Origin of the sequence: Escherichia sp. WS338 (assembly GCF_046486405.1) — a bacterium.
Lineage (GTDB): Bacteria > Pseudomonadota > Gammaproteobacteria > Enterobacterales > Enterobacteriaceae > Escherichia > Escherichia coli.
Genome location: NZ_JBJQLL010000012.1, coordinates 1 through 57,671, shown reverse-complemented (window position 1 = coordinate 57,671; position 57,671 = coordinate 1). Strand labels below are relative to the sequence as shown.

Here is a 57,671-nt window from a genome sequence, read left to right as displayed (position 1 = left end):
CACTGACCTTCCGGGATCGCGCGAATCGCACCGTAAAACAGCTGCGTGGTGTACGCCGCACTGTTCAGCGACAACGCAATCAGCGCACATAACCACGGTTCTGACAACAAATGCCACAGTGCCGGATACTCCTGCAACGTCGGGAACTGGCCCGGTCCGTAATAAATCAGGAAGATCTGCACCAGCAGCGGCGTACCGGTAAACAGCGTGATATAGCCCCGTACCAGCCACACTAGCACCGGCGTTTTCAGCGTCAGGATGATGGTAAAAATCAATGCCAGAATCAGTGCCACAATCAGCGAGGCAACGGTTAGCGTCAGGCTGGTGTGCAGCCCTTTCATCAGTTCGGGTAAATACTCAAACATTAGCTGGGCCTCCGCTCAAAACGTGTCGCGCGCAGGTCAATGCGTTTGAGAATGTACTGACTGAGCAGGGTGATCACCAGGTAAATCGCCGCCGCCACAATGTACCAGGTAAATGGTTCCTGGGTACGGGTAGCGATGCTTTTGGTTTGTAGCATTAAATCATTCACACTAATCAAACTGACCAGCGCGGTATCTTTCAGCAGCACCAGCCACTGGTTACCGAGACCAGGCAGCGCATGACGCCACATCTGCGGCATCACCAGACGGAAAAAGATAGCCGATTTCGACAGCCCCAGCGCCTGACCAGATTCCCACTGGCCCACCGGCACCGCTTTCAACGCGCCGCGCAGCGTTTGCGAGGCATAGGCGGCATACAGCAGCGACAGAGCGATGACACCACAAAGGAACGGGCTAACGTCGAAGTTCTCAATGTCCATCTGCACTGGGATCTGCACGAACCCAAGATTGATAGTGAAGCCATCCGAAAGCGTCAGCAGCAGCTGCGAGGAGCCAAAATAGATAAACAGCACCACCAGAATTTCTGGCAGGCCACGCAGAATGGTTACCAGCGCTGAACCTGCCCACGCGACAGGACGCCATTTTGCAGACTCCCATACCGCAAAGAACATCGCCAGCGCCAGCCCGACAATCAATGCACAAACGGCAAGGCCGACGGTCATCCCGGCGGCGCTTGCTAAAGGAAAAAATTCATTCATCAGGAATTACTTCTGGAACCATTTGTTATAGATGGTTTCGTAAGTGCCATCTTTCTTCACTTTTTCCAGCGCAGTGTTGAGTTTCTGCTGCAGTTCAGTGTTGCCCTGGCGTACTGCGATGCCGAGGCCAGTACCGAAGTAATCTTTATCGGTCACTTTATCGCCCACTGCCGCCAGTTTCGGGTTGTCTTTCAGCCACTCGGTGACCACTGCGGTGTCACCGAATACGCTGTCGATACGACCGTTTTGCAGATCCAGTTTTGCGTTCTGGTAGCTGTCATACGGAACGGTGGTGATTTCCGGGTGCTTATCCATAATGAACTTCTGGTGTGTCGTCCCGTTCTGAACGCCGACTTTTTTGCCTTTCAGCTGATCAACACTAGTGTATTTACCCTGCTGACCCACAAACAGGGCAGAGTTGTCATAGTAAGGGGTGGTAAACAGCACCTGCTTTTCACGTTCTGGGGTGATATCCATCCCGGCCATCACTGCTTCTACGCGACGGAATTTCAGGCTTGGGATCAGGCTGTCAAACGCCTGGTTAGAGAAAGTACAGGTTGCATCAATCTCTTTACACAGCGCCTGTGCCAGGTCGACGTCAAAACCAACGATCTGGTTGTTTGCATCAATCGATTCAAACGGAGGATAGGAGGCTTCGGTAGCAAAACGAATGGTTTCGGCAGCTGTGGCGGAAAGACTAAAACCTGCAATTAACGCGGCAATCAGAACTTTTTTCATTGTTGTTATCCCGAATCTTAGTGAGAGAGATAGTTTTTAAATGCTTCGGTTTGCGGCTCGGTAAAGCAGCTCGCGTCGCCTTGTTCTACGATATGACCGTTTTCCATATACACCACTCGGCTGGCGGTTTTACGCGCCACTTCAACTTCGTGGGTGACGATCACCTGGGTAATATTCGTTTCTGCCAACTCACGAATGATGCTGACGATTTGTGCCGTAATTTCCGGGTCCAGTGCGGCGGTCGGTTCATCGAACAGCAGTACCTGCGGTTCCATCATCAACGCACGGGCAATAGCAACACGCTGCTGCTGACCACCAGAAAGATGCAGCGGGTAACGATCGCTATAAGGTTTGAGACGCAGACGTTCCAGCAGTTTTTCTGCACGGGCCAGCGCCTGATCTTTGCTCAACCCCAGTACACGGCAGGGCGCTTCAATCAGGTTTTGCTGCACGGTCAGATGCGGCCACAGGTTGTATTGCTGAAACACCATGCCAACGTTACGACGCAAATCGCGAATCGCTTTGTCAGAGGGTGTTTTGGTGAAATCGAAATGGTTGCCTGCAATGTTGAGCGTACCGGAGCGCGGCATCTCAAGCAGATTGAGTACACGCAGCAGCGAGCTTTTACCCGCGCCGCTGGGGCCAAGTAACACCAGCGTTTCGCCCTGTGGGCAATCCAGCGTGATATCGAACAGCGCCTGATGCGCGCCGTAGAAGCAATTAATGCCGTTTAATTGAATACTCATTGACACTCGTATACTGGCAGTCTGATAGCTATTGAGGTCGAAGATAGTACCTTTGACAGAATAATTATGCAATATTTCTGCTTTAAAAGTTAAAAGCAAAGCGCATTATTCAATAAACATAGCACAAAATAACGGGGGCGGTGGTCGGCGAGCATAAATGTCGGCATTCCTCACGAAATGCCGTACAATTTACGGGGTTTATTGGTTGATCAAGACGTTAGCGATTCTCGATGGACTGACGGAGCGTACCCGCTGTGGCATGAACGCTACCGCCTAAGTAGCGCACATCGTCGATGACCCAACACTGGCCTTCCTGAATCATTAACACTTCATCCTGCCAGCCCTGGTCACCCTGCTTGAGATCCACGCGCAATGGAATGTTACGGGCATCACGATTAGGGATAGTCGATGCACTGGCAACGTGGGCGCTGTCTGGCAAGGTGGTTCGACTGGAGAACGGATCGCTGCTTAACAATTCACGATGACTATTATCGCGGCTGGCATCGCTAAGTAGGGTTGCCAGTTTGTCACTCAAATAGGGGCGCAGAGCGGTAATGTCATTGCCGCGATGTTGAATGCGGTAGTCATAGAACTGTTGAGCCACGCTATCAGGCCCCCCCTGGACACAGGAACCGGTGCGGGGGCCGTTATCTTTATAAGCTGGCGTGACGGTGGTACAGGCACTGAGTAGCAGTGCGCAAGGGATAAGCATGGTCAATTTGCTATAGCGCATGATGATTTCCTTATAAGCGAACACCTTGAAAGCGTTCTACGATAATAATGATATCCTTTCAATAATAGCGTATCAGTCCGATAATGCTTTGAAGATCGAAGGCTTAGCAAACAAGGAGATCGATCATGCAATTTTCTACAACCCCAACTCTGGAAGGCCAGACCATCGTCGAATATTGCGGTGTGGTGACCGGCGAAGCGATTTTAGGTGCCAATATTTTCCGTGATTTCTTTGCCGGTATCCGCGATATCGTTGGCGGACGCTCCGGGGCTTATGAAAAAGAATTGCGTAAAGCGCGGGAGATCGCCTTTGAGGAGCTCGGCGATCAGGCCCGGGCGCTGGGGGCTGATGCCGTAGTCGGTATTGATATCGACTACGAAACGGTCGGGCAAAATGGCAGTATGCTGATGGTTAGCGTCAGCGGTACGGCGGTGAAAACGCGTCGATGAGAAGAGTCTTTTGGCTGGTCGCTGTCGCTCTGTTACTGGCAGGGTGTGCAGGCGAAAAAGGCATTGTCGAGAAAGAGGGATATCAGCTTGATACCCGACGCCAGGCGCAGGCGGCGTATCCGCGCATTAAAGTGCTGGTTATCCACTACACCGCAGATGATTTTGATAGCTCGCTGGCGACACTGACCGATAAGCAGGTCAGCTCGCATTATCTGGTCCCTGCGGTACCACCGCGATACAACGGTAAACCGCGCATCTGGCAACTGGTGCCGGAACAGGAACTGGCCTGGCATGCGGGGATTAGCGCCTGGCGCGGGGCAACGCGTCTTAACGACACCTCTATTGGCATTGAGCTGGAAAACCGTGGCTGGCAAAAATCATCCGGAGTGAAATATTTTGCCCCGTTTGAACAGGCACAGATTCAGGCGCTTATTCCGCTGGCGAAAGATATTATTGCCCGTTATCACATCAAGCCGGAAAACGTAGTGGCGCATGCGGATATTGCGCCGCAGCGCAAAGACGATCCGGGGCCGTTATTCCCCTGGCAACAACTGGCGCAGCAGGGGATTGGTGCCTGGCCGGATGCGCAGCGGGTGAACTTTTACCTTGCCGGGCGCGCGCCGCACACACTGGTAGATACCGCATCATTACTGGAGCTTTTGGCGCGCTACGGTTATGACGTTAAACCTGATATGACACCGCGCGAGCAGCGGCGCGTGATTATGGCGTTCCAGATGCATTTCCGCCCGACGTTATACAACGGCGAAGCGGATGCAGAAACTCAGGCGATTGCCGAAGCGTTGCTGGAGAAATACGGGCAGGATTAGCGCGGCAGTTTTCCGTGGTCGCGTAGCCAGGCGGCAGTTTTCTCGATACCTTCATCCAGGGTGATGACCGGCTGATAACCTAACTCTTCCTGCGCGCGCGTAATATCCAGCGTAAAGTCAAAATTCAACTTGGAGACGCCGTAGTGGGTCAGCGGCGGCTCTTTTGCTGACTTGCGGCCTAAACGCTCCATGCTGCGGGCGATCATATCCAGCATCGGGTAGGGGACGGAACGAATACGACAGTCAATATTCAACTCGTCGATCAGCTTCTGCACGATGCTGCGCAGTGTGCGATGCTCGCCGTTGGTGATGTTGTACACACGCCCGGAAGGTAGCTTATCGCAGGCTTCCTGGCTTGCCAGCCACATGGCGTGCACGGCATTTTCATAGTAGGTCATATCGACCAGCGCACTGCCGCCATGCGGTAACAGAATGCTGCCGTAGTGGTGCATCATATGCGCCAGACGGGGAATAAAGACTTTATCGTGCGGTCCGAACAGACTTTGTGGGCGCAGAATAGTAAAGCGCGTTTGTGGATTCGCCTGCGAAAGCATATTGATCACCTCTTCGCTGGCTGCTTTGCTGCGGGCAAACTCGTTGGCGAAGCGGTGAGGGCGAAAATCTTCTTTAATATCGCGATGGTGGTGATAATCGAAGTACAGGGAGGGGGAAGAGATATGAATAAAGTTACGCACACCCCAGGCGACAGCCCATTCACCCAGGCGGCGAGTGGCGCGAACGTTAGCCAGATCGAAAGCCTGTTGTGTCCCCCAGGGCGAGGTAAAGCTGGAGCAGTGCCACAGCGTATCAATGCCCGCGAGCATCACTTTAGCTTGTGATGAGACCAGCTCGGTCAGATCCGCCGGAACAAACTCTGCGCCCATTTTTTCCAGCAATTTACCCATTGCCTCGTTGCGACCGGTCGCTCGCACGCTGATGCCTTTCTGGCATAAAAACTCTACCGCGTTTCGACCTAAGCCGCTGGTGGCGCCGGTAACCAGTACCTTCATATCAATCCACTGTTGTTGAGAAAATAACGTGCGCATTCTTCCGTGATTTCCCCCATGATGCAATGGGAAACATGAAAGAATAACGCAGGTTTTGTCGATTAATCTGTGCTTTGTTCTGCCAGTCTGGCGATTCGTTTTGCCATTCCGCGAAAAATAAACAGATGCGCGGGGATCATCAATAACCAGTAAAACAGCCCCGGCATACCGTGCGGATGCCAGAATGCGCGAACATCGATAGTACGATAGTCACCTTTATCTTCCAGGGTAAAACACAGTCGTCCCAGCCCCGGCGCTTTCATGCCAAATAACAGCGTAAGTTGTTTTTCCGGTTCAACGACAATCACTTTCCAGCTATCCACCGCATCGCCGGTCTGCAAATATTCACGCTCCGGGCGGCCTTTCGCCAGCTTATGACCGATCGCGCGGTCCATCAACGCCCGGGTTTGCCACAAAATATTGCCAAAGAAATAACGCTCTTTACCGCCGATTTGATTCACCACCTGCCATAAAGCCGCAAGGCTGGCGGACGTTTTAACGGTAAACCCCGCCTGTTTGGCGAAATAACCGTACTCCGGTCGCCAGCGGGCAAAGGCCTGAGCGTCGTATCCCCAGTCGCTGGAGTTGACCAGCTTTTCTTCCTCTTTCAGGGTGCGACGTACCGCGTCATCGAAAGCAATCAGCCGTTGTGGGATGAGTGCACGTAACGCGGTGTCATCCGCCAGCAGATCATGTTTCAGCCCCTGAATCAACGCTTTGGCGGTGGTGGGCGGTACGGAAGTAATCACATTGAGAAACCACACCGAAATCCAGCGGGTCGGAAAGGGGATGGGGATCAACCAGCGGCGCTTACCGCTCACCGCCATAAAATGTTCAAACTGTTGCTGATAACTGAGCACTTCTGGTCCGGCGGCTTCGAAGATGCGATGTTCGCTGGCCGGATGATCTAACAGCGCCACCAGATAGTGCAGCAAGTTTTCCAGCGCGATGGGCGTGGTGCGTGAACGAACCCAGCGTGGCGGCGTTAACACTGGCAGGTTGTAGACCATATCGCGCATGACTTCGAACGCCGCTGAACCTGCACCAACGATTATTCCGGCACGCAATTCGGTCACCGGGACACCCGCTTCACGAAGAATATCCGCCGTAGCCTGACGGGCGCGCAGATGGTCAGACTGCTCATGTGCCGGGGCCTGCAACGAACTGAGAAAGATTAATTGCTTAACTGGGACTTCACGTAGCGCATCGCGGACGTTGAGAGCCACCTGGCGCTCCTGAGCGATAAAATCGCCGCCTTCGCCCATGCTGTGCACCAGAAAATAGACCGTATCGATATCCTGCAACAGGGCCGGAAGGTTATCCGGCCAGCTGAGATCGACTTTATGGCAACTGACGTTTGCCAGTTGCAGTTTTGCAAGCCTGTCGACATGACGTGCCGCCGCCAGGATCTGATGCCCCTGCTGGCTGAGTGTGTGCACCAGATGCTGACCAATATAGCCACTGGCACCGAGAACTAAAATGCGTTGCGGCACGTCTCCCTCCTTAACGCGCCAGGAATGCGCGCCAGTGGGCGGCGACTTCCGCCAGTTGTGCACGCGAGACGTCAAGATGGGTCACCAGGCGGACAATCGGCGAGGCGTTAATCAGCACGTTTCTCGCTTTCATGTATTCGCCTAACGCGGCAGCATTTTCTTCCCCGACGCGAACAAACAGCATATTGGTGTCCTGACGCATCACATCCGCGCCTGCTTCACGCAACTGCTCCGCCATCCAGGCGGCGTTGTCGTGGTCTTCCTGTAAGCGCGCGACGTTATTTTTCAGGGCATACATCCCGGCGGCAGCCAGAATGCCGGACTGGCGCATCCCGCCGCCGGTCATTTTCCGCCAGCGGATGGCGCGTTTAATGTAATCACGATTACCGACGAGTAATGAACCGACTGGCGTCCCAAGACCTTTCGACAGGCAAATGGTGAACGAATCACAATATTGCGTGATCTCTTTCAGTTCGCAGCCGTAAGCCACCACGGCATTAAAGATGCGCGCACCGTCAACATGCAGCGCCAGATTGCGCTCGCGAGTAAATTCCCATGCTTCTTTCAGGTATTCCCGCGGCAACACTTTGCCGTTGTGGGTGTTTTCCAGACTGAGTAATTTGGTGCGGGCGAAATGGATATCGTCGGGTTTGATCTTCATCGCCACTTTATCCAGAGGTAGCGTGCCGTCGGCAGCCGCGTCGATGGGTTGCGGCTGAATACTGCCCAGCACTGCTGCGCCACCGGCTTCAAACAGATAGTTATGCGCGGCCTGACCGACGATATACTCTTCGCCGCGTTCGCAGTGACTGAGCAGAGCGACCAGGTTGGCCTGAGTGCCGGTAGGCAGAAAAATGGCGGCTTCTTTACCGGAAAGCTCTGCTGCATAGTCCTGCAGAGCATTAACGGTAGGGTCGTCTCCGTAAACGTCGTCCCCAACCGGGGCGGCCATCATCGCTTCGAGCATGGCGCGGCTCGGTCGGGTAACGGTATCACTGCGTAAATCAATCATGGCATGTCCTTATTATGACGGGAAATGCCACCCTTTTTACCTTAGCCAGTTTGTTTTCGCCAGTTCGATCACTTCATCACCGCGTCCGCTGATGATTGCGCGCAACATATACAGGCTGAAACCTTTGGCCTGTTCGAGTTTGATCTGCGGTGGAATGGCTAACTCTTCTTTGGCGACCACCACATCCACCATCACCGGACCGTCGATGGAGAAGGCGCGTTGCAGGGCTTCATCGACTTCAGAGGCTTTTTCTACACGAATACCCGTAATGCCGCACGCTTCGGCAATGCGGGCAAAGTTGGTGTCGTGCAGCTCAGTACCGTCTGTCAGGTAGCCTCCGGCTTTCATCTCCATCGCCACAAAGCCCAGCACGCTGTTATTAAAGACGATAATTTTCACCGGCAGTTTCATCTGCACTACTGAGAGGAAATCGCCCATCAACATGCTAAAACCGCCATCGCCGCACATGGCGACCACCTGACGTTCCGGCTCGGTTGCCTGCGCACCCAGCGCCTGCGGCATGGCGTTAGCCATCGAACCGTGGTTAAACGAACCTAACAGGCGACGCTTGCCGTTCATTTTTAGATAACGTGCCGCCCACACCGTTGGCGTACCAACGTCACAGGTGAAAATAGCGTCATCGGCGGCAAAATGACTAATTTGCTGCGCCAGATATTGCGGGTGAATGGCTTTCTCGCTCGGTTTAGCTAAATCGTCCAGCCCTTTGCGGGCGTCGCGGTAATCTTCCAGCGCTTTATCCAGAAACTTGCGATCGGCTTTTTCTTCCACCAATGGCAGCAATGCACGCAGAGTCGACTTGATATCGCCGACCAGTGCCATATCCACCTTGCTGTGAGCGCCGATGCTGGCTGGGTTGATATCAATCTGAATAATTTTGGCATCGGTCGGGTAGAACGCACGGTAGGGAAACTGAGTACCGAGCAGCACTAACGTGTCGGCGTTCATCATGGTATGGAAACCTGACGAAAAGCCGATTAATCCCGTCATTCCAACATCATATGGATTATCGTATTCGACATGTTCTTTACCGCGCAGGGCATGGACTATAGGCGCTTTAATTTTCCCGGCAAACTCAACTAACTCTTTATGCGCCCCCGCACAGCCGCTGCCACACATCAGGGCGATATTGCTGGAATAACGCAGCAGCTGCGCCAGTTTGCGTAACTCTTCTTCTTCCGGTGTTACTACCGGCTGTGGCGCATGATACCAGTGGGTAGTTGCCCCTTCTGGCGCAGGTTTTAACGCCACGTCGCCCGGTAACACAACAACGGAAACGCCACGGTTAAGCACCGCTTTGCGCATAGCAATTGCCAGCACTTGTGGGATCTGCTCTGGGCTGGAAACCAGCTCGCAATAGTGACTACATTCGCGGAATAGCTCTTGTGGGTGGGTTTCCTGGAAATAGCCGCTGCCAATTTCGCTGGAGGGAATATGAGCGGCAATCGCCAGTACCGGAACGTGATTGCGGTGGCAATCGAACAGGCCGTTGATTAAGTGCAGGTTGCCGGGACCGCACGATCCGGCACAGACCGCCAGTTCTCCGCTAAGTTGTGCTTCAGCGCCAGCGGCAAATGCCGCCACTTCTTCATGCCGGGTGGACATCCACTCGATGGTGCCCATGCGATTAAGACTGTCACTAAGACCGTTCAGAGAGTCGCCCGTGACTCCCCAGATGCGTTTCACGCCTGCCGATTCGAGTGTTTTGGCGATATAAGCTGCAACCGTTTGTTTCATGGTTCTCCATCTCCTGAATGTGATAACGGTAACAAGTTTAGTTCATCTGACGGAGGGGGAAGGGATGGGAGAAAAAGGAGGCACTAACGGTTAAATAGCCCGATGAAAGGAATATCATCGGGCATCAGGCGATTATGCGAGAACCAAATCCCCCTGCGGATGGCAGGAGCAGGCCAGTACATAACCTTCAGCGATTTCGGCGTCGGTCAGCGTCATTGTGCTGCTCACCGTATATTCACCGGAAACCACTTTCGTCTTACAGCAGCCGCAAACACCTGCGCGGCAGGCGGCGACAACCGGAACGTTATTGCTTTCCAGCGCCTCCAGTAGCGTGGTGCCAACCGGGGCGTAAAATTCTCGTGCCGGTTGCAGTTTGGTGAATTTCAGACCGCTGGTCGCCGCTTCCGCTACTGGGGTGAAGAATTTCTCTTTAAAGAAACGCGTCACGCCGAGCGCTTTCACTTCCTGCTCTACCCAATCCATATATGGAGCAGGGCCACAGGTCATCACGGTACGTGAGGCTAAATCAGGGACACCTGCCAGCAGTTCGCGAGTGAGACGACCAGCGATAAAGCCTTCGGTAACGTTATTTTCCGCCACCAGCGTTACCGGATAGTTACGCCACTCATCGGCGAAAATCACATCCTGCGGCGTACGCACGTTGTAGATCACCTGCACATCGGCCTGTGGACGGTTCTTCGCCAGCCAGCGACGCATCGACATAATCGGCGTAACGCCGCAGCCTGCCGCCAGCAACAGGAATTTATCTTCTGCTTTATCATCGCAGGTAAATTCCCCCATCGCGTCCGAAAGCCAGAGATAATCACCGCGTTTTACATCGCGCGTCAGCCACTGGGAGCCGACACCGTCATCAATCCGCCGCACAGTCAGGGTGATGTATTCACTCACGCCTGGCGTGGAGGAAATGGTGTAAGCACGCAGCGTTTCCGCTGAGTTACGCACGCTGACCAGTGCATATTGCCCGGCGCGATATGGGTAGTAATCGTGGCAAATCAGGGAAATCGTCCACACATCCGGCGTTTCTTGCGTAATGTGATGAACCTGCATCCGCCACGGGCATTGATTCGTTGGCATCGTCATCGACAAACTCCTTACGCGCTCAACAGTTGCTTCATGTCTTCTTCAACAGTGGTGATAGAACGCAGGCCGAATTTCTCGTTCAGCACCGCCAGCAGGTCTGGTGTCAGGAAACCAGGTGCAGTCGGGCCGGTGACGATATTTTTCACACCCAGAGAAAGCAGCGTCAGCAGAATGACAATCGCTTTCTGTTCAAACCAGGAGAGCACCAGCGACAGCGGCAGATCGTTGACTCCGCAGCCCAGTTTCTCTGCCAGCGTTACCGCCAGAATAATTGCTGAGTAAGCATCGTTACATTGACCAGCATCTACCAGACGCGGCAGACCTTCGATATCGCCAAACTCAAGTTTATTAAAGCGATATTTACCGCAAGCGAGGGTCAGGATCAGGCAGTCATCCGGCACGCTGGTGGCGAAATCGGTGAAATAGTGACGCTCGCCGCGTGCGCCGTCACAGCCGCCAAGCAGGAAGATATGACGCAGTTTTTCACGGCTCACCAGATCAATCAGCGTATCGGCTGCGCCAAGCAGTGTCTGGCGACCAAAGCCCACGGTGATCAGGTGCGGAATTTCGCTGTACGGGAAGCCCGCCATCTGTTGCGCCTGGGCAATGACTGCAGAGAAATCTTCGCCATCCAGATGACGCACACCCGGCCAGCCAACGATGCTGCGGGTCCAGATACGATCGTCATAAGCGCCTACGGTTGGGTCGATGATGCAGTTCGAGGTCATCACGATGGGGCCTGGGAAACGAGCGAACTCCACTTGCTGATTCTGCCAGCCGCTGCCGTAGTTACCGACCAGATGCTTGAATTTACGCAACTCCGGGTAGCCATGCGCAGGCAGCATTTCGCCGTGGGTGTAAACATTAACGCCCGTGCCTTCGGTCTGTTCCAGCAGGTTGTAGAGATCTTTGAGATCGTGACCGGAAATCAGAATGCATTTACCCGCCGTCGCTTTGACGTTGACCTGAGTTGGCGTCGGGTGACCGTATTTACCGGTTTCGCCTGCGTCCAGAATGCTCATCACTTTGAAGTTCATCTGGCCGATTTCCATTGAACACTCAAGAAGCGCGTTCATATCGGCAGGCCAGGTCCCCAGCCACGCCATGATTTTATGGTACTGGGCATAAATATCGTTGTCGTATTGACCGAGAACATGCGCGTGTTCCATATAGGCCGCCGCACCTTTCAGGCCATACAGGCACAGCAGACGCAGGCCGAGAATGTTTTCGCCAATCGCCGCTTTATCTTTGTTAGGGGTAAATTCTGCTGCCTGACGTTGCAGCTCGCCGAGATCGTCGCTCACCAGTTGCAGGTCAGCCATCGGGTTATCGACGCGGGCGTTGGCATCTACAGCCAGGCATTGTGCTTTCAGCGCCTCGCGCAGGGCAATCGCTTCACGAGCGTAGCCGACAATACGCGGAGAATCGAAGTTAACGTTGGTCAGGGTTGAGAAAAAGGCACGTGGCGCAAAGCTGTCTACATCGTGGTTGATGATGCCGTATTCACGTGCTTTCACTGCCCAGGCCGAAAGCCCTTGCAGCGCCGCGATGAGTAAATCCTGAAGGTCAGAGGTTTCTGCCGTTTTACCACACATCCCCTGCGCGTATGAGCAGCCGTTTCCTGCCGGAGTACGGATAGTTTGTTCACATTGCACACAAAACATGATCACACCTTTTAAAGTTATATTTAATATACATGTTTAAGGTTAAGACGCTTAACGCGGGGATAAAAGAGATTTTTAATGCAACTTTAAGGGAGATTGATTTAGCGCAATTTTGGCGGCAGAGATCTACCGCCAGAGAGGTATTATGCAGAGAAAAAGGCGATGAGAATCGGCACTAACAGACTAAGAATAAAACCGTGAACAATAGCCGCCGGGACCATATCCAGCCCGCCTGTACGTTGAAGAACGGGCAGGGTGAAATCCATCGACGTCGCACCGCATAAGCCCAGTGCAGTAGAGCGGCTACGGCGAATCAGCCCAGGGATTAACATAATAGCAATCAGCTCACGGGCCAGATCATTAAAAAACGCCGCGCTCCCGATTACCGGACCAAAAGATTCGGTCAATAAAATACCGGAAAGAGAATACCAGCCGAAACCGGAGGCCATTGCCAGCGCGGTATTGATGGGAAGATCAAGAATAAAGGCGTTAATTAAACCACCAATTAATGAACTGGCAACCACCACCACGGCGACAATCATTCCCCGGCGATTAAGGACAATCTGCTTTAAGGTCATGCCATTATTGCGCAACTGAATACCGACGAGGAAAAGTAGCAGAATTAAGGTGTATTCACTGGCTTCGGTCGCGTGTTGTAAGAAAGCCAGTCCACTCAGGCCAATGGCAAAACCAATCACTACTACGCCGCACAGTTTTAGCGACTCCAGCGCCATCGCAATACGCGACGGGAGTTTTTCTTGCTGATGGTGATTGCGCCATGGCAGGCCGCGCTCCAGCCACATCAGGGCGGCAATATTACACAGTAAAATAACGGTAATACTGACAGCAGAATAATGCAGAATCGCCAACAGGTTACTGGCGAGGTTATCGAGAAACGCCAGACTGATACCCATAAAAAAGAGAATAAGGTAAACCATCCAGCTTAATAGCTGATTAATAACTCTTAATGCAGCTTTTTGGCGAAGCGGAATGAGGTAACCCACAATCAGGGGAACCAGAATGATTAACAGCCCAGAAAACATGAAAACCCAGTCCTTGCAAAGATGAAGTCGAAATGCGCGATGACACACTACTGAAAGCGGAAGGACGAGTAAAGTTGCAATTAAAAGGAAATGTTATGCATCAGAGGGAGATTTTTAATTCTATATGAGTGTTTAGCATTGTTGCGCTCCTTTCATGTGCAATGCCATATAAAGCCACTGGCGCAGGGAGCGCGCAGGGGGCGGCCAGTCGCCGCCGCCCCCTGCACCCCCGGGCTCTGGCGAACAAAATCGCCGCTGCGCGGTGCCTTCAGCTTATCCCCTTCGGCTACCGGGTCGGGCGCGAGGTAACGTCCTGTAAGACGCGCCCTCAGCCCACATCCATGTGGGCTGCCCCGGCCTTCGGGGAACGCTTCAGCGATTTTGACGCCACCAACACCCGTGCGGTTTGTAACGTCGAAGATAAAACAACCAGGGCAGATAAAATGCCAATGCTAATTAATTACGCTTTTCCAGCAGGGTCCGGTAAATCAGACCACCGATAATACCGCCGACAATTGGCACCACCCAGAAGAACCACAGTTGTTCTAACGCCCAGCCGCCCTGGAAGATAGCAGCCGCGGTGCTGCGCGCCGGGTTAACAGAAGTGTTAGTCACCGGAATACTGATTAAGTGAATCAGGGTTAAGGCCAGACCAATAGCGATCGGCGCAAAACCAGCAGGAGCGAATTTGTCGGTTGCGCCGTGGATCACCAGCAGGAAACCTGCACTCAATACCAGTTCAACTACCAGCGCGGAAAGCATGGAATAACCGCCTGGCGAATGCTCGCCATAACCGTTAGAAGCAAAACCGCTGGCTGCCGCGTCAAAACCTGTTTTACCACTGGCAATTAAATACAGCAGCGCCGCCGCAACAATACCGCCGACAACCTGGGCAATTACGTAGCCAACGACTTCTTTTGCCGGGAAACGTCCGCCAGCCCATAAACCAATAGTGACCGCCGGGTTAAAATGACCACCAGAAATATGACCAACAGCAAAGGCCATCGTCAGAACGGTCAGACCGAATGCCAGCGCCACGCCGGCAAAACCAATGCCTAATTCCGGGAAGCCTGCGGCCAGTACGGCACTACCACAGCCACCAAAAACAAGCCAGAAAGTACCAAAACATTCAGCTGCTAATTTTCTGAACATATCCACCTCAATTAAAAATTGACCCTGTGAAAAATATGGTCGTTTTATAGGGTCGTCGTAAAAAAGTGACGACGGAAATAATGCGCGGCTATTTTAAAAACGAAGGCGAGTCATTCACCAGATAAATAAATCCAGTAAATTTGATTTAGGGCAACAGCGGGTTGCCCCATATAGTCATTTGTCTGATTGACAGTGTAGTGCAAGCAAAAGATTTAATCCTTTAGGCGTAATAAAAATAATTTATCATGCTAATTATTTGATTTTGTTGTTTTTGCAGGCTTATCAGCAAGAGGGAGTATAACGCGATTATTCGCTCATTTTTCAGACATTTGCCATGCTTAAATGTGATGTCATCACGTATTAGCATGGCCTTTCCCGTTATACTGCCAGCGTAAAGGATAAGTCACATATTTCTGGAGGGGATATGATTCTTGAGCGCGTTGAAATTGTGGGTTTTCGCGGTATCAACCGTTTGTCGTTGATGCTGGAACAAAACAACGTCCTGATTGGGGAGAACGCGTGGGGTAAATCCAGCTTGCTGGACGCCTTAACCCTGCTGCTATCGCCAGAATCAGATCTCTACCATTTTGAGCGCGACGATTTCTGGTTCCCGCCGGGAGATATCAACGGGCGAGAACATCATCTGCATATTATTTTGACCTTCCGCGAATCGCTGCCAGGCCGACATCGGGTTCGCCGCTATCGGCCGCTGGAAGCGTGCTGGACGCCATGCACCGATGGTTATCACCGTATTTTTTATCGTCTGGAAGGGGAGAGTGCGGAAGACGGCAGCGTGATGACACTGCGCAGTTTTCTCGATAAAGACGGACATCCGATTGATGTTGAGGATATTAACGATCAGGCTCGTCATCTGGTGCGTTTAATGCCGGTGCTGCGCTTGCGTGATGCCCGTTTTATGCGCCGTATTCGTAACGGCACGGTGCCAAATGTCCCCAATGTGGAAGTCACCGCGCGCCAGCTCGATTTCCTCGCCCGTGAATTATCCTCACATCCGCAAAATCTCTCTGATGGGCAGATTCGTCAGGGACTTTCCGCAATGGTGCAACTTCTTGAGCATTATTTTTCTGAGCAGGGAGCTGGACAGGCGCGATATCGTTTAATGCGGCGGCGAGCCAGCAATGAGCAACGAAGCTGGCGCTATCTGGATATCATCAACCGGATGATTGACCGACCTGGAGGGCGCTCGTATCGGGTTATTTTGCTCGGCCTGTTTGCTACTTTATTGCAGGCAAAAGGCACATTGCGACTGGATAAAGACGCCCGTCCATTGTTGCTGATCGAAGATCCAGAAACCCGTTTACACCCCATTATGCTTTCAGTTGCCTGGCATCTGTTGAATCTTCTGCCCTTGCAGCGCATTGCCACCACCAACTCGGGTGAGTTACTTTCGTTAACGCCGGTAGAGCATGTTTGCCGACTGGTACGTGAGTCCTCGCGCGTTGCCGCCTGGCGTCTGGGGCCGAGTGGCTTGAGTACCGAAGATAGCCGACGCATATCCTTTCACATTCGTTTTAACCGTCCGTCATCGCTGTTTGCTCGCTGCTGGCTGCTGGTGGAAGGGGAAACGGAAACCTGGGTTATCAATGAACTGGCGCGTCAGTGCGGACATCATTTTGATGCCGAAGGAATCAAGGTCATTGAGTTTGCCCAGTCCGGGCTAAAGCCACTGGTTAAATTTGCCCGCCGAATGGGGATTGAATGGCATGTACTGGTCGATGGCGATGAAGCAGGGAAGAAATATGCCGCTACGGTACGCAGCCTGTTGAATAACGATCGGGAAGCCGAACGAGAACATTTAACGGCGTTACCGGCGCTGGATATGGAACATTTTATGTATCGCCAGGGATTTTCCGATGTGTTCCACCGCGTGGCGCAAATCCCGGAAAATGTACCGATGAATCTGCGCAAAATTATCTCGAAAGCGATCCATCGCTCTTCCAAACCCGATCTTGCCATTGAAGTGGCAATGGAGGCCGGACGTCGTGGTGTGGACTCCGTACCGACGCTGCTGAAAAAAATGTTCTCACGCGTGCTGTGGCTGGCGCGCGGTCGCGCGGATTAACCGCGAAACATCGTGGCCATTTGTGGCTGAATAGCGTCGAGCATCTCATAGCGCCGACGGTATTCAGCCCGTTTTTTACTGGCGATTTCGGCAATCTCTTTTCGTGCTATCTGTGCCGGAAGGCGGTAATGGCGTTCAGCATCACATACGCCGCCAACCGACTCCCAGAACGCGTTGTAATCGGCATGGATCTTGCCTTCTTTATCACGATAACGCAGGCTGCGGTAAATATGCGTTTCATTGCTGACGGCAATAATCTGCTCTACCTGCAAACGTTGGGCAAACAGACAGGCCGCTTCCATCACAAGGCGTTTGGGAAATAGCCCGTGGCAGGCTTTCGTCGCATTCTGGATTTCCTGATGTGGAATTTCCCATTTTGCGCCTTGCAGTCCGCCAATAAACATTGTTCTTTTCCCCTTATATTCACACAGGGTAAACGTGATCTCTGCCAGAGGAATACCTTCGCTGTTGCGGAACAGGATTGTGCTGTCACCTTCTTTATCCATTGAGATCATCATGGTCAGCTCAAGCGTGAACTGCTCGCCGTTTTTGCCTTCCAGTTTAGCCAGTTGCAGCCCGGGGGTATTCAAATATAAGCTGAATTCTTCCGCCGACATACACCCGCGGAGTAACGCATAATGGTAACGTAACGCCTCCAGCAATTGCTTACGGCTAAGATTCGCCGCAAGGTAAGGGCGATGCAGACGCACAGGCAGTCGCGGCTGGCGCGTTAACAACACATTGAGATTGGGCCAGTGGGAAAGTTCGTTCATCCACTCAACGCTTAAACGCGGCATAATCAACGAGCGCAGCAAAAATTTCTGGCGAAAACTACGGCGATGCCAGAATTTACCCGGCCGACACTGTCCACGTGCCAGACTAAGAAAAAGTGACAGGCTGCTGAGAGATTCAGATGGCGTAAAGGTCCGTTCAGTTAGCTGCGACATATTCATGAAATCAATGGTTATACATGACGTCGATTTCACCATTGCGTATCTTAACCAAACATCAATAGTGTGATTACTAATGTAAATTTTAGGGTTTTGTTGATATTTCGTTGAAGTTAATGACCCGGATTGGCATATGGAGTATTCAGAATATTTATGAAAAAGCGGAAAACCGTGAAGAAGCGTTACGTTATTGCGCTGGTGATAATCATCGTCGGGCTGATTACGTTATGGAGAATTCTTAACGCACCCGTGCCGACTTATCAGACGCTGATTGTGCGCCCCGGTGATTTACAGCAAAGCGTGCTGGCGACCGGAAAGCTGGACGCGCTGCGTAAGGTTGATGTGGGCGCGCAGGTCAGCGGTCAGTTGAAAACGCTGTCGGTGGCGATTGGCGATAAAGTAAAAAAAGACCAGCTTTTAGGGGTTATTGATCCTGAACAGGCTGAAAACCAGATTAAGGAGGTGGAAGCAACGCTGATGGAGCTACGCGCGCAGCGGCAGCAGGCGGAAGCGGAGCTGAAACTGGCGCGGGTGACGTATTCCCGTCAGCAACGTCTTGCACAAACGCAAGCGGTTTCACAGCAGGATCTCGATAACGCCGCGACGGAGATGGCTGTGAAACAGGCGCAAATTGGCACCATTGACGCGCAAATCAAGCGCAATCAGGCCTCTCTCGATACGGCTAAAACCAATCTCGATTACACCCGCATCGTTGCCCCGATGGCCGGGGAAGTCACGCAAATCACCACTCTGCAAGGCCAGACGGTGATTGCCGCACAACAAGCACCGAACATTCTGACGCTGGCAGATATGAGCACCATGCTGGTAAAAGCGCAGGTTTCTGAAGCGGATGTAATCCACCTGAAGCCGGGGCAAAAAGCCTGGTTTACGGTGCTTGGCGATCCGCTGACGCGCTATGAGGGGCAAATCAAGGATGTGCTACCGACGCCGGAAAAGGTTAACGACGCTATTTTCTATTACGCCCGTTTTGAAGTCCCCAACCCCAATGGTTTGCTGCGGCTGGATATGACCGCGCAAGTGCATATTCAGCTCACCGATGTGAAAAATGTGCTGACGATCCCTCTGTCGGCATTAGGCGATCCGGTTGGCGATAATCGTTATAAAGTCAAATTGTTGCGTAATGGTGAAACACGCGAGCGTGAAGTGACGATTGGCGCACGTAACGATACCGATGTTGAGATTGTCAAAGGGCTGGAAGCGGGCGATGAAGTGGTGATTGGTGAGGCCAAACCAGGAGCTGTACAATGACGCCCTTGCTCGAATTAAAGGATATTCGTCGCAGCTATCCTGCCGGTGATGAGCAGGTTGAGGTGCTGAAGGGCATCAGCCTCGATATTTATGCCGGTGAGATGGTGGCGATTGTTGGCGCTTCGGGTTCCGGTAAATCGACCCTGATGAATATTCTCGGCTGTCTGGATAAGGCCACCAGCGGCACCTATCGCGTCGCCGGTCAGGATGTTGCCACGCTGGACGCCGATGCGCTGGCGCAACTGCGCCGCGAGCATTTCGGCTTTATTTTCCAGCGTTACCATTTGCTTTCGCATTTAACCGCCGAGCAGAACGTTGAAGTACCCGCCGTCTATGCCGGTCTTGAGCGGAAACAGCGGCTGCTTCGCGCCCAGGAGTTACTGCAACGACTGGGGCTGGAAGACCGTACAGAGTATTACCCGGCACAGCTTTCGGGTGGCCAGCAACAGCGCGTCAGCATCGCGCGGGCATTGATGAACGGCGGTCAGGTAATTCTTGCCGATGAACCGACCGGCGCACTGGACAGCCATTCTGGCGAAGAGGTGATGGCGATCCTGCATCAGCTGCGCGATCGCGGGCATACGGTGATTATCGTCACCCACGATCCGCAGGTTGCTGCTCAGGCCGAGCGGGTGATCGAAATTCGCGACGGCGAAATTGTGCGCAATCCTCCCGCCATTGAAAAAGTGAATGCTACTGGCGGAACGGAACCTGTTGTCAACACGGCGTCTGGCTGGCGGCAGTTTGTCAGCGGTTTTAACGAGGCGCTGACGATGGCATGGCGGGCGCTGGCAGCGAATAAAATGCGTACTTTATTGACCATGCTGGGGATTATAATCGGTATTGCGTCGGTGGTTTCCATTGTCGTGGTGGGCGACGCCGCCAAACAAATGGTACTGGCGGATATTCGTTCTATTGGTACGAATACTATTGATGTCTATCCCGGGAAAGATTTTGGCGATGACGATCCGCAATATCAGCAGGCGCTGAAGTACGATGACTTAATCGCCATCCAAAAACAACCGTGGGTCGCTTCAGCCACACCTGCCGTCTCGCAAAACCTGCGCCTGCGTTATAACAATGTTGATGTTGCTGCCAGTGCCAATGGCGTGAGCGGCGATTATTTTAATGTCTATGGCATGACCTTCAGTGAAGGAAACACCTTTAATCAGGAGCAGCTGAACGGTCGTGCGCAGGTGGTGGTGCTCGACAGTAATACTCGCCGCCAGCTTTTCCCCCATAAAGCAGATGTGGTTGGCGAGGTGATTCTGGTCGGCAATATGCCCGCCAGAGTCATTGGTGTGGCGGAAGAAAAACAGTCGATGTTTGGTAGCAGTAAAGTGCTGCGTGTCTGGCTACCTTACAGCACGATGTCCGGGCGAGTTATGGGCCAGTCGTGGCTGAACTCCATTACTGTCAGGGTGAAAGAAGGATTTGACAGCGCTGAGGCGGAACAGCAACTCACGCGTTTACTTTCATTGCGCCACGGTAAGAAGGATTTCTTTACCTGGAACATGGACGGCGTCTTGAAAACCGTTGAAAAGACCACACGTACTTTACAACTGTTTCTGACGCTGGTGGCGGTGATTTCGCTGGTGGTGGGCGGTATTGGTGTAATGAATATTATGCTGGTGTCAGTGACCGAGCGGACGCGGGAAATTGGCATTCGCATGGCTGTAGGTGCGCGAGCAAGCGATGTTTTGCAACAGTTCCTGATTGAAGCCGTACTGGTTTGCCTGGTCGGTGGCGCGTTGGGAATAACACTGTCACTGTTAATTGCTTTCACCTTACAGCTTTTCTTACCCGGCTGGGAGATTGGTTTTTCACCGTTGGCGCTGCTGCTGGCGTTTCTCTGCTCGACGGTCACCGGGATTTTATTTGGCTGGTTACCCGCACGAAATGCGGCACGACTGGATCCAGTAGATGCTCTGGCACGAGAGTAATTTTTGAGATAAAAATGCCAGCCGATCGGGCTGGCATTTTGCCTTTAGGATGTACACAATGAGACAGAAGAGCTATGCGACTGCCGCTTCTACTTCGACGGGCACAATAACACTGGCGTGATTGCCTTTTGGCCCCTGGTGGACATCAAACTGAACGGATTGTCCAGCTTTTAGCGTTCTGTAACCATCCATCTGAATGGTGGAATAATGAGCGAAAATATCTTCGCCGCCGCCTTCAGGGCAGATGAAACCAAACCCTTTGGCATTGTTGAACCACTTAACAGTACCCTTTTCCATGCTTCGACATCCTTCGCAAATCTTATACAAGTAAGATGGAATAAACCGGGGTCAGAGAGGGGGCTGTTCAAAACCTCGCCAACTCTAGAAATACAATTTAGAGAATTAGGGCGAGCCGTCAAGCATTTGACAGGGGCCAGGGGGCAGGTATGAATCAAAAATTTGAAGCAGTTAACGCTATTGACAGGAATGTGACAGATGTCGCTGATGCCAACGATAGATGATAGTTATCTATCATGTGGAGTAGATTGGTCAGGCAAATAAGCTCTTGTCAGCGGCAGGGCGTTCTGCCGATAACCGTAACCGAAGATGATAACTGACAATGGGTAAAACGAACGACTGGCTGGACTTTGATCAACTGGCGGAAGAAAAAGTTCGCGACGCGCTAAAACCGCCATCTATGTATAAAGTGATATTAGTCAATGATGATTATACTCCGATGGAGTTTGTTATTGACGTGTTACAAAAATTCTTTTCTTATGATGTAGAACGTGCAACGCAATTGATGCTCGCTGTTCACTACCAGGGGAAGGCCATTTGCGGAGTCTTTACCGCTGAGGTTGCAGAAACCAAAGTGGCGATGGTGAACAAGTACGCGAGGGAGAATGAGCATCCATTGCTGTGTACGCTAGAAAAAGCCTGAATGCAGGCATAAAAATTGGGGGAGGTGCCTATGCTCAATCAAGAACTGGAACTCAGTTTAAATATGGCTTTCGCCAGAGCGCGCGAGCACCGTCATGAGTTTATGACCGTCGAGCACTTGTTACTGGCGCTGCTCAGTAACCCATCTGCCCGGGAGGCGCTGGAAGCGTGCTCTGTGGATTTGGTTGCGCTCCGTCAGGAACTGGAAGCCTTTATTGAACAAACCACACCCGTTCTGCCTGCCAGTGAAGAGGAGCGCGACACACAGCCGACGCTGAGTTTTCAGCGTGTACTGCAACGTGCGGTCTTCCATGTCCAGTCCTCCGGTCGCAATGAGGTTACCGGTGCAAACGTTCTGGTCGCTATCTTTAGCGAACAGGAGTCGCAGGCGGCATATCTGTTGCGCAAACATGAAGTCAGCCGTCTCGATGTGGTGAACTTTATCTCTCATGGCACGCGTAAAGACGAGCCGACACAGTCTTCTGATCCTGGCAGCCAGCCAAACAGCGAAGAACAAGCTGGTGGGGAGGAACGTATGGAGAATTTCACGACGAACCTGAATCAGCTTGCACGTGTGGGCGGAATCGACCCACTGATTGGTCGTGAGAAGGAGCTGGAGCGTGCTATTCAGGTTCTCTGCCGTCGCCGTAAAAACAACCCGCTGCTGGTGGGGGAGTCTGGTGTCGGTAAAACCGCGATTGCGGAGGGGCTTGCATGGCGAATTGTTCAGGGCGATGTGCCGGAAGTGATGGCTGACTGTACGATTTACTCTCTCGATATCGGTTCTCTGTTAGCGGGCACAAAATATCGCGGCGACTTTGAAAAACGTTTTAAAGCGTTGCTCAAGCAGCTGGAGCAGGACACTAACAGCATCCTGTTTATTGATGAGATCCACACCATTATCGGTGCGGGTGCAGCGTCTGGTGGCCAGGTCGATGCGGCTAACCTGATTAAACCGTTGCTCTCCAGCGGTAAAATTCGCGTAATTGGTTCGACAACCTATCAGGAGTTCAGCAACATTTTCGAGAAAGACCGTGCTCTGGCGCGTCGCTTCCAGAAAATTGATATTACTGAACCGTCGATAGAAGAAACCGTACAGATCATCAATGGCCTGAAACCGAAGTATGAAGCGCACCACGACGTGCGTTATACCGCAAAAGCGGTGCGTGCAGCGGTAGAGCTGGCGGTGAAATACATTAACGATCGTCATCTGCCGGATAAAGCCATTGACGTTATCGACGAAGCGGGCGCTCGCGCACGCCTGATGCCGGTAAGCAAACGCAAGAAAACCGTTAATGTGGCGGATATTGAGTCCGTGGTGGCCCGTATTGCGCGCATTCCAGAGAAGAGTGTTTCGCAGAGTGACCGCGATACCCTGAAAAACCTCGGCGATCGCCTGAAAATGCTGGTCTTCGGTCAGGATAAAGCCATTGAGGCGCTGACTGAAGCCATTAAGATGGCGCGTGCAGGTTTAGGTCACGAACATAAACCGGTCGGTTCGTTCCTGTTTGCCGGTCCTACCGGGGTCGGGAAAACAGAGGTGACGGTACAGCTTTCGAAAGCGTTGGGCATTGAGCTTCTGCGCTTTGATATGTCCGAGTATATGGAACGCCATACCGTCAGCCGTCTGATTGGTGCGCCTCCGGGATACGTTGGTTTTGATCAGGGCGGTTTGCTGACTGATGCGGTCATCAAGCATCCACATGCGGTGCTGCTGCTGGACGAAATCGAGAAAGCGCACCCGGACGTGTTCAATATTCTGTTGCAGGTGATGGACAACGGTACGCTGACCGATAACAACGGACGCAAAGCGGACTTCCGTAACGTGGTATTGGTGATGACCACCAACGCTGGGGTACGAGAAACTGAGCGTAAATCGATTGGTCTTATCCACCAGGACAACAGTACCGATGCGATGGAAGAGATCAAGAAGATCTTTACGCCGGAGTTTCGTAACCGTCTCGACAACATTATCTGGTTCGATCATCTCTCCACCGACGTGATCCATCAGGTAGTGGATAAATTCATCGTCGAGTTGCAGGTTCAGCTGGATCAGAAAGGTGTTTCTCTGGAAGTGAGCCAGGAAGCGCGTAACTGGCTGGCCGAGAAAGGTTACGACCGGGCAATGGGCGCACGTCCGATGGCGCGTGTCATCCAGGACAACCTGAAAAAACCGCTCGCCAACGAACTGTTGTTTGGTTCGCTGGTGGACGGCGGTCAGGTGACGGTTGCGCTGGATAAAGAGAAAAATGAGCTGACTTATGGATTCCAGAGTGCACAAAAGCACAAGGCGGAAGCAGCGCATTAATCTAATTGTTAGGTAGGTTGGTGAAGTCCGTAATCTCGAAAGAGGTTACGGACTTTTTGTTTATGGGGTGGAGGAGGTTCTGACCCTTTTTTTGATGATGATGGTAATTTGTTGATAATTAGTGCTGCGGGAAGGTAAGGATAAAAAAGGGTGGTAGCAGGAAAATGAGATGGTTTTGCTTTATTAACAACGGGCTAGACGTGTAGTATTTGAGTTCACTGCCGTACAGGCAGCTTAGAAAGCCAACCGAAAGAAAAACTCGATTTTTATACCGTTCACTGCCGTACAGACAGATAAAATGCGAAAAAAAAACCGTACTTTCGTACGAGCTCTTCTTTGAATATGGCGGTGAGGGGGGGATTCGAACCCCCGATACGTTGCCGTATACACACTTTCCAGGCGTGCTCCTTCAGCCACTCGGACACCTCACCAAATTGTTTTGCTACCAAACCTCATGGGTGGCAACGGGGCGCTACTATAGGGAGTTGGAGTAAAACGGTCAAGAAGAATTTTAATGATAATTATTGTTTGCTCATACTGTAAACAAGTTGTGCAGTATATCTACATCGAGACAAGTTATGGACTTATACTTCCAAAGTACTTCATACATATCACAAAATAAAAAGGCCGGCTATACCGACCTTTTACTCGTTCTTTCTCTTCGCCCATCAGGCGGTAAAACAATCAGCGACTACGGAAGACAATGCGGCCTTTGCTCAGGTCGTACGGGGTCAGTTCAACAGTCACTTTGTCGCCCGTCAGGATGCGGATGTAGTTTTTGCGCATTTTACCGGAGATGTGTGCAGTAACCACGTGACCGTTTTCTAACTCTACGCGGAACATGGTATTAGGCAACGTTTCAAGAACGGTACCTTGCATTTCAATATTGTCTTCTTTGGCCATCTAATCCTCTGGGGTATCACTACCGTAATTTGAACCGGCAAGATAATGCCGAAGTTCTGTAAATAAGTAAAGATTTGCGCGCTAAATCGCAACAAACAGGTTCGGCACATTACTCCGAAAACACACGGCTAAGCCGCACCAAAAGCGCAACGTATAAGGGAGCGGTGAGATAAACGATGGGCGTTACCTGACGCGAAAAATTCCTTATCGGCAGCGGGGTAATGAGCGTAACCAACTCTGCGACCGCAATTATAACACTCTGGGGAGAAATGTGCCGAAAACATTCATTCTTGTGGTGAAAACAAGCACCGTGGTACCCAGAAATTATTCGGCAATCGTCCGAGGCGCATTTGATTGAGATAATTGAGGTAATCCCGGCGGGGAATTTCGCAGGCACCAAGCGACGCTGTGTGATCGTTAAGGACCTGGCAGTCGATAAGTTTACCGCCATGACCAATAAATTCCTCACAGAATACCAGAAGCGCCGTTTTAGACGCATTTTCCATCCGGCTGAACATGGACTCGCCACAAAATAGCGTTCCCTGGGCCACGCCGTACATACCGCCGACAAGCTCATCTTCACGCCAGACTTCAATAGAGTGGGCATGACCGAGTTCGTGAAGGCGATGGTAGGCTTCGACCACGCCACGCGTGATCCAGGTTCCTTCTTCGCGATCGCTGGCACAGCCTTCAATGACCTGACCAAAAGCGTAATTCATCGTGACTCGATAGGGCGAGCGTTTATGAAATCGCTTCATACTACGGCTGATATGCAGTGATTCAGGCCAAAGCACCGCGCGGGGATCGGGCGACCACCAGAGGATGGGGTCACCTGGAGAAAACCACGGAAAAATACCACGCTGGTAAGCCATTAACAGGCGCGCAGGGCTAAGATCGCCTCCCAGTGCCAGCAGGCCGTTAGGCTCACGTAATGCGCCTTCCGGGGAAGGGAAGGCTATTGAATGGCGAGAAAGCTGAACCAGGCGCATGACCGCAAAACTCCACGCAAGTCGGATCGTTCAATAATAGCTTACAAACCCTGCTTAAACTGGTAATAACGCCCCTGTCTGGCAAGCAGTTCTGCGTGAGTACCTTGCTCAATAATTTGCCCGTTGTCCATCACTATTATTTGTTGGAAACGAGAGAGTCCGCGAAGTCGATGGGTGACCATTAACACCGTTTTCTCATGCATCATTTCTGCAAGCAATTCAAGGATCTGACTTTCGGTTGTGGCATCTAAGCCTTCTGTAGGTTCATCCAGCAATACCAGCGGCGCATTATGTAACAGCGCACGGGCGATAGCCAGACGGCGTAGTTCACCACCGGAGAGCTGGCGTCCGCCTTCACCCAACCAACTGTTGAGACCTGCATCCTCGAGCAGCTTCTCCAGACCAACGCGACGTAAGATCTCCGCCAGAGCCTCATCACTACTGCCAGGCGAGGCGAGTAACAGATTATCACGCAGCGTGGCGCTAAACAGATGCACTCGCTGAGGAACAACGCTGATGGTCTGTCGTAGAGTCGCTTCATTCAGGCTGGCTATGGGGCTACCGTTAAGCAAAATCTCGCCCTGTTGCGGGTCCCATGCGCGGGTCAGCAGTTGTAACAGTGTTGATTTGCCGCATCCGGTTCGCCCGAGAATCGCTATATGTTCCCCGGCGTTTACCTGAAGAGAAATCCCTTTAAGTGCCTGTTGGGATTGCTCCGGATAATTGAATTGAACATCCCGTAACGTCAGCGAAACGCGATCGGCAACACGAGTTTGGGTATCAGGGAAGGTGACTTCCGGTTTTTGATCCGTTAAGTCAGTGATCCGTACGGCAGAGGCAATGACTTGCCCCAGATGCTGAAATGCACCCGTTACTGGTGCCAGTGCTTCAAACGCGGCTAACGCGCAGAAGACAAACAGGGCAATTAACGCGCCGGGTTGAGCATTGCCGCCAACGCCGCCAGACGCCATCCACAGCATCAGGATCACCGCTAACGCGCCAATGAGCAGCATTATCGCTTGCGACAATGCGGTGAGTTCAGATTGACGACGTTGCGCTTCCAGCCACTGAATTTCTGTATTCTCTAATTGCGTGCGATAACGATCGCTGGCACCAAAGATGGTCAGCTCAGCTTGCCCTTGCAGCCAGGCCGTCAGTTGTTGGCGATACTGCCCGCGAAGATGAGTCAGATTTTGCCCGGTGCTTTTTCCCGCACGATAAAACAGTGGTGGCATAAGGAAAAGCGTCAGTAACATAATGCCGCCCAGCGTAAAGGCGAGGGTGAAATCAAGGAAACTTAACCCGATTGTCACCACCATAATCACCACAAAAGCGCCCACCAGCGGCGAGATAACGCGCAGGTAAAGATGATCGAGCGTATCAACATCCGCCACCACGCGGTTGAGCAATTCGCCCTGACGATAGCGCGCCAGTCCGGCAGGGGATAGGGGCAGCAATTTGCTGAAGGTGTAAATGCGCAGATGCTGCAACACGCGGAAAGTCGCGTCGTGACTTACCAGACGTTCAAAATAGCGCCCGGCAGTACGGGTGATTGCTGCGCCACGCACGCCCGCAGCGGGTAGCATATAGTTGAAGCTGTACAGTCCGGCAACCCCCGCTACCGCTGAGGCGGAGAGGAACCAGCCGGAAAGTGTCAACAGACCGATACTGGCGAGCAGCGTGACAATTGCCAGCACAATACCAAGACTTAACATCCATTTATGACGTTTATACAGTGCCAGATAGGGTAGCAAAGCGCGCATTTAAATCTCCTCCTGACGATGGGCCAGCAATGTGGCGAAAGGACCACCAGCCACGCTTAATTCCGCGTAACGTCCTTGCTCAATAATCTGACCATCCTGCATTACCCAAATGACATCCCAGTCAGCAAGATCTTCTAACTGGTGGGTGACCATTAACGTTGTCTGGCGCAGAGAGGCGGCATTAAGCGCCTCCATTACGCGCTGTTCACTGTGAGCATCAAGGCTGGCAGCGGGTTCATCCAACAGTAATAGCGAACAGGGATTTAGTAATGCTCGGGCCACCGCCACGCGCTGCGCCTGCCCCACGGAAAGGCGGGCAGCCTGGTCGCCAACAGGCGTATCAACGCCTTGTGGCAGGAGCGGTAGAAACTCGCTGACCCAGGCGTTATCCAGCGCTGCTTGTAATTCTTGTTCGCTGGCATCAGGTCGCGCCAGTAGTACGTTATCCCGCAATGTTGCTGCCGGTAATTGTGGGTTTTGCCCAACCCAGGAGAGATGTTTACGCCATGATTCTGGTGATAAATCACGTAATTCTATCCCGTTGATTCGTAGCGATCCCTGATATGAGAGAAAACCAGAAAGCGCGTTCAGCAGTGAGCTTTTACCTGAACCGCTGCGACCAACCAACACTGCACGTTGGCCTGCTGGCAAAGTAAAGTTCAGCGGTCCAGCCAGCGTTTTACCTTCTGGTGATGTAATAAACAGATCCTCGGCTTCAATGGTCACCGGATCGGTTGATGCTAATTCCGCCTCACCACGTTGCGGATGGGCGAGCGGGGTTTCCATAAACGTTTTCAGACTGTCAGCTGCGCCAACAGCCTGGGCTTTAGCATGATAAAACGTACCGAGATCGCGTAATGGCTGGAAAAACTCCGGCGCAAGGATCAGGGCCAGAAAACCCGCAGCCAGCGTCACGCCAGTATCATAGTGACCAAAATCCAGCTCGCCGAGATAGGAAAAACCAAAGTAGACCGCCACCAGAGCAATTGACAGCGAGGTAAAAAATTCGAGAATGCCGGAGGATAAAAACGCCAGCCGTAGCACTTCCATTGTCCGTTGGCGGAAATCTTCCGAAGCAGAACGAATACTTTCAATTTCAGCTTCACCACGACCAAAAATACGCAATGTTTCCATGCCGCGCAGGCGATCGAGAAAATGCCCACTTAAGCGAGCAAGAGCGAGAAAGTTACGTCGGTTAGCATCGGCAGCCCCCATTCCAACCAGCGCCATAAATAACGGAATTAGCGGTGCAGTGCCCAGCAGAATGAGCGCCGCAGCCCAGTTTGAGGGGAAGATAGCCACCACAATCAGCAACGGCACCGACACTGCCAGCGCCATTTGCGGCAGGTAGCGTGCATAGTAATCATGCATATCGTCAATTTGCTCGAGTACCAGCGTCGCCCAGCTCCCCGCCGGTTTACCCTGAATCCACGCTGGCCCTGCTTGTTGCAGACGGTCGAGAACCTGACGGCGGATGGCAAAGCGGATATGCTGCCCGGCGTGATAACCCACCCGTTCGCGTAACCAGACCACCCATGCGCGCAGTACAAAGGTCAGAACCAGTAACGTAAAGGGAAGCAGCAGGGCTTCACGGGGAATATTCTCCATAATCATATGTTGCAGAATTCGCGCCATGAACCAGGCCTGGGCAATGATCAATATGCCGCTCACAAAGCCCAGCAGACGAGAAATATTCAGCCAACGTTGGGAGATGACGCTTTGCTGTTTTAACCAGCGGGTTAACTCTTTTTGACGGGATTTATTCATTGCACGCTTAGCAGGTGAGTTATCAGAATTATTTGCAGAGCAATGTTACAACGAGGAAAAAATAAAGGCGACCCATAGTCGCATGGTGTCGCCTTCTTTACTTTTGTTACTGATTTGTAAAATTATTTTGCGTCAGCTAAACCATCGAGGTAGCGTTCCGCATCAAGTGCTGCCATGCAGCCTGTACCAGCAGATGTAATAGCCTGGCGATAAATGTGATCCATCACGTCGCCTGCGGCAAAGACGCCAGGGATGCTGGTCTGGGTGGCATTACCATGAATACCCGACTGTACTTTGATGTAGCCGTTTTCCAGTTCCAGCTGCCCTTCGAAAATCGCAGTATTCGGGCTGTGACCGATAGCAACAAACAGACCGGCAACGTCGAGTGACTCGATGTTATCGCTGTTTTGCGTATCGCGCAGACGAACGCCAGTGACGCCCATCTGATCGCCGGTCACCTCTTCCAGCGTACGGTTGGTGTGTAGAATGATGTTGCCGTTCTCCACTTTATCCATCAGACGCTTAATAAGGATTTTTTCCGCGCGGAAACCGTTACGGCGGTGAATCAGATGCACTTCCGAAGCGATGTTAGACAGATACAGCGCCTCTTCAACCGCGGTATTGCCGCCGCCGATGACCGCAACTTTCTGGTTGCGATAGAAGAAACCGTCGCAGGTTGCACAAGCAGAAACCCCACGGCCTTTAAAGGCTTCTTCAGATGGCAGGCCGAGATAGCGTGCAGAAGCTCCGGTGGCAATAATCAGCGCGTCGCAAGTGTATTCGCCGCTATCGCCAGTCAGACGGAACGGACGATTCTGCAAATCAACTTTGTTGATGTGATCAAAGATGATTTCAGTTTCAAATTTGGTGGCATGTTCGTGCATGCGCTCCATTAATAACGGACCGGTCAGATCGTTTGGATCGCCAGGCCAGTTTTCCACTTCCGTGGTGGTGGTCAGTTGGCCGCCTTTTTCCATGCCGGTAATCAGCACAGGTTGCAGGTTGGCGCGCGCCGCATAGACAGCAGCGGTGTATCCCGCCGGGCCTGAACCCAGGATAAGCAGTTTACTGTGTTTGGTCGTGCCCATGAGATCCCCATAGTTGTTGGCAGACAATGGGCAGGATTGTAGGGAATTTACAGACGTAAAAAAAGAGTATGACGATTTTGTTAACAATTTGTGCAATCGGCAGCATCGATAAGCCGGTCAAATTCTCCCGTCATTATCACCTCTGCTACTTAAATTTCCCGCTTTATAAGCCGATTAAATGATGAATAAACGCCCCTGTTAATGAATATCTGGCATGTTGTACTAAAAATCGATGTTTTGCTTTGACAATCCCCTGGTGTTTTGCGAAAACATTCGAGGAAGAAAAAAAACAGTATTCTTATATGCGCATAACCATGCATGTAAATACCATGTTTACCGTGCTAGTGAAATCTACGTATGGCGTGGACAGACGCCATTCGTGATGTCGATAGCTGCCACAAGGCAACGGTCTTCTCACCGTAGACCCAGGCATTGCGCGCCGTGAATCTTCATGATTTCGGTCTATCGTGACGGGTAGCGACTCTGAACAGTGATGTTTCAGGGTCAGACAGGAGTAGGGAAGGAATACAGAGAGACAATAATAATGGTAGATAGCAAGAAGCGCCCTGGCAAAGATCTCGACCGTATCGATCGTAACATTCTTAATGAGTTGCAAAAGGATGGGCGTATTTCTAACGTCGAGCTTTCTAAACGTGTGGGACTTTCCCCAACGCCGTGCCTTGAGCGTGTGCGTCGGCTGGAAAGACAAGGGTTTATTCAGGGCTATACGGCGCTGCTGAACCCCCATTATCTGGATGCATCACTTCTGGTATTCGTTGAGATTACTCTGAATCGTGGCGCACCGGATGTGTTTGAACAATTCAATACCGCTGTACAAAAACTTGAAGAAATTCAGGAGTGTCATTTAGTATCCGGTGATTTCGACTACCTGTTGAAAACACGCGTGCCGGATATGTCAGCTTACCGTAAGTTACTGGGGGAAACCCTGCTGCGTCTGCCTGGCGTCAATGACACACGGACATACGTTGTTATGGAAGAAGTCAAGCAGAGTAATCGTCTGGTTATTAAGACGCGCTAACACGGAACAGGTGCAAAATCGGCGTATTTTGATTACACTCCTGTTAATCCATACAGCAACAGTACTGGGGTAACCTGGTACTGTTGTCCGTTTTAGCATCGGGCAGGAAAAGCCTGTAACCTGGAGAGCCTTTCTTGAGCCAGGAATACACTGAAGACAAAGAAGTCACATTGACAAAGTTAAGTAGCGGCCGCCGCCTTCTGGAGGCGTTGCTGATCCTTATTGTCCTGTTTGCCGTCTGGTTGATGGCTGCCTTACTAAGTTTTAACCCTTCGGACCCCAGCTGGTCGCAAACGGCCTGGCATGAACCTATCCATAATTTAGGTGGGATGCCCGGTGCGTGGTTGGCAGATACGCTGTTCTTTATTTTTGGCGTGATGGCTTACACCATTCCCGTCATTATTGTTGGCGGTTGTTGGTTTGCCTGGCGTCATCAGTCCAGCGACGAATACATTGATTATTTTGCCGTTTCGCTACGCATCATTGGCGTTTTGGCGCTCATCCTTACCTCCTGTGGTCTGGCGGCAATCAACGCTGACGATATCTGGTATTTTGCCTCCGGTGGCGTCATTGGCAGCTTACTAAGCACTACGCTACAACCACTGCTACACAGTAGCGGGGGAACTATTGCGCTGCTCTGCGTTTGGGCAGCGGGCCTGACGCTGTTCACCGGTTGGTCATGGGTGACCATTGCTGAAAAACTCGGCGGCTGGATTTTAAATATTCTTACCTTCGCCAGTAATCGTACCCGTCGCGATGATACGTGGGTCGATGAAGATGAGTATGAAGACGACGAAGAGTATGAAGATGAAAATCACGGCAAACAGCATGAATCACGCCGTGCCCGTATTCTTCGCGGCGCGCTAGCGCGTCGTAAACGGTTGGCGGAAAAATTCATTAATCCGATGGGGCGGCAAACAGACGCTGCGTTGTTCTCCGGTAAGCGGATGGATGATGACGAAGAGATTACCTACACTGCACGCGGTGTGGCTGCCGACCCTGACGACGTCCTCTTTTCGGGCAATCGTGCAACGCAGCCAGAATATGACGAGTACGATCCATTATTAAACGGTGCGCCAATTACCGAACCTGTTGCTGTAGCAGCTGCTGCTACCACGGCGACGCAAAGCTGGGCTGCACCGGTTGAACCTGTGACTCAGACGCCACCTGTTGCCTCTGTTGATGTTCCACCTGCGCAACCTACAGTAGCCTGGCAGCCTGTACCGGGGCCGCAAACGGGAGAACCGGTTATTGCTCCTGCACCGGAAGGTTACCCACAGCAGCCACAATATGCGCAGCCTGCAGTGCAATATAATGAGCCGCTGCAACAACCAGTACAGCCACAGCAGCCGTATTATGCACCTGCAGCTGAACAACCTGCGCAACAACCTTACTACGCTCCTGCGGCGGAACAACCTGTTCAGCAACCGTATTACTCCCCTGCGCCAGAACAACCGGTGGCAGGTAACGCCTGGCAAGCCGAAGAGCAGCAATCCACTTTTGCTCCACAGTCTACATACCAGACTGAGCAAACTTATCAGCAGCCAGCCGCTCAGGAACCGTTGTACCAACAGCCGCAACCTGTTGAACAGCAGCCTGTTGTGGAGCCTGAACCCGTTGTAGAAGAGACAAAACCCGCGCGTCCGCCGCTTTACTACTTTGAAGAAGTGGAAGAGAAGCGAGCCCGTGAACGTGAACAACTTGCGGCCTGGTATCAACCGATTCCAGAACCGGTTAAAGAACCAGAACCGATCAAATCTTCGCTAAAAGCACCTTCTGTTGCAGCAGTACCTCCAGTGGAAGCCGCTGCCGCCGTTTCTCCGCTGGCATCTGGCGTGAAAAAAGCGACACTGGCGACGGGGGCTGCCGCAACCGTTGCCGCGCCAGTCTTCAGTCTGGCAAATAGCGCTGGACCGCGTCCGCAGGTCAAAGAGGGGATTGGCCCCCAGTTGCCACGACCGAAACGCATCCGCGTGCCAACTCGTCGTGAACTGGCGTCTTACGGTATTAAGCTGCCCTCACAGCGTGCGGCAGAAGAAAAAGCCCGTGAAGCCCAGCGCAATCAGTATGATTCTGGCGATCAGTATAACGATGATGAAATTGATGCGATGCAGCAGGATGAACTGGCGCGTCAATTCGCCCAGACACAGCAGCAACGCTACGGCGAACAGTATCAACATGATGTGCCCGTGAACGCAGAAGATGCAGATGCTGCGGCAGAGGCTGAACTGGCTCGTCAGTTTGCTCAAACTCAACAACAACGTTATTCCGGCGAACAACCTGCTGGGGCGAATCCGTTCACGCTGGATGATTTTGAATTTTCGCCAATGAAAGCTTTGCTGGATGATGGTCCACACGAACCGCTGTTTACGCCAATTGTTGAACCTGTACAGCAGCCGCAACAACCGGTAGCACCGCAGCAGCAATATCAGCAGCCGCAACAACCGGTAGCACCGCAGCAGCAATATCAGCAGCCGCAACAACCGGTTGCACCGCAGCCGCAATATCAACAGCCGCAACAACCGGTTGCACCGCAGCAGCAATATCAGCAGCCACAACAGCCGGTTGCACAGCAGCCGCAGTATCAGCAGCCACAACAGCCGGTTACACAGCAGCCGCAGTATCAGCAGCCGCAACAGCCAGTTGCGCCACAGCCGCAGGATACCCTGCTTCATCCGCTGTTGATGCGTAATGGCGACAGCCGTCCGTTGCATAAACCGACGACGCCACTGCCTTCTCTGGATTTGCTGACACCGCCGCCGAGCGAAGTGGAGCCGGTAGATACCTTTGCGCTTGAACAAATGGCGCGCCTGGTAGAAGCGCGTCTGGCTGATTTCCGTATTAAAGCCGATGTTGTCAATTACTCTCCGGGGCCAGTTATCACTCGCTTTGAACTTAACCTGGCACCGGGCGTAAAAGCGGCGCGCATTTCTAACTTGTCACGGGACCTTGCCCGTTCACTTTCGACGGTGGCGGTGCGTGTCGTTGAAGTTATTCCTGGCAAACCCTATGTAGGTCTGGAGTTACCGAATAAAAAACGACAAACCGTTTATCTGCGCGAAGTTTTGGATAACGCCAAATTCCGCGATAATCCGTCGCCATTAACCGTGGTGCTGGGTAAAGATATCGCCGGTGAGCCGGTGGTTGCCGATCTGGCGAAAATGCCGCACTTGTTGGTTGCGGGGACTACCGGTTCCGGTAAGTCTGTCGGTGTGAACGCGATGATCCTGAGCATGCTTTATAAAGCACAGCCAGAAGATGTGCGTTTCATCATGATCGACCCGAAAATGCTGGAGCTTTCGGTTTATGAAGGCATTCCGCATCTGTTAACGGAAGTCGTTACTGATATGAAAGATGCCGCCAACGCGCTGCGCTGGTGTGTTAACGAGATGGAGCGTCGTTATAAACTGATGTCTGCGCTGGGTGTGCGTAATCTGGCGGGTTATAACGAAAAAATTGCTGAAGCCGATCGCATGATGCGTCCGATTCCAGACCCGTACTGGAAGCCGGGTGATAGTATGGATGCGCAGCATCCGGTGCTGAAAAAAGAACCGTACATAGTGGTGTTGGTGGACGAATTTGCCGACCTGATGATGACGGTAGGTAAAAAAGTGGAAGAGCTGATAGCTCGTCTGGCGCAAAAAGCCCGTGCCGCGGGTATCCACCTCGTACTGGCAACGCAGCGTCCATCGGTTGATGTTATTACTGGTCTGATTAAAGCGAATATTCCGACCCGTATCGCCTTTACCGTATCCAGTAAGATTGACTCACGTACCATTCTTGATCAGGCTGGCGCGGAATCACTGCTGGGTATGGGGGATATGCTCTACTCTGGGCCGAACTCCACGTTGCCGGTACGTGTCCATGGTGCTTTTGTTCGCGATCAGGAAGTTCATGCCGTGGTGCAGGACTGGAAAGCGCGTGGTCGCCCACAGTATGTTGACGGCATCACCTCCGACAGCGAAAGCGAAGGTGGTGCGGGTGGTTTCGATGGCGCTGAAGAACTGGATCCGTTGTTCGATCAGGCGGTGCAGTTTGTCACTGAAAAACGCAAAGCGTCAATTTCAGGCGTACAGCGTCAGTTCCGCATTGGTTATAACCGTGCAGCGCGTATTATCGAACAGATGGAAGCGCAAGGGATTGTCAGCGAACAGGGGCACAACGGTAATCGTGAAGTGCTGGCCCCACCGCCGTTTGACTAATTAATGCATCGTAGTCCGGATAAGGCGCGGTAGCGTCGCATCCGGCACTCTAACAACTGAAAATTCAGTATTTTCTTCTTTCCTCAAGCTGATTATTAGCCTGGAATAGAGAGTAGAGGGAACTCCCGATCGGGAGTGACGTAATTTGAGGAATAATGATGAAAAAAATTGCCATCACCTGTGCATTACTCTCAAGCTTAGTAGCAAGCAGCGTTTGGGCTGATGCCGCAAGCGATCTTAAAAGCCGCCTGGATAAAGTCAGCAGCTTCCACGCCAGCTTCACACAAAAAGTGACTGACGGTAGCGGCGCGGCGGTGCAGGAAGGCCAGGGCGATCTGTGGGTGAAACGTCCAAATTTATTCAACTGGCATATGACTCAACCTGATGAAAGCATTCTGGTTTCTGACGGTAAAACACTGTGGTTCTATAACCCGTTCGTTGAGCAAGCTACGGCAACCTGGCTGAAAGATGCCACCGGTAATACGCCGTTTATGCTGATTGCCCGCAACCAGTCCAGCGACTGGCAGCAGTACAATATCAAACAGAATGGCGATGACTTTGTCCTGACGCCGAAAGCCAGCAATGGCAATCTGAAGCAGTTCACCATTAACGTGGGACGTGATGGCACAATCCATCAGTTTAGCGCGGTGGAGCAGGACGATCAGCGCAGCAGTTATCAGCTGAAATCCCAGCAAAATGGGGCTGTGGATGCAGCGAAATTTACCTTCACCCCGCCGCAAGGCGTCACGGTAGATGATCAACGTAAGTAGAGGCACCTGAGTGAGCAATCTGTCGCTCGATTTTTCGGATAATACTTTTCAACCTCTGGCCGCGCGTATGCGGCCAGAAAATTTAGCACAGTATATCGGCCAGCAACATTTGCTGGCTGCGGGGAAGCCGTTGCCGCGCGCTATCGAAGCCGGGCATTTGCATTCTATGATCCTCTGGGGGCCACCGGGTACCGGCAAAACAACCCTCGCTGAAGTGATTGCCCGCTATGCGAACGCTGATGTGGAACGTATTTCTGCTGTCACCTCTGGCGTGAAAGAGATTCGCGAGGCGATTGAGCGCGCTCGGCAAAACCGCAATGCAGGTCGCCGCACTATTCTTTTTGTTGACGAAGTTCACCGTTTCAACAAAAGCCAGCAGGATGCATTTCTGCCACATATTGAAGACGGCACCATCACTTTTATTGGCGCAACCACTGAAAACCCGTCGTTTGAACTTAACTCGGCACTGCTTTCCCGTGCCCGTGTCTATCTGCTGAAATCCCTGAGTACAGAGGATATTGAGCAGGTGCTTACTCAGGCGATGGAAGACAAAACCCGTGGCTATGGTGGTCAGGATATTGTTCTGCCAGATGAAACACGACGTGCCATTGCTGAACTGGTGAATGGCGACGCGCGCCGGGCGTTAAATACGCTGGAAATGATGGCGGATATGGCCGAAGTCGATGATAGCGGTAAGCGGGTCCTGAAGCCTGAATTACTGACCGAAATCGCCGGTGAACGTAGCGCCCGCTTTGATAACAAAGGAGATCGCTTTTACGATCTGATTTCCGCACTGCATAAGTCGGTACGTGGTAGCGCACCCGATGCGGCGCTGTACTGGTATGCGCGAATTATTACCGCTGGTGGCGATCCGTTATATGTCGCGCGTCGCTGTCTGGCGATTGCGTCTGAAGACGTCGGTAATGCCGATCCACGGGCGATGCAGGTGGCAATTGCGGCCTGGGATTGCTTTACTCGCGTTGGCCCGGCGGAAGGTGAACGCGCCATTGCTCAGGCGATTGTTTACCTGGCTTGCGCGCCAAAAAGCAACGCTGTCTACACTGCGTTTAAAGCCGCGCTGGCGGATGCACGCGAACGTCCGGATTATGACGTGCCGGTTCATTTGCGTAATGCGCCGACGAAATTAATGAAGGAAATGGGCTACGGGCAGGAATATCGTTACGCTCATGATGAAGCAAACGCTTATGCTGCCGGTGAGGTTTATTTCCCGCCGGAAATAGCACAAACACGCTATTATTTCCCGACAAACAGGGGCCTTGAAGGCAAGATTGGCGAAAAGCTCGCCTGGCTGGCTGAACAGGATCAAAATAGCCCCATAAAACGCTACCGTTAATGTTATCGTTGCGGTAATGTTGTTACTGTATCCCTGTGGTCGCAGGCTGTGGCCACATCTCCCATTTAATTCGATAAGCACAGGATAAGCATGCTCGATCCCAATCTGCTGCGTAATGAGCCAGACGCAGTCGCTGAAAAACTGGCACGCCGGGGCTTTAAGCTGGATGTAGATAAGCTGGGCGCTCTTGAAGAGCGTCGTAAAGTATTGCAGGTCAAAACGGAAAACCTGCAAGCGGAGCGTAACTCCCGATCGAAATCCATTGGCCAGGCGAAAGCGCGCGGGGAAGATATCGAGCCTTTACGTCTGGAAGTGAACAAACTGGGCGAAGAGCTGGATGCAGCAAAAGCCGAGCTGGATGCTTTACAGGCTGAAATTCGCGATATCGCGCTGACCATCCCTAACCTGCCTGCAGATGAAGTGCCGGTAGGTAAAGACGAAAATGACAACGTTGAAGTCAGCCGCTGGGGTACCCCGCGTGAGTTTGACTTTGAAGTTCGTGACCATGTGACGCTGGGTGAAATGCACTCTGGCCTCGACTTTGCAGCCGCAGTTAAGTTGACCGGTTCCCGCTTTGTGGTAATGAAAGGGCAGATTGCTCGCATGCACCGCGCACTGTCGCAGTTTATGCTGGATCTGCATACCGAACAGCATGGCTACAGTGAGAACTATGTTCCGTACCTGGTTAACCAGGACACGCTGTACGGTACGGGTCAGCTGCCGAAATTTGCTGGCGATCTGTTCCATACTCGTCCGCTGGAAGAAGAAGCAGACACCAGTAACTATGCGCTGATCCCAACGGCAGAAGTTCCGCTGACCAACCTGGTGCGCGGTGAAATCATCGATGAAGATGATCTGCCAATTAAGATGACCGCCCACACCCCATGCTTCCGTTCTGAAGCCGGCTCATATGGTCGTGACACCCGTGGTCTGATCCGTATGCACCAGTTCGACAAAGTTGAAATGGTGCAGATCGTGCGCCCGGAAGACTCAATGGCGGCGCTGGAAGAGATGACTGGTCATGCAGAAAAAGTCCTGCAGTTGCTGGGCCTGCCGTACCGTAAAATCATCCTTTGCACTGGCGACATGGGCTTTGGCGCTTGCAAAACTTACGACCTGGAAGTATGGATCCCGGCACAGAACACCTACCGTGAGATCTCTTCCTGCTCCAACGTTTGGGATTTCCAGGCACGTCGTATGCAGGCACGTTGCCGCAGCAAGTCGGACAAGAAAACCCGTCTGGTTCATACCCTGAACGGTTCTGGTCTGGCTGTTGGTCGTACGCTGGTTGCAGTAATGGAAAACTATCAGCAGGCTGATGGTCGTATTGAAGTACCAGAAGTTCTGCGTCCGTATATGAACGGACTGGAATATATTGGCTAATACCCAATTTTTCTGAATCTAAAAAGCGCCTGCGGGCGCTTTTTTTGTCTCCCTTTGATACCGAACAATAATTACTCCTCACTTACACGTAATACTACTTTCGAGTGAAAATCTACCTATCTCTTTGATTTTCAAATTATTCGATGTATACAAGCCTATATAGCGAACTGCTATAGAAATAATTACACAATACGGTTTGTTACTGGAATCAATCGTGAGCAAGCTTGAGTGAGCCATTATGAAAACGAAAATCCCTGATGCGGTATTGGCTGCTGAGGTGAGTCGCCGTGGTTTGGTAAAAACGACAGCGATCGGCGGCCTGGCAATGGCAAGCAGCGCGTTAACATTACCTTTTAGTCGGATTGCGCACGCTGTTGATAGTGCCCTTCCGGCAAAATCAGACGAAAAGGTTATCTGGAGCGCCTGTACAGTTAACTGTGGTAGTCGCTGCCCGCTACGTATGCACGTTGTGGACGGTGAAATTAAATATGTTGAAACGGATAATACCGGCGATGACAACTATGACGGCCTGCACCAGGTGCGCGCCTGTCTGCGTGGTCGTTCCATGCGTCGCCGTGTCTACAATCCGGACCGCCTGAAATATCCGATGAAACGAGTCGGGGCGCGCGGTGAAGGCAAATTCGAGCGCATTAGCTGGGAAGAAGCCTACGACATCATCGCGACCAATATGCAGCGCCTGATCAAAGAGTACGGCAACGAGTCTATCTATCTGAACTATGGTACCGGAACGCTGGGCGGCACCATGACCCGCTCCTGGCCGCCGGGAAATACCCTGGTCGCTCGCCTGATGAACTGCTGCGGCGGTTATCTGAACCATTACGGTGACTACTCTTCCGCGCAAATTGCGGAAGGTTTGAACTATACCTACGGCGGCTGGGCAGATGGTAACAGCCCGTCGGATATCGAAAACAGTAAACTGGTAGTGCTGTTTGGTAATAACCCTGGCGAAACGCGAATGAGTGGCGGTGGGGTGACTTACTATCTTGAACAGGCGCGCCAGAAATCTAATGCTCGCATGATCATCATCGATCCGCGCTATACCGACACCGGTGCCGGGCGCGAAGATGAGTGGATCCCTATTCGTCCGGGAACAGATGCCGCACTGGTTAACGGTCTGGCGTATGTCATGATCACCGAAAACCTGGTGGATCAGGCATTCCTCGATAAATATTGCGTTGGCTACGACGAGAAAACACTGCCAGCCAGTGCGCCGAAAAATGGTCACTATAAAGCTTATATTCTGGGTGAAGGGCCAGATGGCGTGGCTAAAACGCCGGAATGGGCCTCGCAAATCACTGGTGTTCCGGCAGACAAAATCATCAAACTGGCTCGTGAAATCGGTAGTACCAAACCGGCGTTTATCAGCCAGGGATGGGGCCCGCAGCGTCACGCTAACGGTGAAATCGCAACCCGTGCTATCTCGATGCTGGCGATTCTGACCGGTAACGTTGGTATTAACGGAGGCAACAGCGGCGCGCGTGAAGGTTCATACAGCTTACCGTTTGTCCGTATGCCGACCCTCGAAAACCCGATCCAGACCAGCATTTCGATGTTTATGTGGACCGATGCCATTGAACGTGGCCCGGAAATGACAGCGCTGCGTGATGGTGTGCGCGGGAAAGATAAGCTGGATGTGCCGATCAAAATGATCTGGAACTATGCCGGTAACTGCCTGATTAATCAGCATTCTGAAATCAACCGTACCCATGAAATCCTTCAGGATGATAAGAAGTGCGAGCTGATTGTGGTTATCGACTGCCACATGACCTCATCGGCGAAATATGCTGACATCCTGCTGCCTGACTGCACCGCTTCAGAACAGATGGACTTTGCACTGGATGCATCCTGCGGGAATATGTCTTACGTGATTTTCAACGATCAGGTGATTAAACCGCGCTTTGAATGTAAGACCATCTATGAAATGACCAGCGAACTGGCAAAACGTCTTGGCGTTGAGCAACAGTTTACTGAGGGCCGTACCCAGGAAGAGTGGATGCGGCATCTGTATGCCCAGTCGCGGGAAGCGATTCCTGAACTGCCAACGTTTGAAGAGTTCCGTAAGCAGGGGATCTTTAAAAAGCGCGACCCACAAGGGCATCACGTTGCTTATAAAGCTTTCCGTGAAGATCCGCAGGCAAATCCACTGACCACGCCATCGGGGAAAATTGAGATTTATTCGCAGGCGCTGGCTGACATTGCCGCTACCTGGGAATTGCCAGAAGGTGATGTGATCGATCCACTGCCGATCTACACGCCGGGCTTTGAAAGTTATCAGGATCCGCTGAACAAACAGTATCCGCTGCAGCTTACGGGTTTCCACTATAAATCTCGCGTTCACTCAACTTACGGCAACGTTGATGTGCTGAAAGCAGCTTGCCGTCAGGAAATGTGGATCAACCCGCTTGATGCGCAAAAACGCGGTATCAACAACGGCGATAAAGTCAGGATCTTTAACGATCGTGGTGAGGTTCATATTGAGGCGAAAGTGACGCCACGAATGATGCCGGGTGTGGTCGCACTGGGTGAAGGTGCCTGGTATGACCCGGATACAAAACGTGTCGATAAGGGCGGTTGTATCAACGTACTGACCACTCAACGTCCGTCTCCTCTCGCTAAGGGGAATCCGTCACATACAAACCTGGTTCAGGTTGAAAAGGTGTAAGGAGTAACCGATGACAACCCAGTATGGATTTTTTATTGATTCCAGCCGTTGCACCGGTTGCAAAACCTGCGAGCTGGCTTGTAAAGACTACAAAGATTTGACGCCAGAAGTCAGTTTCCGCCGCATTTATGAATATGCTGGCGGCGACTGGCAGGAAGATAACGGTGTCTGGCACCAGAACGTGTTTGCCTACTATCTGTCGATTTCATGTAACCACTGCGAAGATCCGGCTTGTACTAAAGTCTGCCCGAGCGGTGCGATGCATAAACGTGAAGATGGTTTTGTTGTGGTCGATGAAGATGTGTGCATTGGCTGCCGTTACTGCCATATGGCTTGCCCGTACGGCGCACCGCAATATAACGAAACGAAAGGCCATATGACCAAATGCGATGGTTGTTATGACCGTGTTGCGGAGGGGAAAAAGCCGATCTGTGTTGAATCTTGCCCGCTGCGGGCGCTGGATTTCGGCCCTATCGACGAGCTGCGTAAAAAACATGGCGATCTGGCGGCCGTTGCGCCGTTGCCGCGAGCTCACTTTACCAAACCGAATATTGTGATCAAACCCAATGCCAACAGCCGCCCGACCGGGGATACCACTGGCTATCTGGCAAACCCGAAGGAGGTGTGAGATGGGAAGTGGATGGCATGAATGGCCGCTGATGATCTTCACGGTCTTCGGGCAATGTGTAGCGGGTGGTTTTATCGTTCTGGCTTTGGCGCTGCTCAAAGGCGACCTGCGAGCAGAAGCCCAGCAGCGTGTTATTGCCTGCATGTTTGGTTTATGGGTGCTGATGGGCATTGGCTTTATCGCCTCTATGCTTCATCTTGGTTCACCGATGCGCGCCTTTAACTCGCTCAACCGGGTAGGGGCTTCAGCACTCAGTAACGAAATCGCCAGCGGTTCGATCTTTTTTGCTGTTGGTGGCATCGGCTGGTTGCTGGCAATGCTGAAAAAGCTGTCACCGGCATTGCGTACGCTGTGGCTGATAGTGACGATGGTTCTTGGCGTCATCTTTGTCTGGATGATGGTGCGTGTGTATAACAGCATTGATACCGTTCCGACCTGGTACAGCATCTGGACGCCGATGGGCTTCTTCCTGACGATGTTTATGGGCGGCCCGTTACTGGGTTACCTGTTGTTGAGTCTGGCTGGCGTCGATGGCTGGGCGATGCGTCTGCTGCCAGCCATTTCTGTACTGGCACTGGTAGTGAGTGGCGTGATGTCAGTGATGCAGGGCGCAGAGCTGGCGACTATTCATAGTTCTGTGCAGCAGGCCGCAGCGCTGGTGCCGGACTATGGTGCGCTGATGTCCTGGCGGATCGTGCTTTTGGCTGTTGCCCTGTGCTTGTGGATTGCACCACAGCTAAAAGGTTATCAGCCTGCGGTTCCGCTACTTTCCGTATCATTCATTCTGCTTCTGGCAGGGGAATTAATCGGTCGTGGCGTATTCTATGGTTTGCATATGACCGTGGGGATGGCCGTCGCAAGCTAATCATAACAACCGGGGTTTCGGCCCCGGTTCTCTTTTATTTCTGCTTCGTTAACGTGTCATAACTGGTCATCAAATTACGATAATCAGGAATATGGTTAGAGAACAACGTCGCCAGTCCTTCAATATCATTACGCCAGTCGCGATGCAGCTCGCACGCCACGCCGAACCATGTCATCAATTGCGCACCAGCTTGCGACATGCGATCCCATGCCGAATGCCGGGTAATTTCATTAAAGGTCCCTGATGCGTCAGTCACGACAAACACATCAAACCCCTCTTCAATGGCTGAAAGCGCCGGGAATGCCACGCAAACTTCGGTTACCACACCGGCAATAATTAACTGTTTTTTACCTGTCGCTTTGACTGCTTTTACAAAATCTTCGTTATCCCAGGCGTTAATATTTCCCGGGCGAGCAATGTAAGGTGCATCGGGGAATTGTGCTTTCAGTTCTGGAACTAATGGGCCGTTAGGACCGGTTTCAAAACTGGTGGTAAGAATAGTTGGTAAGTTGAAATACTTAGCCAGGTCACCCAGCGCCAGCACGTTATTTTTAAACTTATCGGGTTCGATATCCCGTACAAGGGAAAGTAAACCAGCCTGGTGATCAACAAGCAAAACGGCAGCATCATTTTTATCAAGACGAACATACGGTTTGGTCATCCTCTTCTCCTTTCGAGAGTCAGTGGTACGTCTGAAATCGGTCAGACGCGATGCATTGCTCTGAAAGCATAGACGGGAAATATGAGTTTGCTGTGACCATGAAATTTTTCGACTGAACGAAGCGTATGAAATTTGTGTTAGATCAATAAAAACAATCAGATGAGATTAATCGTCTCTCCAGCATTAGCGTTATGAATGAGTAATATAAATCGATAATACCTCCGCTGCGATATGCGCGTATTTTCACCCATTGACAATGTTTTTGGCGGTGGCATGATGCGCATGAAATTTGAACTTCCTCACGGTTTTAATTCATGTCCACGTATACCCGGCCTGTCATGCTTTTGCTGTCTGGCCTGCTTTTGTTGACTCTGGCGATCGCAGTGTTAAATACACTCGTGCCGCTTTGGCTCGCCCAGGAACACATGTCCACATGGCAGGTAGGCGTTGTCAGCTCATCCTATTTTACCGGCAACCTGGTCGGTACATTGCTGACAGGGTATGTCATTAAGCGCATTGGCTTTAACCGCAGCTATTATCTGGCCTCCTTCATTTTTGCCGCTGGCTGTGCCGGCCTTGGCCTGATGATTGGATTCTGGAGCTGGTTGGCTTGGCGTTTTGTCGCCGGTGTCGGTTGTGCCATGATTTGGGTGGTTGTTGAGAGCGCGCTGATGTGCAGTGGGACGTCACGTAACCGTGGGCGTTTGCTTGCTGCGTATATGATGGTTTATTACGTGGGAACGTTTTTAGGCCAGTTACTGGTCAGCAAAGTTTCAACCGAGCTGATGTCCGTATTGCCGTGGGTTACAGGTTTGACGTTGGCAGGGATCTTACCGCTGTTGTTTACGCGTGTGCTGAATCAGCAGGCTGAAAACCATGATTCGACGTCAATTACGTCAATGCTAAAACTCCGTCAGGCGCGGCTTGGCGTGAATGGCTGCATTATCTCAGGAATCGTGCTGGGATCTCTATATGGCCTGATGCCGCTGTACCTCAATCACAAAGGGGTGAGCAATGCCAGCATTGGTTTCTGGATGGCGGTACTGGTCAGTGCGGGTATCCTCGGACAATGGCCGATCGGACGTCTGGCGGATAAGTTTGGTCGACTGCTGGTGTTGCGTGTTCAGGTCTTTGTCGTCATTCTCGGCAGTATCGCGATGCTTAGCCAGGCGGCGATGGCCCCAGCGTTATTCATCCTCGGTGCCGCTGGCTTTACGCTATATCCGGTGGCGATGGCCTGGGCTTGTGAGAAAGTTGAACATCATCAACTGGTGGCGATGAACCAGGCCTTACTGTTGAGCTATACCGTGGGAAGTCTGCTTGGCCCGTCATTTACCGCTATGCTAATGCAGAATTTCTCCGATAATTTATTGTTTATCATGATCGCCAGCGTATCGTTTATCTATTTGCTGATGCTGCTTCGCAACGCCGGTCATACGCCGAAACCCGTTGCTCACGTGTAAATGAATTCAAGCAGAGTGTGAACTTACTGTTTCACACTCTGCTTTTTTGTTTCTTCTATCTGACTTGCTTTATTCCAAATTTTATTCGTTTAAAAATAAAATGTGCAGCAGGTTATAATTTTGCATTTCGCTATTTCCGCACTTCTTATTTGCCGCGCATAATCCCTCGTTTTACAGATGCCCCTTTAATTTTGGCGAAGGATTTGTCTATGGCTGGGAATGTTCAGGAAAAACAGCTGCGATGGTACAACATTGCGCTGATGTCTTTTATCACTGTCTGGGGTTTTGGCAATGTTGTTAATAACTACGCCAACCAGGGGCTGGTGGTTGTTTTTTCATGGGTGTTTATCTTTGCGCTCTATTTCACACCTTATGCGCTAATTGTTGGTCAGTTAGGCTCGACCTTCAAAGATGGGAAGGGCGGGGTCAGTACCTGGATTAAACACACGATGGGACCCGGACTGGCTTACCTCGCCGCGTGGACCTACTGGGTAGTGCATATTCCCTATCTGGCACAAAAACCCCAGGCAATACTGATTGCGCTCGGTTGGGCGATGAAAGGCGACGGTTCGTTAATCAAAGAATATTCAGTCGTAGCGTTACAGGGGTTAACGCTGGTGCTGTTTATCTTCTTTATGTGGGTTGCTTCACGCGGTATGAAATCGCTGAAAATCGTCGGTTCTGTGGCAGGGATTGCGATGTTTGTTATGTCGCTCCTGTATGTGGCGATGGCGGTAACCGCGCCTGCAATTACTGAAGTGCATATTGCGACCACAAACATTACCTGGGAAACGTTCATTCCTCATATCGACTTTACCTACATTACCACTATTTCAATGCTGGTTTTCGCGGTTGGCGGAGCAGAGAAGATTTCTCCTTACGTTAATCAAACGCGCAACCCAGGAAAAGAATTTCCAAAAGGGATGTTATGCCTGGCGGTGATGGTTGCGGTTTGTGCCATTCTGGGTTCACTGGCGATGGGGATGATGTTTGACTCGCGTAATATCCCGGATGACTTAATGACTAACGGTCAGTATTACGCCTTTCAGAAGCTGGGCGAGTATTACAACATGGGTAATACTTTAATGGTGATTTACGCCATTGCGAATACCCTGGGACAAGTAGCTGCGCTGGTATTCTCGATTGATGCCCCGCTTAAAGTGCTATTAGGCGATGCTGACAGCAAATATATTCCAGCCAGTTTATGTCGTACCAACGCTTCTGGTACGCCCGTTAATGGCTATTTTCTGACCCTGGTGCTGGTGGCGATCCTGATAATGCTACCGACTCTCGGCATTGGTGATATGAACAATCTCTATAAATGGCTGTTGAATCTTAACTCGGTAGTGATGCCGCTGCGTTATTTATGGGTATTTGTTGCATTTATTGCAGTTGTTCGCCTGGCGCAGAAATATAAGCCGGAATATGTCTTTATTCGTAATAAGCCGCTGGCAATGACCGTCGGAATTTGGTGTTTTGCCTTTACCGCTTTTGCCTGCCTGACTGGTATTTTCCCGAAAATGGAAGCCTTCACCGCAGAGTGGACATTCCAGTTGGCGCTGAATGTTGCAACGCCGTTTGTGCTGGTAGGATTAGGGCTGATATTCCCGCTGCTGGCGCGTAAAGCGAATAGCAAATAATTATTGTGGTCGGTGACGCTGACTCTGGCAGATCTGACCCGTTTTTACATAATCGAGAAATGCGCGCAAGCCGCAGGACATATACTGGCGGTTTGGGTAATACATTTGGAAGCTGTGCTGTAAGGGCGTTAGAAATAGAGCTCTGAATTATTTATGCAGCGCGGAATAAAAAAGCGGTAACTCAATAAAGTTGCCGCTTTACGGGGAAATTAGAACATGACCTTATGACCGTACTGCTCAAGAATGCCTTTCACGCGTTCCATGGTCTCTTTCTTCGGTGGTTTAACACCATCGAGTTTGTATTCTTCACCCATCGCCACCCATTTGTGTTTGCCCAGTTCGTGGTAGGGGAGAAGTTCGATTTTCTCAACGTTGCCCATATCACGGGTAAATTCACCAAGGCGATGCGCTGAATCGTCATCGTCAGACCAGCCTGGGACAACAACATAGCGGATCCACACCTTCACATTTTTGTTCGCCAGATATTTAGCGAACTCCAGCGTGCGGTGGTTGGAAACTCCAACCAGATTTTGGTGGATCTCGTCGTTCATCTGTTTGAGATCGAGCATTACCAGGTCGGTTACTTCCAGCAGTTCATCAATCACCGGATCGTAACGACGAACAAAACCGTTGGTGTCCAGACAGGTATGAATGCCTTCTTTTTTGCAGGCGCGGAACCAGTCACGAACAAACTCAGCTTGTAGGATTGCCTCACCGCCGGATGCGGTAACGCCGCCGCCGGAAGCGTTCATAAAGTGGCGATAGGTCACCACTTCCTTCATCAAATCTTCAACGGTAACTTCTTTACCGCCATGCGTATCCCAGGTGTCGCGGTTATGACAATACAGGCAGCGCATCAGGCAGCCCTGGAAAAAGGTGATAAAGCGAATACCCGGGCCGTCTACGGTTCCACAGGATTCAAAGGAGTGAATGCGACCAATAACTGACATTGCGGTGTTTCTCCAGATGTGGCCCATCTGAGGCCGTGTTGGTGCGCAGCTCGAAGGCTACGTCGAGTCTGTTTTGGCAGTCACCTTAAAGTATAGATAGCTGACAAAAAAGGCTCTCGTGCTAAAAAAGGCCCCACTTTCGTGGAGCCTTTATTGTACGCTTTTTACTGTACGATTTCAGTCAAATCTAATTACATAGATTGAGTGAAGGTACGAGTAATAACGTCCTGCTGCTGTTCTTTAGTCAGCGAGTTGAAACGTACTGCGTAGCCAGATACACGGATGGTCAGCTGCGGATATTTTTCCGGGTTTTCCATCGCGTCGAGCAGCATTTCACGGTTCATCACGTTAACGTTCAGGTGCTGACCACCTTCGATGGATGCTTCGTGGTGGAAGTAACCATCCATCAGACCAGCCAGGTTGGTCTTACGAACTTCGTCGTCTTTACCCAGTGCGTTCGGAACGATAGAGAAGGTGTAGGAGATACCATCTTTAGCGTAAGCAAACGGCAGTTTAGCAACGGAAGTCAGAGACGCTACAGCACCTTTCTGGTCACGACCGTGCATCGGGTTAGCACCCGGTCCGAACGGCGCGCCAGCACGACGACCGTCTGGGGTGTTACCAGTTTTCTTACCATACACAACGTTAGAAGTGATGGTCAGAACAGACTGAGTCGGGATAGCGTCACGGTAGGTGTGCAGTTTCTGAATTTTCTTCATGAAACGTTCTACCAGGTCAACAGCCAGGTCATCTACACGCGGATCGTTGTTACCAAACTGCGGGTATTCGCCTTCGATTTCGAAGTCGATAGCCAGACCGTCTTCATCACGAATCGGTTTAACTTTCGCATATTTGATTGCAGACAGGGAGTCAGCAGCAACGGACAGACCAGCGATACCACACGCCATGGTGCGGATAACGTCACGGTCGTGCAGCGCCATCAGAGAGGCTTCGTAGCTGTACTTGTCGTGCATGTAGTGGATGATGTTCAGTGCAGTGATGTACTGTTTAGCCAGCCAGTCCATGAAGTGATCCATGCGCTCCATCACTTCATCATAGTTCAGGACGTCGCCTTTGATCGGTTCAGACTTCGGACCAACCTGCATTTTCAGTTTTTCGTCAACGCCGCCGTTGATTGCGTACAGCATGGTTTTCGCCAGGTTTGCACGCGCACCGAAGAACTGCATTTGTTTACCAACGATCATCGGGCTTACGCAGCAAGCAATAGCGTAGTCATCGTTGTTGAAGTCCGGACGCATCAGGTCATCGTTCTCATACTGCAGAGAAGAGGTGTCGATGGACACTTTAGCGGCGAATTTCTTGAAGTTCAGTGGCAGTTTTTCAGACCACAGAATGGTCATGTTCGGTTCCGGAGACGGACCCATGGTGTACAGGGTGTTCAGGAAACGGAAGCTGTTTTTGGTAACCAGGGTACGACCGTCGAGGCCCATACCACCGATAGATTCGGTTGCCCAGATCGGGTCGCCAGAGAACAGTTCATCGTATTCCGGAGTACGCAGGAAGCGAACCATACGCAGTTTCATGACCAGGTGGTCAACCATTTCCTGCGCTTCTTGTTCGGTGATCTTGCCAGCTTTCAGGTCACGTTCGATGTACACATCCAGGAAGGTGGAGGTACGACCGAAGGACATTGCAGCACCGTTCTGAGACTTAACAGCAGCCAGGTAGCCGAAGTAAGTCCACTGGATAGCTTCCTGAGCGTTGGTAGCCGGACCAGAGATGTCGTAGCCGTATTTCGCAGCCATTTCTTTCATCTGACCCAGAGCGCGGTGCTGTTCAGCGATTTCTTCGCGCAGACGGATAGTCTGTTCCAGGTTTACGCCGTTTTCCAGATCAGCCTGCAGAGAGGTGAACTGTGCAAGTTTGTCTTTCATCAGGTAGTCGATACCGTACAGCGCAACGCGACGGTAGTCACCGATGATACGACCACGGCCATAAGCATCTGGCAGACCGGTCAGAACACCGGATTTACGGCAACGCAGGATGTCCGGAGTGTAAACGTCGAACACGCCCTGGTTGTGAGTTTTACGGTATTCAGTGAAGATTTTTTTGATCATCGGGTCCAGTTCGCGGTTGTACGCTTTGCAGGAACCTTCGATCATTTTGATACCACCGAACGGGATAAGAGCACGTTTCAGCGGAGCTTCAGTCTGCAGACCAACGATTTTCTCAAGCTGCTTGTTGATGTAACCAGCGTCGTGAGAGGTGATGGTGGAAGCAACAGCGGTGTCAAAGTCAACTGGCGCGTGAGTGCGGTTTTCCAGTTTAACGCCTTCCATTACTTTGTCCCACAGGGTGGTGGTCGCTTCAGTAGCGCCAGCCAGGAAGGACTCGTCACCCTCGTACGGAGTGTAGTTTTTCTGAATGAAGTCACGGACGTTTACTTCATTCTGCCAGTCACCTTTGGTAAAACCTTCCCAGGCTGTGGCTAACTTTTCATTAAGCTCGGACATGTAACACCTACCTTCTTAAGTGGATTTTTTATTTACTGCGTACTTCGACAACCATTAATGGTGATCGTTTTCACGCAGGTAAATGACCCAGTATGTCAACCCAACCAACAAACCACCGCCGATAATATTACCGATCGTAACCGGAATCAGGTTATCAGTGATGAAATTCATCACGGTCAGGTGAGAAAAATTTTCCGGTGCAGAACCGACAGCGGTCCAGAATTCCGGAGATGCGAAGTCGCGGATTACAATACCCATCGGGATCATAAACATGTTTGCGATACTGTGCTCAAAACCGCTGGCAACAAACATCGCGACCGGCAGCACCATAATGAACGCTTTGTCCATCAGGCTGCGGCCAGAATAACTCATCCATACTGCCAGACATACCATCAGGTTCGCCAGGATACCAAGACAGACGGCCTCAATAAAAGTATGGTGCACTTTGTGGTCGGCGGTTTGTAGGACGTTTAGTCCCCATTGACCATTTGCGGTCATATACTCGCCGGAAAGCCACATTAAAAGTACAAACAGCAGTGCGCCGACCAGGTTGCCAAAATAAACATTTAGCCAGTTTTTCGCCAACTGACCCCAGGTGATGCGCCCACTCGCCTTGGCAACAACAATCAACACTGTGGAAGTAAAGAGATCGGCTCCGCAGACAACACAAAGAATCAACCCCAGAGAGAAGCAAATGCCGCCAACCAGTTTTGCCATGCCGAAGGGCATTGTACCTGTGCCAGTGGTTGCTGTGATATAGAAGACGAATGCGATTGAGATGAAAACACCGGCGGTAATCGCCAGATAGAAAGTCTTAAGCGGATGTTTCGTTGCTTTATAGACACCTGCCTCTTCGGCCACTTTGGCCATTGCAGCAGGAAGTAAAAGATCAAAAGGGTTGTCAGCTTTCACACTAACTCTCTCTTTATTAAGTCGGCGACGAGATACTAACAAAGCATTATAGATGAGAAATTGATATAGATCATATCTCGCCTGGCTTATAGGCCCGTAACTCGCATGGTTTTTATGCAAATACGGAGTAAATATTTGATTATCCAAATAAAAATAAATTTTAAAAATTAACAAATGAGTTGAATTTTTTCCGCATCCTCCGCTAAAACAGTTAATTAAAAGGGAGCACCTGGCGAATAAAGTAACAATATCGATCGTATTTATTAAATACAAATTACCGATATTTAACCTTATAATTACAATTATTTTATTAATGCAAATATATGTAAAGCGGGGCATTAAAAAAACGCCCCGTAATATAACTCAGACGAATCATTAAGCCTACATTGCGTAGGCTATTTGATTTTATTTTGCCCAGAATGCTGCTTTGGCGCGTTGCAGCTTTTCGTAGGCCTTCAACAACGACTGATGTGCAGCAAACGCGTGCAGATCGCTATCTACTGGTTGCAAGCCATAAAATGCCGCTTCGCCGCTCATTGCCGCACTGGCGGCTTCCACGGCATCTGCGCCGTACATGCGAACAAACGCATTCAGATATTGCAGCGGCTGGCGATCTTCTTCCTGCGCCAGTAATAACAACGTTTGCAGGCAGCGATAATAATTGGCGCGTTCCGGGCTGAATACTGATGAGTTAAACTCCATCGTCCATTCGGTCCAGACCAGAGCCTGTTCCAGATCGCCACCAGCCAGCGCCAGCATGGCTTTTAATTCACCGATACGCAGAGTGTACCAGCCGTTATCCGACCCGGTCGCCAGACCCAACAGTTCACGCACGCGGGTAAAGTCATCAAAACCTTCTTCATCCAGTTGCTCGATGAGGTTCAGGTAATCTTCCTTTTCCCACTCGCTACCTGGTAGCGAAAGAATCGTTTCACGTAAATGGCTGCCCATACTGTTATTCGCCAGCCACAGATCTTCAGCCGGATAAATATCGGACATGCCAGGCACGATAATACGGCAAGCGTAGACACCCAGATGCTCGTAATCGGCAATATAAACTTCTTTATCTTCCTTTTTGAAGATAGCCATCAGCGTGGCGAACTCTTCTTCCGTGGTGCCGGAGAAGCTCCAGTCAACAAACGGATAATCGGCATCCTGCTTGAACAGGTCCCAGGAGATTAAACCGCTGGAATCGATAAAGTGCGTTTCGAGGTTGGTATGTTCAGCGACTTCTTCATCATCGAAGGTTGGTGGAGTAAACACATCCAGATCTTTCAGGCCACGACCTTGCAGCAACTCGGTCACGGTACGTTCCAGTGCAACGCCAAAATCAGGATGCGCACCGAATGAGGCAAAGCAGGTACCGTTAGCAGGATTGAACAGTACCACGCAAATCACCGGATACTGGCCGCCAAGCGAACCGTCATAAGCGAAGATCGGGAAACCTTCCGCTTCCAGCGTTTCGATCGCTTCAACTACTGCTGGATAACGTGCCAGCACGTCTGCCGGGATTTCCGGCAAGCTGATGCTTTCAGCAATAATGCGGTTTTTCACGTAACGTTCGAAAACTTCGGACAACCCCTGAACGCGTGCTTCGTTACGGGTATTGCCAGCAGACATACCGTTAGAAACGTACAAGTTACCAATGATATTCATCGGAATATAAATGGTCTGATTGTCGGACTGGCGCGTAAACGGTAGACCGCAAATACCACGATCTTCGTTACCGGATTGCAGGTCAATCAGCATACTACCGGTCAGTTCATTCTCCGGATCGTAAAATGCGCGCAGACGGTCATCGAGCAGCCCTTCTGGTACATCGTCATTTTCGGTCAGTGGGAACCATTTTTCGTTGGGATAATGCACGAATGGGCCGTTGGCGATGGTTTCGCCCAGCCAGAAGTCCGCAAAAAAGTAGTTGGTTGAGAGACGCTCGAAATATTCACCGAGGGCAGAAGCCAGCGCCGCTTTTTTGGTTGCGCCTTTACCGTTGGTAAAACACAGTGCGCACTCTTTGTCGCGAATATGTACAGACCAGACGTTAGGCACCGGATTCAGCCAGGAGGCCTCTTCAATCTGAAAACCGAGGTCTGAAAGTTTTTGCTGGAAGCGTGCGATGGAATCTTCCAGAGCGGCATCTTTGCCGGGGATAAATGTTTGCGTCATGAAAATCACTTTAGTCGTACGGAAAGCGCACAATAATACGGGTTTTATCTCAAAGGCGCTATTACCGCCGCCATGCCGATGAACTGTTGGCTATGCTTTTAGCGGATAAACCACGATAAGAGCATAAAAATGAAGGCGTTCGATCTCCACCGTATGGCATTTGATAAAGTGCCTTTTGATTTCCTTGGCGAAGTTGCACTACGTAGTCTTTATACCTTTGTACTGGTTTTTTTGTTCCTCAAAATGACCGGAAGACGCGGTGTGCGGCAGATGTCGCTGTTTGAAGTGTTAATCATTCTGACACTGGGTTCAGCGGCGGGAGATGTGGCGTTTTATGATGATGTGCCGATGGTCCCGGTACTTATCGTCTTTATTACTCTGGCGTTGTTATACCGCCTGGTAATGTGGTTGATGGCGCACAGTGAAAAACTGGAAGATCTTCTGGAAGGCAAGCCGGTTGTCATTATTGAAGATGGCGAGCTGGCCTGGTCGAAACTCAATAACTCCAACATGACGGAATTTGAGTTCTTTATGGAGCTACGATTGCGCGGTGTAGAGCAGTTGGGGCAGGTACGTCTGGCGATTCTCGAAACCAACGGGCAAATCAGTGTTTATTTCTTTGAAGATGACAAGGTGAAACCGGGGTTACTTATTTTACCCAGTGACTGTACTCAGCGTTACAAAGTGGTGCCGGAGTCGGCGGACTATGCCTGCATCCGTTGCAGTGAAATCATTCATATGAACGCGGGGGAAAAACAATTATGTCCGCGCTGTGCAAATCCAGAATGGACGAAGGCAAGTCGGGCTAAACGGGTGACCTGACAGCCAAAACATCGGTTTTTTGAAAATAATCCGAGAGATTCTTTTGTGTGACGCGTGCCTCATTTTTGCCCTCAACGGTTTTACTCATTGCGATGCGTGTCACTGAATGATAAAACCGATAGCCACAGGAATAATGTATTGCCTGTGGTCGCAATTGATTGACCGCGGGTTAATGGCAACGCAACGTGGTGAGGGGAAATGGCTCAAATCTTCAATTTTAGTTCTGGTCCGGCAATGCTACCGGCAGAGGTGCTTAAACAGGCTCAACAGGAACTGCGCGACTGGAACGGTCTTGGTACGTCGGTGATGGAAGTGAGTCACCGTGGCAAAGAGTTCATTCAGGTTGCAGAGGAAGCCGAGAAGGATTTTCGCGATCTTCTTAACGTCCCCTCCAACTACAAGGTATTGTTCTGCCATGGCGGTGGTCGCGGTCAATTTGCTGCTGTACCGCTGAATATTCTTGGTGATAAAACCACTGCAGATTATGTTGATGCGGGTTACTGGGCAGCAAGTGCTATCAAAGAAGCGAAAAAATACTGCACACCAAATGTGTTTGATGCGAAAGTGACCGTTGATGGTCTTCGCGCAGTTAAGCCAATGAGTGAATGGCAACTCTCTGATAATGCTGCTTATATGCATTACTGCCCGAACGAAACCATTGACGGTATCGCTATCGATGAAACACCAGACTTCGGTAAAGACGTGGTGGTCACCGCTGACTTCTCTTCAACCATTCTTTCCCGTCCGATTGATGTCAGCCGTTATGGTGTAATTTACGCTGGCGCGCAGAAAAATATCGGCCCGGCTGGCCTGACAATCGTCATCGTTCGTGAAGATTTGCTGGGCAAAGCGAATATCGCCTGCCCATCGATTCTGGATTACTCCATCCTCAACGATAACGATTCCATGTTCAACACGCCGCCGACATTTGCCTGGTACTTATCTGGCCTGGTCTTCAAATGGCTGAAAGCGAACGGCGGTGTGGCTGCAATGGATAAGATCAATCAGCAAAAAGCAGAACTGCTGTATGGGGTGATTGATAACAGCGATTTCTACCGCAATGATGTGGCGAAAGCTAACCGTTCGCGGATGAACGTGCCGTTCCAGTTGGCGGATAGCGCGCTTGATAAATTGTTCCTCGAAGAGTCTTTCGCTGCGGGCTTACATGCGCTGAAAGGTCACCGAGTGGTCGGCGGAATGCGTGCGTCTATTTATAACGCCATGCCGCTGGAAGGTGTTAAAGCACTGACAGACTTCATGGTTGAGTTCGAACGCCGTCACGGCTAATGCCGAAATTTTGCTTAATCCCCACAGCCAGCCTGTGGGGTTTTTATTTCTGTTGTAGAGAGTTGAGTTCATGGAATCCCTGACGTTACAACCCATCGCTCGTGTCGATGGCACTATTAATCTGCCTGGTTCCAAGAGCGTTTCTAACCGCGCTTTATTGCTGGCGGCATTAGCACACGGCAAAACAGTATTAACCAATCTGCTGGATAGCGATGACGTGCGCCATATGCTGAATGCATTAGCAGCGTTAGGGGTAAGCTATACGCTTTCAGCTGATCGTACGCGTTGCGAAATTATCGGTAACGGCGGTCCATTACACGCAAAAAGCGCCCTGGAGTTGTTCCTCGGTAACGCCGGAACGGCAATGCGTCCGCTGGCGGCAGCTCTTTGTCTGGGTAGCAATGATATTGTGCTGACTGGTGAGCCGCGTATGAAAGAGCGCCCGATTGGTCATCTGGTGGATGCGCTGCGCCTGGGCGGGGCGAAGATCACTTACCTGGAACAAGAAAATTATCCGCCATTGCGTTTACAGGGCGGCTTTACTGGCGGCAACGTTGACGTTGATGGCTCCGTTTCCAGCCAGTTCCTCACCGCACTATTAATGACTGCGCCTCTTGCGCCGGAAGATACGGTTATTCGTATTAAAGGCGATCTGGTTTCTAAACCTTATATCGACATCACACTCAATCTGATGAAGACGTTTGGTGTTGAAATTGAAAATCAGCACTATCAACAATTTGTCGTAAAAGGCGGGCAGTCTTATCAGTCTCCGGGTACTTATTTGGTCGAAGGCGATGCATCTTCGGCTTCTTACTTCCTGGCAGCAGCAGCAATCAAAGGCGGCACTGTAAAAGTGACCGGCATTGGACGCAACAGTATGCAGGGTGATATTCGCTTTGCTGATGTGCTGGAAAAAATGGGCGCGACCATTTGCTGGGGTGATGATTATATTTCCTGCACGCGGGGTGAACTGAACGCTATTGATATGGATATGAACCATATTCCCGATGCGGCGATGACCATTGCCACGGCGGCGTTATTTGCAAAAGGCACCACCACGCTGCGCAATATCTATAACTGGCGTGTTAAAGAGACTGATCGCCTGTTTGCGATGGCAACAGAACTGCGTAAAGTTGGTGCGGAAGTAGAAGAGGGGCACGATTACATTCGTATCACTCCACCGGAAAAACTGAACTTTGCCGAGATCGCGACATACAATGATCACCGGATGGCGATGTGTTTCTCGCTGGTGGCATTATCAGATACGGCTGTGACGATTCTTGATCCAAAATGTACCGCTAAAACTTTTCCAGACTATTTCGAGCAATTGGCGCGGATAAGTCAATCCGGCTGAATGAATAACGGGCGATAACATAGGCAATCCTTTCTTTTCAAAGACGTCGGCACATTGCCGGCGTTTTTTTTGTGCACAGAAAACCCCCAGCTAGGCTGGGGGTTCCGGAAAGCTTTCAGCTTTGAGCCAGTTATTAAAACCCCTTTTGATTTGTTAAAACACCTTGCGGTCTGGCA

The 57,671-nt window shown here is 51.3% G+C and carries 46 protein-coding genes, 1 tRNA gene and 3 pseudogenes (1 of these 50 running past the window's edge); 21 read left to right on the top strand and 29 right to left on the bottom strand.

Going from position 1 to position 57,671, the window contains the following annotated elements; genetic code table 11:
• The 5 genes from artM to ACJHWT_RS12950 all read right to left on the bottom strand — a co-directional run.
• A protein-coding gene (gene artM, locus ACJHWT_RS12970; protein ID WP_000464489.1) for an arginine ABC transporter permease ArtM crosses the window boundary here: on the bottom strand, positions 1–365 show its 5' portion. 304 nt of this gene lie to the left of the window's left edge; only the first 365 of its 669 coding nucleotides appear in the window; the start codon lies at positions 363–365; its stop codon lies off the left edge, out of view.
• Entirely contained in the window at positions 365–1,081 is a 717-nt protein-coding gene (artQ, locus tag ACJHWT_RS12965) for an arginine ABC transporter permease ArtQ (RefSeq protein ID WP_001001691.1), read from the bottom strand. The genes artM and artQ overlap by 1 nt, the downstream gene beginning before the upstream one ends.
• A 6-nt stretch (positions 1,082–1,087) precedes the next feature.
• Positions 1,088–1,819 carry an arginine ABC transporter substrate-binding protein ArtI gene (gene artI / locus ACJHWT_RS12960; protein WP_000756575.1) on the bottom strand — a complete coding sequence of 244 codons (732 nt, stop codon included), beginning with the start codon at positions 1,817–1,819 and terminating at the stop codon, positions 1,088–1,090.
• Positions 1,820–1,836: 17 nt separating this feature from the next.
• Positions 1,837–2,565 (bottom strand): arginine ABC transporter ATP-binding protein ArtP, encoded by a 729-nt coding sequence (gene artP / locus ACJHWT_RS12955; protein ID WP_000027205.1) that lies wholly within the window; start codon positions 2,563–2,565, stop codon positions 1,837–1,839.
• 217 nt (positions 2,566–2,782) lie between these two features.
• On the bottom strand, positions 2,783–3,298 hold the full coding sequence (locus ACJHWT_RS12950; protein WP_001298306.1) for a lipoprotein: 516 nt from the start codon (positions 3,296–3,298) through the stop codon (positions 2,783–2,785).
• Between the two features lie 125 nt (positions 3,299–3,423).
• Here ACJHWT_RS12950 and ACJHWT_RS12945 point away from each other — a divergent pair, with 125 nt between their 5' ends.
• Both ACJHWT_RS12945 and amiD read left to right on the top strand, forming a co-directional pair.
• Positions 3,424–3,747: a heavy metal-binding domain-containing protein gene (locus ACJHWT_RS12945; RefSeq protein ID WP_001160731.1), complete on the top strand. Its 324-nt coding sequence runs from the start codon at positions 3,424–3,426 to the stop codon at positions 3,745–3,747.
• Positions 3,744–4,574, top strand: coding sequence for an N-acetylmuramoyl-L-alanine amidase AmiD (amiD, locus tag ACJHWT_RS12940; protein WP_001255192.1), 831 nt, complete (start codon positions 3,744–3,746; stop codon positions 4,572–4,574). The genes ACJHWT_RS12945 and amiD overlap by 4 nt, the downstream gene beginning before the upstream one ends.
• Here the strand turns inward: amiD and ACJHWT_RS12935 are convergent.
• The 8 genes from ACJHWT_RS12935 to aqpZ all read right to left on the bottom strand — a co-directional run bounded on the left by ACJHWT_RS12935 (position 4,571) and on the right by aqpZ (position 14,840).
• Positions 4,571–5,584 carry an NAD-dependent epimerase/dehydratase family protein gene (locus tag ACJHWT_RS12935; RefSeq protein WP_001338420.1) on the bottom strand — a complete coding sequence of 338 codons (1,014 nt, stop codon included), beginning with the start codon at positions 5,582–5,584 and terminating at the stop codon, positions 4,571–4,573. The genes amiD and ACJHWT_RS12935 overlap by 4 nt on opposite strands.
• Before the next feature lie 98 nt (positions 5,585–5,682).
• Positions 5,683–7,113 (bottom strand): SDR family oxidoreductase, encoded by a 1,431-nt coding sequence (locus ACJHWT_RS12930; RefSeq protein WP_001136507.1) that lies wholly within the window; start codon positions 7,111–7,113, stop codon positions 5,683–5,685.
• A 10-nt stretch (positions 7,114–7,123) separates the two neighbouring features.
• Entirely contained in the window at positions 7,124–8,125 is a 1,002-nt protein-coding gene (ltaE, locus tag ACJHWT_RS12925; protein WP_000566378.1) for a low-specificity L-threonine aldolase, read from the bottom strand.
• A gap of 36 nt (positions 8,126–8,161) precedes the next feature.
• On the bottom strand, positions 8,162–9,880 hold the full coding sequence (poxB, locus tag ACJHWT_RS12920) for a ubiquinone-dependent pyruvate dehydrogenase (protein WP_000815360.1): 1,719 nt from the start codon (positions 9,878–9,880) through the stop codon (positions 8,162–8,164).
• Positions 9,881–10,012: 132 nt separating this feature from the next.
• Entirely contained in the window at positions 10,013–10,981 is a 969-nt protein-coding gene (gene hcr, locus ACJHWT_RS12915; RefSeq protein WP_000178672.1) for an NADH oxidoreductase, read from the bottom strand.
• Positions 10,982–10,992: 11 nt separating this feature from the next.
• Entirely contained in the window at positions 10,993–12,645 is a 1,653-nt protein-coding gene (gene hcp, locus ACJHWT_RS12910; protein WP_000458817.1) for a hydroxylamine reductase, read from the bottom strand.
• A 143-nt stretch (positions 12,646–12,788) separates the two neighbouring features.
• Positions 12,789–13,688 carry an L-lysine exporter LysO gene (lysO, locus tag ACJHWT_RS12905; RefSeq protein WP_000491136.1) on the bottom strand — a complete coding sequence of 300 codons (900 nt, stop codon included), beginning with the start codon at positions 13,686–13,688 and terminating at the stop codon, positions 12,789–12,791.
• A gap of 456 nt (positions 13,689–14,144) precedes the next feature.
• Positions 14,145–14,840 (bottom strand): aquaporin Z, encoded by a 696-nt coding sequence (gene aqpZ / locus ACJHWT_RS12900; protein ID WP_001317746.1) that lies wholly within the window; start codon positions 14,838–14,840, stop codon positions 14,145–14,147.
• Between the two features lie 424 nt (positions 14,841–15,264).
• Between aqpZ and ACJHWT_RS12895 the strand changes: the two genes are divergently transcribed.
• Positions 15,265–16,923 carry an ATP-dependent endonuclease gene (locus ACJHWT_RS12895; protein WP_000599806.1) on the top strand — a complete coding sequence of 553 codons (1,659 nt, stop codon included), beginning with the start codon at positions 15,265–15,267 and terminating at the stop codon, positions 16,921–16,923.
• Here ACJHWT_RS12895 and ACJHWT_RS12890 read toward each other — a convergent pair.
• Complete coding sequence (locus tag ACJHWT_RS12890; RefSeq protein WP_129560793.1) at positions 16,920–17,876, bottom strand: VirK/YbjX family protein; 957 nt, start codon at positions 17,874–17,876, stop codon at positions 16,920–16,922. The genes ACJHWT_RS12895 and ACJHWT_RS12890 overlap by 4 nt on opposite strands.
• Before the next feature lie 150 nt (positions 17,877–18,026).
• Between ACJHWT_RS12890 and macA the strand changes: the two genes are divergently transcribed.
• Both macA and macB read left to right on the top strand, forming a co-directional pair.
• Complete coding sequence (gene macA / locus ACJHWT_RS12885) at positions 18,027–19,142, top strand: macrolide transporter subunit MacA (RefSeq protein WP_000746441.1); 1,116 nt, start codon at positions 18,027–18,029, stop codon at positions 19,140–19,142.
• Positions 19,139–21,085 carry a macrolide ABC transporter ATP-binding protein/permease MacB gene (gene macB, locus ACJHWT_RS12880; protein WP_000188133.1) on the top strand — a complete coding sequence of 649 codons (1,947 nt, stop codon included), beginning with the start codon at positions 19,139–19,141 and terminating at the stop codon, positions 21,083–21,085. The genes macA and macB overlap by 4 nt, the downstream gene beginning before the upstream one ends.
• Positions 21,086–21,157: 72 nt before the next feature.
• On the opposite strand, the gene cspD is transcribed toward macB, so the two are convergent.
• Positions 21,158–21,382: a cold shock-like protein CspD gene (gene cspD / locus ACJHWT_RS12875; RefSeq protein WP_000410785.1), complete on the bottom strand. Its 225-nt coding sequence runs from the start codon at positions 21,380–21,382 to the stop codon at positions 21,158–21,160.
• A 149-nt stretch (positions 21,383–21,531) separates the two neighbouring features.
• Here cspD and yljB point away from each other — a divergent pair, with 149 nt between their 5' ends.
• From yljB to clpA, 3 genes are all read left to right on the top strand, one after another.
• Positions 21,532–21,606, top strand: a complete 75-nt coding sequence (gene yljB, locus ACJHWT_RS12870; RefSeq protein WP_001406719.1) for a protein YljB — start codon at positions 21,532–21,534, stop codon at positions 21,604–21,606.
• 98 nt (positions 21,607–21,704) lie between these two features.
• Positions 21,705–22,025, top strand: coding sequence for an ATP-dependent Clp protease adapter ClpS (gene clpS, locus ACJHWT_RS12865; RefSeq protein ID WP_000520781.1), 321 nt, complete (start codon positions 21,705–21,707; stop codon positions 22,023–22,025).
• 30 nt (positions 22,026–22,055) lie between these two features.
• Positions 22,056–24,332: an ATP-dependent Clp protease ATP-binding subunit ClpA gene (gene clpA, locus ACJHWT_RS12860; RefSeq protein ID WP_000934041.1), complete on the top strand. Its 2,277-nt coding sequence runs from the start codon at positions 22,056–22,058 to the stop codon at positions 24,330–24,332.
• A 343-nt stretch (positions 24,333–24,675) separates the two neighbouring features.
• Here clpA and ACJHWT_RS12855 read toward each other — a convergent pair.
• From ACJHWT_RS12855 to trxB, 8 genes and pseudogenes are all read right to left on the bottom strand, one after another.
• A tRNA-Ser gene (locus ACJHWT_RS12855) sits at positions 24,676–24,763 on the bottom strand.
• A gap of 253 nt (positions 24,764–25,016) precedes the next feature.
• Positions 25,017–25,235: a translation initiation factor IF-1 gene (infA, locus tag ACJHWT_RS12850; protein ID WP_001040187.1), complete on the bottom strand. Its 219-nt coding sequence runs from the start codon at positions 25,233–25,235 to the stop codon at positions 25,017–25,019.
• A pseudogene (locus ACJHWT_RS12845) lies at positions 25,163–25,315 on the bottom strand (hypothetical protein); the annotation flags it as partial. The pseudogene ACJHWT_RS12845 and the gene infA, both read right to left, overlap by 73 nt.
• Before the next feature lie 59 nt (positions 25,316–25,374).
• Positions 25,375–25,519, bottom strand: a pseudogene (locus ACJHWT_RS12840) (hypothetical protein); the annotation flags it as partial.
• A complete protein-coding gene (aat, locus tag ACJHWT_RS12835) occupies positions 25,520–26,224 on the bottom strand; it encodes a leucyl/phenylalanyl-tRNA--protein transferase (protein WP_001241678.1) in 705 nt (234 codons plus the stop codon).
• A gap of 41 nt (positions 26,225–26,265) precedes the next feature.
• Entirely contained in the window at positions 26,266–27,987 is a 1,722-nt protein-coding gene (gene cydC / locus ACJHWT_RS12830; RefSeq protein ID WP_001202181.1) for a heme ABC transporter ATP-binding protein/permease CydC, read from the bottom strand.
• Complete coding sequence (gene cydD, locus ACJHWT_RS12825) at positions 27,988–29,754, bottom strand: heme ABC transporter permease/ATP-binding protein CydD (RefSeq protein ID WP_001043586.1); 1,767 nt, start codon at positions 29,752–29,754, stop codon at positions 27,988–27,990.
• A 122-nt stretch (positions 29,755–29,876) separates the two neighbouring features.
• Entirely contained in the window at positions 29,877–30,842 is a 966-nt protein-coding gene (gene trxB / locus ACJHWT_RS12820) for a thioredoxin-disulfide reductase (RefSeq protein ID WP_000537434.1), read from the bottom strand.
• A gap of 544 nt (positions 30,843–31,386) precedes the next feature.
• On the opposite strand from trxB, the gene lrp reads away from it, so the two are divergent.
• The 8 genes from lrp (at position 31,387) to dmsC (ending at position 43,766) form a co-directional block, all read left to right on the top strand.
• The gene (gene lrp / locus ACJHWT_RS12815; protein WP_000228473.1) at positions 31,387–31,881 is read left to right on the top strand and encodes a leucine-responsive transcriptional regulator Lrp; all 495 of its coding nucleotides are present in this window, start codon (positions 31,387–31,389) and stop codon (positions 31,879–31,881) included.
• A gap of 134 nt (positions 31,882–32,015) precedes the next feature.
• Entirely contained in the window at positions 32,016–36,083 is a 4,068-nt protein-coding gene (gene ftsK / locus ACJHWT_RS12810) for a DNA translocase FtsK (RefSeq protein ID WP_000077032.1), read from the top strand.
• 158 nt (positions 36,084–36,241) lie between these two features.
• Positions 36,242–36,853, top strand: a complete 612-nt coding sequence (lolA, locus tag ACJHWT_RS12805; RefSeq protein ID WP_001295343.1) for an outer membrane lipoprotein chaperone LolA — start codon at positions 36,242–36,244, stop codon at positions 36,851–36,853.
• Between the two features lie 10 nt (positions 36,854–36,863).
• Entirely contained in the window at positions 36,864–38,207 is a 1,344-nt protein-coding gene (gene rarA / locus ACJHWT_RS12800) for a replication-associated recombination protein RarA (protein ID WP_000067755.1), read from the top strand.
• Positions 38,208–38,297: 90 nt separating this feature from the next.
• On the top strand, positions 38,298–39,590 hold the full coding sequence (gene serS / locus ACJHWT_RS12795) for a serine--tRNA ligase (RefSeq protein ID WP_000886683.1): 1,293 nt from the start codon (positions 38,298–38,300) through the stop codon (positions 39,588–39,590).
• 238 nt (positions 39,591–39,828) lie between these two features.
• Positions 39,829–42,273: a dimethylsulfoxide reductase subunit A gene (gene dmsA, locus ACJHWT_RS12790; protein ID WP_000850334.1), complete on the top strand. Its 2,445-nt coding sequence runs from the start codon at positions 39,829–39,831 to the stop codon at positions 42,271–42,273.
• A gap of 10 nt (positions 42,274–42,283) precedes the next feature.
• Positions 42,284–42,901 (top strand): dimethylsulfoxide reductase iron-sulfur subunit DmsB, encoded by a 618-nt coding sequence (gene dmsB, locus ACJHWT_RS12785; protein ID WP_000213098.1) that lies wholly within the window; start codon positions 42,284–42,286, stop codon positions 42,899–42,901.
• Position 42,902: 1 nt separating this feature from the next.
• The gene (dmsC, locus tag ACJHWT_RS12780; protein ID WP_000534633.1) at positions 42,903–43,766 is read left to right on the top strand and encodes a dimethyl sulfoxide reductase anchor subunit DmsC; all 864 of its coding nucleotides are present in this window, start codon (positions 42,903–42,905) and stop codon (positions 43,764–43,766) included.
• 34 nt (positions 43,767–43,800) lie between these two features.
• On the opposite strand, the gene ycaC is transcribed toward dmsC, so the two are convergent.
• Positions 43,801–44,427, bottom strand: coding sequence for an isochorismate family cysteine hydrolase YcaC (ycaC, locus tag ACJHWT_RS12775; RefSeq protein ID WP_000165876.1), 627 nt, complete (start codon positions 44,425–44,427; stop codon positions 43,801–43,803).
• A 314-nt stretch (positions 44,428–44,741) separates the two neighbouring features.
• Between ycaC and ACJHWT_RS12770 the strand changes: the two genes are divergently transcribed.
• A complete protein-coding gene (locus ACJHWT_RS12770) occupies positions 44,742–45,890 on the top strand; it encodes an MFS transporter (protein ID WP_000109295.1) in 1,149 nt (382 codons plus the stop codon).
• A 209-nt stretch (positions 45,891–46,099) separates the two neighbouring features.
• Positions 46,100–47,530: an APC family permease gene (locus ACJHWT_RS12765; protein ID WP_000918506.1), complete on the top strand. Its 1,431-nt coding sequence runs from the start codon at positions 46,100–46,102 to the stop codon at positions 47,528–47,530.
• Here ACJHWT_RS12765 and ACJHWT_RS12760 read toward each other — a convergent pair.
• From ACJHWT_RS12760 to ycaO, 5 genes and pseudogenes are all read right to left on the bottom strand, one after another.
• Positions 47,531–47,641 (bottom strand): annotated as a pseudogene (locus ACJHWT_RS12760) (LysR family transcriptional regulator); the annotation flags it as partial.
• A 98-nt stretch (positions 47,642–47,739) separates the two neighbouring features.
• Entirely contained in the window at positions 47,740–48,480 is a 741-nt protein-coding gene (gene pflA, locus ACJHWT_RS12755) for a pyruvate formate lyase 1-activating protein (protein WP_000111043.1), read from the bottom strand.
• Between the two features lie 191 nt (positions 48,481–48,671).
• On the bottom strand, positions 48,672–50,954 hold the full coding sequence (gene pflB / locus ACJHWT_RS12750) for a formate C-acetyltransferase (RefSeq protein ID WP_001292822.1): 2,283 nt from the start codon (positions 50,952–50,954) through the stop codon (positions 48,672–48,674).
• 54 nt (positions 50,955–51,008) lie between these two features.
• The gene (focA, locus tag ACJHWT_RS12745) at positions 51,009–51,866 is read right to left on the bottom strand and encodes a formate transporter FocA (RefSeq protein ID WP_000642546.1); all 858 of its coding nucleotides are present in this window, start codon (positions 51,864–51,866) and stop codon (positions 51,009–51,011) included.
• A 405-nt stretch (positions 51,867–52,271) separates the two neighbouring features.
• Complete coding sequence (gene ycaO, locus ACJHWT_RS12740) at positions 52,272–54,032, bottom strand: 30S ribosomal protein S12 methylthiotransferase accessory factor YcaO (protein WP_000194829.1); 1,761 nt, start codon at positions 54,030–54,032, stop codon at positions 52,272–52,274.
• Between the two features lie 129 nt (positions 54,033–54,161).
• Between ycaO and ACJHWT_RS12735 the strand changes: the two genes are divergently transcribed.
• The 3 genes from ACJHWT_RS12735 (at position 54,162) to aroA (ending at position 57,495) form a co-directional block, all read left to right on the top strand.
• Positions 54,162–54,854 (top strand): DUF421 domain-containing protein, encoded by a 693-nt coding sequence (locus ACJHWT_RS12735; RefSeq protein WP_000642852.1) that lies wholly within the window; start codon positions 54,162–54,164, stop codon positions 54,852–54,854.
• A 198-nt stretch (positions 54,855–55,052) separates the two neighbouring features.
• The gene (gene serC / locus ACJHWT_RS12730; protein ID WP_096943468.1) at positions 55,053–56,141 is read left to right on the top strand and encodes a 3-phosphoserine/phosphohydroxythreonine transaminase; all 1,089 of its coding nucleotides are present in this window, start codon (positions 55,053–55,055) and stop codon (positions 56,139–56,141) included.
• Between the two features lie 70 nt (positions 56,142–56,211).
• Entirely contained in the window at positions 56,212–57,495 is a 1,284-nt protein-coding gene (gene aroA / locus ACJHWT_RS12725; protein WP_000445215.1) for a 3-phosphoshikimate 1-carboxyvinyltransferase, read from the top strand.
• Positions 57,496–57,671: the final 176 nt, after the last annotated feature.

Bases quoted from the DNA above. Each gene is read 5' to 3' on its own strand.
- artQ (WP_001001691.1), bottom strand. From the start codon at position 1,081: ATGAATGAATTTTTTCCTTTAGCAAGCGCCGCCGGGATGACCGTCGGC.
- artI (WP_000756575.1), bottom strand. From the start codon at position 1,819: ATGAAAAAAGTTCTGATTGCCGCGTTAATTGCAGGTTTTAGTCTTTCC.
- artP (WP_000027205.1), bottom strand. From the start codon at position 2,565: ATGAGTATTCAATTAAACGGCATTAATTGCTTCTACGGCGCGCATCAG.
- ACJHWT_RS12950 (WP_001298306.1), bottom strand. From the start codon at position 3,298: ATGCGCTATAGCAAATTGACCATGCTTATCCCTTGCGCACTGCTACTC.
- ACJHWT_RS12945 (WP_001160731.1), top strand. From the start codon at position 3,424: ATGCAATTTTCTACAACCCCAACTCTGGAAGGCCAGACCATCGTCGAA.
- amiD (WP_001255192.1), top strand. From the start codon at position 3,744: ATGAGAAGAGTCTTTTGGCTGGTCGCTGTCGCTCTGTTACTGGCAGGG.
- ACJHWT_RS12935 (WP_001338420.1), bottom strand. From the start codon at position 5,584: ATGAAGGTACTGGTTACCGGCGCCACCAGCGGCTTAGGTCGAAACGCG.
- ltaE (WP_000566378.1), bottom strand. From the start codon at position 8,125: ATGATTGATTTACGCAGTGATACCGTTACCCGACCGAGCCGCGCCATG.
- poxB (WP_000815360.1), bottom strand. From the start codon at position 9,880: ATGAAACAAACGGTTGCAGCTTATATCGCCAAAACACTCGAATCGGCA.
- hcr (WP_000178672.1), bottom strand. From the start codon at position 10,981: ATGACGATGCCAACGAATCAATGCCCGTGGCGGATGCAGGTTCATCAC.
- hcp (WP_000458817.1), bottom strand. From the start codon at position 12,645: ATGTTTTGTGTGCAATGTGAACAAACTATCCGTACTCCGGCAGGAAAC.
- lysO (WP_000491136.1), bottom strand. From the start codon at position 13,688: ATGTTTTCTGGGCTGTTAATCATTCTGGTTCCCCTGATTGTGGGTTAC.
- aqpZ (WP_001317746.1), bottom strand. From the start codon at position 14,840: ATGTTCAGAAAATTAGCAGCTGAATGTTTTGGTACTTTCTGGCTTGTT.
- ACJHWT_RS12895 (WP_000599806.1), top strand. From the start codon at position 15,265: ATGATTCTTGAGCGCGTTGAAATTGTGGGTTTTCGCGGTATCAACCGT.
- ACJHWT_RS12890 (WP_129560793.1), bottom strand. From the start codon at position 17,876: ATGAATATGTCGCAGCTAACTGAACGGACCTTTACGCCATCTGAATCT.
- macA (WP_000746441.1), top strand. From the start codon at position 18,027: ATGAAAAAGCGGAAAACCGTGAAGAAGCGTTACGTTATTGCGCTGGTG.
- macB (WP_000188133.1), top strand. From the start codon at position 19,139: ATGACGCCCTTGCTCGAATTAAAGGATATTCGTCGCAGCTATCCTGCC.
- cspD (WP_000410785.1), bottom strand. From the start codon at position 21,382: ATGGAAAAGGGTACTGTTAAGTGGTTCAACAATGCCAAAGGGTTTGGT.
- clpS (WP_000520781.1), top strand. From the start codon at position 21,705: ATGGGTAAAACGAACGACTGGCTGGACTTTGATCAACTGGCGGAAGAA.
- clpA (WP_000934041.1), top strand. From the start codon at position 22,056: ATGCTCAATCAAGAACTGGAACTCAGTTTAAATATGGCTTTCGCCAGA.
- infA (WP_001040187.1), bottom strand. From the start codon at position 25,235: ATGGCCAAAGAAGACAATATTGAAATGCAAGGTACCGTTCTTGAAACG.
- aat (WP_001241678.1), bottom strand. From the start codon at position 26,224: ATGCGCCTGGTTCAGCTTTCTCGCCATTCAATAGCCTTCCCTTCCCCG.
- cydC (WP_001202181.1), bottom strand. From the start codon at position 27,987: ATGCGCGCTTTGCTACCCTATCTGGCACTGTATAAACGTCATAAATGG.
- cydD (WP_001043586.1), bottom strand. From the start codon at position 29,754: ATGAATAAATCCCGTCAAAAAGAGTTAACCCGCTGGTTAAAACAGCAA.
- trxB (WP_000537434.1), bottom strand. From the start codon at position 30,842: ATGGGCACGACCAAACACAGTAAACTGCTTATCCTGGGTTCAGGCCCG.
- lrp (WP_000228473.1), top strand. From the start codon at position 31,387: ATGGTAGATAGCAAGAAGCGCCCTGGCAAAGATCTCGACCGTATCGAT.
- lolA (WP_001295343.1), top strand. From the start codon at position 36,242: ATGAAAAAAATTGCCATCACCTGTGCATTACTCTCAAGCTTAGTAGCA.
- serS (WP_000886683.1), top strand. From the start codon at position 38,298: ATGCTCGATCCCAATCTGCTGCGTAATGAGCCAGACGCAGTCGCTGAA.
- dmsA (WP_000850334.1), top strand. From the start codon at position 39,829: ATGAAAACGAAAATCCCTGATGCGGTATTGGCTGCTGAGGTGAGTCGC.
- dmsB (WP_000213098.1), top strand. From the start codon at position 42,284: ATGACAACCCAGTATGGATTTTTTATTGATTCCAGCCGTTGCACCGGT.
- dmsC (WP_000534633.1), top strand. From the start codon at position 42,903: ATGGGAAGTGGATGGCATGAATGGCCGCTGATGATCTTCACGGTCTTC.
- ycaC (WP_000165876.1), bottom strand. From the start codon at position 44,427: ATGACCAAACCGTATGTTCGTCTTGATAAAAATGATGCTGCCGTTTTG.
- ACJHWT_RS12770 (WP_000109295.1), top strand. From the start codon at position 44,742: ATGTCCACGTATACCCGGCCTGTCATGCTTTTGCTGTCTGGCCTGCTT.
- ACJHWT_RS12765 (WP_000918506.1), top strand. From the start codon at position 46,100: ATGGCTGGGAATGTTCAGGAAAAACAGCTGCGATGGTACAACATTGCG.
- pflA (WP_000111043.1), bottom strand. From the start codon at position 48,480: ATGTCAGTTATTGGTCGCATTCACTCCTTTGAATCCTGTGGAACCGTA.
- pflB (WP_001292822.1), bottom strand. From the start codon at position 50,954: ATGTCCGAGCTTAATGAAAAGTTAGCCACAGCCTGGGAAGGTTTTACC.
- ycaO (WP_000194829.1), bottom strand. From the start codon at position 54,032: ATGACGCAAACATTTATCCCCGGCAAAGATGCCGCTCTGGAAGATTCC.
- ACJHWT_RS12735 (WP_000642852.1), top strand. From the start codon at position 54,162: ATGAAGGCGTTCGATCTCCACCGTATGGCATTTGATAAAGTGCCTTTT.
- serC (WP_096943468.1), top strand. From the start codon at position 55,053: ATGGCTCAAATCTTCAATTTTAGTTCTGGTCCGGCAATGCTACCGGCA.
- aroA (WP_000445215.1), top strand. From the start codon at position 56,212: ATGGAATCCCTGACGTTACAACCCATCGCTCGTGTCGATGGCACTATT.